This is a genomic window from Pseudoduganella buxea (genome assembly GCF_009720835.1).
GTDB lineage: Bacteria > Pseudomonadota > Gammaproteobacteria > Burkholderiales > Burkholderiaceae_D > Rugamonas > Rugamonas buxea.
This window is the reverse complement of sequence record NZ_WNKZ01000004.1, coordinates 1-55,524: the sequence shown is the minus strand read 5'-3', so window position 1 is coordinate 55,524 and position 55,524 is coordinate 1. Positions and strand designations below refer to the sequence as shown.

The following is a 55,524-nucleotide window of genomic DNA, read 5'->3' as shown; positions in this document are numbered from 1 at the left end:
CGGGCAGGCCGGCGGCCGCCACCAGCGCGCGCAGGCGCTGCACGGTGGCAGAGTCGATGTAGCCCAGGCGTTGCGACAGCTCGGCTGCCATCACCATGCCGCAGCCGACCGCCTCGCCGTGCAGCCAGTGGCCGTAGCCCATGCCTGCCTCGATGGCGTGGCCGAAGGTATGGCCGAAGTTGAGGATGGCGCGCAGGCCGCCCTCGCGCTCGTCCTGGCGCACCACGTCGGCCTTGATCTCGCAGGAGCGGGCGATCGCGTAGGCCAGCGCCGTGCGGTCGCGCGCCACCAGCTTGCCGATGTTTTCCTCGATCCAGTCGAAGAAGGCGCTGTCGATGATGGCGCCGTGCTTGATCACTTCGGCCAGGCCGGCGGCCAGCTCGCGCTGGGGCAGCGTATCCAGGGTGCTGGTGTCGGCCAGCACCACGTTGGGCTGGTAGAAGGCGCCGATCATGTTCTTGCCCAGCGGGTGGTTGATGCCCGTCTTGCCGCCCACGGAGGAATCGACCTGCGACAGCAGGGTGGTGGGCACCTGGATGAAGTCGACGCCACGCATGTACGACGCGGCAGCAAAACCCGTCAGGTCGCCGATGACGCCACCGCCCAGCGCGACCAGGGTCGTCTTGCGGTCGCATTTATTGGCCAGCAGCGCGTCGAAGATCTGCATCAGGCTGGCCCAGTTCTTGTATTCCTCGCCGTCTTCCAGCACGACGGCGATGACTTCCTTGCCGGCCGCGAGCAGCGGCGCGCGTACGCGCTCCAGGTACAGCGGCGCCACCGTCGTGTTGGTGACGATGGCGACCTTGCGGCCGTTGACGTGGCGGACCAGCAGGTCCGGCTCGTCCAGCAGGCCCTGGCCGATGGAAATCGGGTAGCTGCGCTCGCCCAGGTCGACGTTGAGGAGGATATTGGTTTGTTCGTTCATCGAGAATTGTGCCCGCGTCATGCAATTGGGCGCGGCCTGACAGGCCCGCGCATCCAGCTGGTTGATGATGATCTGAACCATCGATTGTACGTTAGGTCGGCCCGTATCGACGACGAGGTGCGCCATCTCCAGGTACAGCGGCTCGCGCTGGGCCAGCAGCTCTTCCAGTTTCCTGCGCGGGTCGGCCGTCTGCAGCAGGGGGCGGTTCTTGTCGTGGCTGGTGCGGGCCAGGATGCTGCTGATGCCGGCCCGCAGGTAGACCACGGTGCCCCGCGCCTGCAGCAGCGCGCGGCTGTCGGGATTGAGGATGGCACCGCCGCCGGTGGCCAGCACGATGCCTTCCTGGCCGCACAGGTCGCGGATCACTTCCGCTTCACGGCGGCGAAAGCTGGCCTCGCCCTCGATCTCGAAGATCAGCGGGATCGGGGCGCCCGTGCGCGCCTCGATCTCGTGATCCGAATCGACGAAGCGCATGCCCATTTTCCGGGCCAGCATGCGACCGATCGTCGTCTTGCCGGCTCCCATCAGCCCTACCAAAAATACATTCTGCATCGAGTCTTCGCCAGCGAGGCATGTGTAACAGATGTGTCATTGTAATCCGACGCGGCCCGGGCCGGCCCGAATGGGGCACGAAGCCGGCCGTGGAATGCAAAACGGCCGGGCTGCGGGGGCAGCTCGGCCGTTCTTTGGGAGGGTTGCCCCGGATCCACATTGTGGTGTGGGTGCGCTGGCGTGGTCAGGGCCAGGCGCGCCGTCGCAGACAGTGCTTTAGCACGGCAAGACGGCAGCAACGCCGCCATGGCCGCGTCAGCGCGCCGACAGGCGGTCGGCCACCACTTTCGGGGTAATGAAGACCAGCAGTTCCGTCTTCTCGCTGGTCCGGCTGCTGGTCTTGAACAGGTGGCCCAGCACGGGCACGTCGCCCAGCAGCGGTACTTTCGACACGGAGTTGCGCTCGGTCTGCTGGTAGATCCCGCCCAGCACGACGGTGCCGCCGTTTTCCACCATGACCTGGGTTTTCACGTGCTTCGTGTCGATGGCGAAGCCGGCGCGGGTTTCGGCGCCCACGCTGTCCTTGTTGACGTCGACGTCGATGACGACATTGCCGTCCGGCGTGATCTGGGGCGTCACTTCCAGGCGCAGGTTGGCCTTGCGGAACACGATCGACGTGGCGCCGCTGCTGGTGGCGACCTGGTACGGCAGCTCCAGGCCCTGCTCGATCAGCGCCAGCGCCTTGTCGGCCGTGACGACGCGGGGGCTGGAGATGATCTTGCCCGTGCCGTCCGCTTCCAGCGCCGACAGTTCCAGGTTCAGGAAGCGGTTGGCGGCGGCGTTGAACAGGCTGACGGCCAGGTTGCCGGCCGCGACGCCGTTGATGGGCGCCGCCGGCAGGTTGATGAACTGGGTGTTGCCGAAGTCGTTGGTGGCGTCCGTCAGCGCGACCTGGCCCGTGACCTGGCCGACGCCGTTCAGGTTGCCGCCCACGCCGATACGGTTGTCACCGCCCAGCGACCAGCCGGACTGGCCGCCGCGGATGGTGCGCATGTCGGCAAAGCCCAGCTTGGCGCCCAGGTTGCGGGTGAAGCCGTCGTTGGCCTCGACGATGCGGGCCTCGATCAGCACCTGTTTCGTGGCCACGTCCGTTTTGGCGATGAGCTTGCGTACGTCGTCCAGCTTGGACGCGACATCGGTGACGAACAGCTGGTTGGTGCGCGGCTCGATGATGGCGCTGCCACGCTTGGACAGGATGCGGTTGCGGCCATCGCCGCCCCCTTCCAGGCCGAACACGGTCTTGAAGGCTTCGGCCTTCTGGTAGTTCAGCTGGAAGATCTCGGATTTCAAGGGTTCCAGGTCGGCGATCTGGGCGCGCTGTTCCAGTTCCAGCTTTTCCTTCGTCAGCAGTTCTTCCTTCGGCGCGATCCAGATCACGTTGCCGTTCTTGCGCATGTCCAGGCCCTTGGCCTGCAGCACCACGTCAAGGGCCTGGTCCCACGGCACATCCTTCAGGCGCAAGGTCAGGTTGCCCGCCACGCTGTCGCTGGTGATGATGTTCAGGCCCGAGATGTCGGCAATGGCCTGCAGCGCCGCGCGCACTTCCACGTTCTGGAAGTTGAACGACAGCTTCTCGCCCCGGTAGCCCTGGGTGCCCTGGGTCAGCTTGTTCGGATCTTCCTTGATCGGCTTGATGTCCACCACCAGCTGGGTGTCGCTCTGGTAGACGCTCTGCTCCCACAGGCCCTTGGCGTCGATCTTCATGCGCACGTTGTCGCCCTGCGGCGTCGTGGTGACCAGCGAGACGGGCGTGCCGAAGTCCGTCACGTCGAGCCGGCGGCGCAGCGATTCGGGCAGCGCCGTCTTCAGGAAGTCCACTGTCACGCCGCCGCCGTTCTGGCGCACGTCGACGGCGACCTGGCTGTTGGGCAGGTCGACGACGATGCGGCCTTCGCCGTTGGCGCCGCGGCGGAAATCGAGGTCGCGCAGGGTCGGCCTGGCGGCAACGGCCGGTATTGCCGGCGCTGCCTTGGCCGCCCTCGCGGCAGGCAGGCCGCGGCTGTCGACGGCCGTGGCGGTGCCGCCGGACGAATCGATGGTCAGGATGACGTTCTTGCCGTCGATGGCGGTGGCGTAGTTCAGCGGGCGGTTCAGGTTGAACACGAGGCGCGAACGCTCGCCGGCCTGCACCACGTTGACGCCGCGCAGGTCGCCCAGGTTCAGCTCCTGCGAGGTCTTGCCGGTGCCGTTGCTGGTCTTGCCGAAGTCCAGGGCGATGCGGGGCGGATTCGTGATGGCGAAGCCGATCGGCAGCTGTTCGGGCGCCTGGGCCAGCGCGATCCGCACGATCACGTTCGAGCCGTGGCTGTTGGCCGTGACGGATTCGATCGCATTCTGCGCGAAGGCCCAGGTACTGGCGCCGGCCAGTGCCAGCCCGAGGGCGGCCCGGCGCAGGGTTCTGATGGCGATCATTGATTACTCTCCTTGCTGTCCTGCAGTTCCAACTTCGACATGCGTTCGACCCAATCGCCGGCCGCATCCTGTACCAGTTCCCTGATGCTGACGGCATCGTCCGTCACGGCCGTGATGAGGCCGAAATTCTGGCCCAGGTGCTGGCCTTTCCTGACCTGGTACACGGTGCGGTCGATCTGCAGCAGGCCGTAGGACACGCCGCCTTTCTGCAAGGTGCCGACCATCTTCATCGTATCGAGGGGGAAGCCCTCGAGGAATTCGCGGCGCCGGTCCATGTCCGGCTGGATGCCGCCGCCGGCGCGGGCCTTGGCCAGCTCCGTCATCAGCTTGTTCGGGTTGAACGGGTCGGGCTGGTCCAGCGATGCGTAGGCGAAGGGCACGAAGGTCTTCGGCTCGGCCAGGGGCTTGACGGCCGGGCGCGTGGTGGCGTCGACCTGCTTCATCCACTGGCGTACTTCCTGCACGTCGCTGTCGCCGCACCCGGCCAGCAGCGCGCTCGATCCCAGGATGGCGGCCATCGTCAGGATGCGTTTCATGGCTTGGCCCCTTTCTTCTTCAAGGCCGCGGCCTTGCGCTGCGCCGCCACTTCCTCGCTGTCGAGGTAGCGGAAGGTCTTGGCCACCGCGTCCAGGGTCAGGGTGCCGTCGCGGCCCGTGTTCAATGTCATATTGTTCAGGGTGACGATGCGCGGCAGGTTGGCCATGTCGCTGGCGAAGGCGCCGATGTCGTGATAATTGCCCGTCACCTTGATGTCGATGGGCAGCTCGGCATAGTAATCACGCACGTTCACCTGGCCCGGCTTGAACAGCTCGAACTGCAGGCCGCGCCCGAGGCCGGCCTGGTTGATGTCCGACAGCAGGGCCGCCATCTCGGCCTTGCTCGGCAGCTGTTTTTCCAGCCGCACGACGTACTGGTCGACCTGGGCCTTCTGGGCCACCAGCGCTTCCAGGTTGACGGCCTGCGCCGTCTTCAGGCGGTATTCCTCACGCAGCTGCAGCTCCCTGGCCGCGCCGGCGTCCTGTTCCTCGAACTGGCCGCTCCAGTAGCCGAAGTAGCCCAGCACCAGCACGCCCAGCACGACGCCGACGCCGCACAGGATGCGCGGTGCCAGCGGCCACTGGCCGGGGTGCACGCCGTTCAGGCCGCGAAACTGTGCGGCGATCGGCTCGATCAGATCCTTGATATCGGTTGCCATGGTCACGCTGCCCTGTCGTTGCTGGCGGCGGCGGCCGCAGCTGCCGCCTGCTGCGGCTTCGCGCCGCTCTTGTCGCCAGGTTTGCCGTCATCCTCCGGCTTGTCCTTGTCGCGCGGGCGTTTGATGCCGACGATGACGGAGAACTCCACCACCTTGCGCGCCGTCTTGCCCTGGCCGATGCTGCCGGCCTTCACTTCCACCAGGTCCGGGCGCTCCAGCCATGGCGAAGCGCTCGACATATTGCGCAGCAGCTCCGACACCCGTTCCTGCGACTGGGCAAAGCCGCTGACCGTGACGCGCTGGCCTTCCTGGCGGAAGGCCTTCAGGTAGACGCCGGCCGGGGTCTGCTTGACCAGTTCGTCGAGCAGGTAGACCGGCTGGTTGCGGTCGCCCTGCAGGTCCTCGACGGCCTGCTGGCGTGCCTTCAGCGCCTCGATTTCCTGCTTCAGCGTGGCGATGGCCTTGATCTTGTCGTCCAGCGCCACGATGGCCGTCTTCAGTTCGTTGTTGCGCTGGTCCTGCACGGCGATGGCGTTGGCGTTCCAGCCGCCCACCATCAGCACGATGCCGCCGCCGATCAGTGCCGACAGCAGCAACAGGGCCGTGAACGCGGCCTTGCGCTGCTTGCGCTTTTCCTCGCGGTGCGGCAGCAGATTGATACGGATCATTGCGCGAACCTCCGCAGGGCCAGGCCGCAGGCGACCAGGTAAGCCGGTGCATCGCTGCGCAACTGCTGCTCGCGCACGGTGCCGGCCAGCTTCATGCCGTTGAACGGCGAAATCACGGCGGTGGGAATGCGGCTGCGGTTGGCCAGCGTGTCGAGCAGGCCGGGCACCAGCGCGCAGCCGCCGGCCAGGAATATCTGGTCGATCCTCGTGTAGGGCGTGGACGTGAAGAAGAACTGGATGGCGCGCGTCACTTCCAGCGCGGCGCTTTCCAGGAATGGCGCCAGGATGTCGGTGGTGTAGTTGGCCGGCAGGTCGCCGCTCTTCTTGCGCGCTTCCGCGTCCTCGAAGGCCAGGCCGTAGGCGCGCACGATGTCCTGCGTCAGCGCGTTGCCGCCGAAGGCATGCTCGCGCTCGTACACGGTGGCGCCGTCGAGCATGACGGAGAGGTGGGTCACGTGCGCACCGATCTGGAACAGCGCGATGACCTGGCCGGCGCCATGGCCCGGGGCCTGGGCGACGACGCGGTCCAGCGCAGCGCGGGCCGCATACGATTCGATGTCCATCACGGACGCCTTCAGGCCCGAGGCCTCGGCGATGGCGACCCGGTCCTCGACCTTTTCGCGGCGGGCCGCGGCCAGCATCACTTCGATATCGTCGGCCGAATTGGCGACGGGGCCGATGACGTCGAAGTCCAGGCTGACCTCATCGAGGGCGAACGGGATGTACTGGCTCGCTTCGGACTCGACCTGCACTTCCAGCTGCTCCTCGGACATGCCGGCAGGCAGGATGATCTTTTTCGTGATGACGGCGGTGGACGGCATGCCCAGCGCCACGTTGCGGGCGCGCGTGCCGCTTTTCTTGATGACGCGGCGCACCGCGTCGACCACCTGCTCCAGGTTTTCGATATTGCCGTCCGTGACGGCACCGCGGGGCAGTGCTTCGCTGGCATAGCGTTCCAGGCGGATGCCATCCTTGCCGGCGTCGGCCAGTTCCACCAGGCGCACGCTGGAGGTGCTGATATCCAGGCCGACCAGGGGCGGCACGGCGATGCCGAACAGGACTTTCAAATCCATCGAGGCGCTCCCGGCCGGACCAGGCATGCCAGGCTCCGATGTAATTGCATCATAAAAAATCCGCTTGGAAACGGCGCGCTTGCGCCAGGGGTAGGATGATATGTTGAATCCTAGCAATACCGCGAAGCGGGTGTAAAGGCATTTCTGTAGAGAATTTTTCCGGTCCTGCCCTATGACAAGCCCACCGTTTTCACTCTGTATAGCCGGGGCGACAACAGAGTTGTTTAGTTGCTTACGGTAAATTTTATGGCGCCATAGGGAAGAGCGCGTGCGTGCCGCGCCGTTTGGGCGTCGCTTATAATGCGTGCACAAAATTTTGAAAGTCTCCCGCGCATGACTCCTCCCAACAACGCTGCCAAATCCAAGTCTCCGAAGAAAGCAAAGAACGTCATCCTGATGGCCCTGGGCTCGCTTGTCGGCCTGGCCATCGTCGCCGTGCTGCTGGTGGTGTTCGGCCTGGCGCTGGCCTACCCCAGCCTGCCCTCGCTGGACACGCTGACCGACTACCGGCCCAAGATGCCGCTGCGGATTTATTCGGCCGACAATGTGCTGATCGGCGAATTCGGCGAGGAGCGCCGCAACCTGGTGCGCTTCAAGGACATTCCCACGGTGATGAAGAAGGCCGTGCTGGCGATCGAGGACGACCGTTTCTACGAGCACGGCGGCGTGGATTACTGGGGCATCCTGCGGGCGGCGCTGCACAACGCCACGGGCGGCGCGCGCCAGGGCGCATCGACCATCACGCAGCAGGTGGCGCGCAACTTCTTCCTGTCGAGCGAGCAGACCATCAAGCGCAAGGCCTACGAGGCCCTGCTGGCGTGGAAGATCGAGCAGAACCTGACGAAGGACCAGATCCTGGAGGTCTACATGAACCAGATCTACCTGGGCCAGCGCGCCTACGGTTTCGCCTCGGCGTCGCAGATCTATTTCGGCAAGAGCCTGCAGGACATCACGGTGGCCGAAGCGGCCATGCTGGCCGGCCTGCCGAAAGCGCCGTCGGCCTATAACCCGGTGGTCAATCCGAAGCGCGCGCGGATCCGCCAGCAGTACATCCTGCAGCGCATGGCGCAGCTGGGCTACATCACGCCGGCCCAGTTCGAGGAAGCCAAGAACGAACAGTTGAAGGTGAAGACCGACAGCAGCGAATTCGGCGTGCACGCCGAGTACGTGGCTGAAATGGCACGCCAGCTGGTCTACGAGCAGTTCAAGGACGACACGTACACGCGCGGCCTGAACGTCTTCACCACCATCACCAAGGCCGACCAGGATGCGGCCTACCTGGCCCTGCGCCGCGGCGTGATGGATTACGAGCGCCGCCATGCGTATCGCGGCCCGGAAGCGTATGTCGACCTGCCGAAGAACCGCGCCGAAGCGGACGAGGCGATCGAGGCCGAACTGGCCGAACACCCGGACAGCGACGACATCGTCGCCGCCATGGTGCTGTCGGCCTCGCCCACCAAGGTGACGGCGCAGACCGCGTCGGGTGAAGAAATCGCCATCACCGGCAAGGGCCTGAACATGGCCAAGGCCTGGCTGGCCGAGAAGGCCGCGCCGAACCGGCGCATCCGCCGCGGCGCCGTCATCCGCGTGATGCAGGAAGAGAAGGACTGGCAGATCACGCAGATGCCGGAAATCGAATCGGCCTTCATTGCCGCCAGCACCGAGGACGGCGCCATCAAGGCCATGGTGGGCGGCTTCGATTACAACCGCAACAAGTTCAACCACGTGACGCAGGCCTGGCGCCAGCCCGGTTCCTCGTTCAAGCCCTTTATCTATTCCGCGTCGCTGGAACGGGGCCTGTCGCCGGCCACCATCATCAACGACGCGCCGATCTCGTTCGACGCCGGCCAGACGGGCGGCCAGGCGTGGGAGCCGAAGAACTACGACGGCCGCTATGAAGGCCCGATGACGATGCGGCGCGGCCTGACGAAGTCGAAGAACATGGTCTCGATCCGCATCCTGCACAAGATCGGCGCCAAGTACGGCCAGGAATACACCACCCGCTTCGGCTTCGAGGCGGACAAGAACCCGCCCTACCTGACGCTGGCCCTGGGCGCCGGCGCCGTCACGCCGCTGCAGATGGCCGGCGCGTATGCCGTCTTCGCCAACGGCGGCTACAAGGTGACGCCCTACCTGATCTCGAAGGTCACGGACGCCAACGGGCGCATCCTGTCGCAGGCCGCGCCCGACCGCGCCGGCGTGGAAAACAACCGCGTCATCGACGCCCGCAACGCCTTCCTGATGGACAGCATGCTGCGCGACGTGGCCCGCTACGGCACGGCCGCCAAGGCACAGCAGGTACTGAAGCGTCCCGACCTGGCCGGCAAGACGGGCACCACCAACGATTCGATCGACGCCTGGTTCGCCGGCTACCAGTCGAAACTGGTGGGCATCGCGTGGATCGGCTACGACCAGCCGAAGAACCTGGGCAACCGCGAAACGGGCGGCGGCCTGGCGCTGCCGATCTGGATCGGCTACATGCAGAAGGCGCTGAAGAACGTGCCGGTCGAAGAGCGCACGATCCCGGACGGCATCGTCGTGGCCAATGGCGACTACTTCTACGCGGAGAATCCGCCGGGCGTGGGCGTGGAAAGCCTGGAAGGCGCCAACCGCGGCACGCCGGCCGAAGAGAAGGTGCGTGACGCCGTGAAGAACGAGTTGTTCTGATGTCGGACAGAGGGCAGCTGCGCCTGGACGTCCTGTCCGGCATCACCGTCTCGCTGGCGCTGGTGCCGGAAGCGATCGCCTTCGCGCTGGTGGCCCACGTCAGTCCGCTGACGGGGCTGTATGCGGCCTTTATCGTGTGCCTGGTGACGTCGGTGCTGGGCGGCCGGCCCGGCATGATATCCGGCGCGGCCGGCGCGCTGGCTGTCGTCATGACCAGCCTCGTGGTCAGCCATGGCGCCGAATACCTGTACCCGGCCGTCATCCTGATGGGCGTGTTCCAGCTGCTGTTCGCGGCCTTCAAGCTGGGCAAGTTCATCCGCATGGTGCCCCATTCCGTCATGCTGGGCTTCGTCAACGGCCTGGCCATCGTCATCTTCATCGCGCAGTTCGGCCACTTCCAGGTCAACGGCCCGAACGACACGGTGGTGTGGATGCAGGGCACGGCGCTGTGGACGATGCTGGCCCTGGTCGCGCTGACGATGGCCATCATCTACCTGCTGCCGAAACTCACGACGGCGATTCCTTCCTCGCTGGCGGCGATCCTGGTCGTCTCAGGCCTGGTGGCCCTGCTGGGCATCGCCACCAAGACGGTGGGCGACATGGGATCGATCGCCGGCGGCCTGCCGGCCTTCCACCTGCCGCAGGTGCCGCTGACCCTGGGCACCTTGTACGTCGTGCTGCCCTATGCCCTGATCCTGGCCGCCATCGGCCTGATCGAAACGCTGCTGACCCTGAACCTGATCGACGCGATGACGGATACGCGCGGCCGCCCGAATCGGGAAAGCATGGCGCAGGGCCTGGCCAACGTCGTCAGCGGCCTGTTCGCGTCGATGGGCGGCTGCGCGATGATCGGCCAGAGCATGATCAACATTAACAATGGCGCGCGCGGGCGCATCTCCGGCATCGTCGCCGCCGTCTTCCTGCTGGGCTTTATCGTGCTGCTGTCGCGCTGGATCGAGATGATTCCGCTGGCCGCGCTGGTGGGGCTGATGTTCGTCGTCTGCCAGAAGACCTTCGCCTGGGGCAGCCTGCAGACCTTGCGCAGGATTCCGCGCCAGGATGCCGCCATTGTCGTGGGCGTCACCGTCATCACGGTACTGACGGACCTGGCCGTGGCCGTGCTGGCCGGCGTCGTGTTCGCGGCGCTGGTGTTCGCGTGGCAGCATGCCAAGGAAATGCGCGCGACGGTGGCGACCGATGCGCGCGGCTGGAAGGTGTACAGCCTGCAAGGCTCGCTGTTCTTCGCGTCGGCAGCCAGCTTCGCCGCCCTGTTCGATCCGAAAAACGATCCGGAACACGTCGTGATCGAGTTCCGCGACGCCAAGGTGGTCGACCATTCCGCCGTCGAAGCCATCGACGCGCTGGCAGTGCGCTACCAGCAGGCCGGCAAGACGCTGCACCTGCGGCACCTGAGCCCGGACTGCCTGGAACTGCTCGACAAGGCCAAGGGCATGGTCGAAGTAAACACCTTCGAAGACCCCCACTACCACATCGCCGACAACCGCCTCGCTTAGTTGCTCAAATTAGTTGCTCAGAAATTAGTTGCTCCAAAAATGGGGACAGACCCCATTTTTGGAGCAATATTGCCTTGAAACAGGGGTCTGTTCCCGGTTTCAGGGGTTTTCGCTGATGATGACGGGCGAGCCGGACTGCTCGGTGACGATCTGAGACAGGTCGTCGAACAATTCGCCGCCGTCGCGCGTGTCGATCCATTTGCCATCGACCTGGCGGTAGTGGAAGCCGCCGGAACGGGCGGCCACCCACAGTTCCTTCATGGCCGCCTGGCTGTTGACGATGACCTTCGAGCCATTGTGCAGGAACTCGATTTCCAGCACATTGCCATTGCGGCTGCATTCCACGTCGAGGCGGTTTTCATCGTTCAGCCGGTCCAGCGCGGTTTCGATGGCGGCCAGCGTGCTGTCGGCCAGGTCCAGGAATTCGGTTTCGGTCATGCTACACTCCAAGGGTTCTGTTCATACGAGATTCTAATCGTGAAGTTCACTTTAGCGCTGCCTGTCCTCGCCGCAGTTTTACTGTCGGCATGTGGCCAGACCGGTCCATTGTATATGCCGAAGCCACCCGCGAAGCCGGCACCTGCCGCCGAGCTGGGCAAACCTGGCGTGGCACCCCCTTCCGCCCCTGTTCCATCGACGCCTCCCGCTTCCCAACAGTAAACACTTCTCACCAATGCCCCACTTCGATTACCAAGACGGCGTGCTGCACGCCGAAGGCGTGGCCCTGTCCGCCATCGCCGAACAGTTCGGCACGCCCACCTACGTCTACTCCAAGGCGCGCCTGCTGGAGAACTTCGACGCCTACGCCAACGCCTGCACGGGCCGCGATGCGCTGGTGTGCTATGCCATGAAGGCCAATTCGAACCTGGCCGTGCTGAACCTGCTGGCCAAGCGGGGCGCCGGCTTCGACATCGTTTCCGCGGGCGAGCTGCAGCGCGTCATCGCCGCCGGCGGCGACACGGGCAAGGTGATCTTCTCCGGTGTCGGCAAGAGCGCCGACGAAATGCGCCTGGCTCTGCAGCATGACATCCTGTGCTTCAACGTCGAGTCGATTCCCGAACTGCACCGCCTGAACGACGTGGCCGGCGCGCTGGGCAAGAAGGCGCGCGTGTCGCTGCGCGTGAACCCGAACGTCGATCCGAAGACGCACCCGTACATTGCCACGGGCCTGAAGGCCAGCAAGTTCGGCGTGGCCTTTTCCGATGCGCTGACCACCTACCGCACGGCCGCGTCGCTGCCGCACCTGGACGTGGCCGGCATCGACTGCCACATCGGCTCGCAGCTGCTGGACGACGCGCCCCTGCTGGAAGCGCTGGACAAGCTGATCGAACTGGTCGACGCGCTGGGCGACGAAGGCATTCACCTGCACCACCTGGACATGGGCGGCGGCCTGGGCATCGACTACGGCGTGGCCGGCGAAGAAGCCCCGGCTCCGGCCGGCGACTACGTGACGCGCGTGTTCCAGCGCATCGACGCCTGGCGCGCGGAAAAGCACGGCGGTCGTCCCATCAAGGTGATCTTCGAACCGGGCCGCTCGATCGTGGGCGACACGGGCGTGCTGCTGACCAAGGTGGAATTCATCAAGCACGGCGAAGAAAAGAACTACTGCATCGTCGACGCGGCCATGAACGACATGGCCCGCCCTGCCCTGTACCAGGCCTGGATGGACATGCAGCCGGTCAAGCAGGCGGCTGAAGGCAGCGATGGCGCCCTGTTCGACGTGGTCGGCCCCATCTGCGAATCGGGCGACTGGCTGGCACGCGACCGCGCCCTGCCCGTCGAAGCGGGCGACTTGCTGGTGATGAAGTCCGCCGGCGCCTACGGCATGACGATGGCGTCGAACTACAACACGCGCGGCCGCGCCGCCGAGGTGATCGTCGACGGCGACCAGGTCCACCTGGTGCGCCGCCGCGAGACGGTGGAAGAGCTGTTTGCGCTTGAAAGCGTGATGAAGTAACGGTAATTAATTGCCGAAAAAATGGGGTCTGTCCCTATTTTTCAAGCAACGCCGGCGCGAGCCGGCGTTTGTTTTTTGCGCGCCCACCAGAGCCGCAACACCAGCAGCAGCGCCACGATGGCCGTGAACAGCATCGGCTGCGCCAGGTCGTGCTTGGCCGCCTTCATCCACCAGAAGTGCAGCACGCCCAGCGGCGCGACGATGTAGACCAGGCGGTGCAGCCACTGCCAGCGCTTGCCGCCGAGCCGGCGCACCATGCCGTTGGTGCTGGTGACGGCCAGCGGAATGAGCAGCACGAAGGCGATGAAGCCGACCAGGATGAAGGGCCGCTTGGCCACGTCCTTGAGCATTTCGGCCACGTCGAAGAAGTGGTCGAACCACAGGAAGGTGGTGAAGTGCAGCAGCGCGTAGAAGAAGGCGAACAGCCCCACCATGCGCCGCAGCTTGTGCAGCCAGTTCCATTTCGACAGGCGCCGCAGCGGCGTCACGGCCAGGGTAATGCACAGGAAATACAGGGTCCAGTCGCCCGTCGAGCGCGTGATGAACTGCAGCGGCTCGACCAGCGCGCCCGTGAACACGAGCCAGACCAGCCGCGCCAGCGGCACCAGCGCGGCGGCGAACACCAGGGCCTTGATGGCGCGCAGCTGGCTGGGGGTGGGGTTCATCAGAAATTCTTCTTCAGGTCCATGCCCGCGTACAGCGACGCGACGTCATAGCCGTTGAACATCAGGGTCTTGCGCTTGCGGGTCAGGAAACCGTCCTCGCCGATGCGCCGCTCGGTGGCCTGCGACCAGCGCGGGTGGTCGACGTTGGGATTCACGTTCGAATAGAAGCCGTATTCCGATGGCGCCGAGCGGTTCCACGACGTGCGCGGCATGTCGCGCACGAAGCGGATCTTGACGATGGACTTGGCCGACTTGAAGCCGTACTTCCACGGCACCACCAGCCGCACGGGCGCGCCGTTCTGGTTCGGCAGGGTTTCGCCGTACATGCCCAGGGTCAGCAGGGTCAAGGGGTGATTCGCCTCGTCGATGCGCAGGCCTTCCGTGTACGGCCAGTCCAGCACGCGGCTGCCCACGCCGGGCATCTGCTTGCGGTCGGCCAGGGTGATGAATTCGACGTACTTGGCGTTGCCGGTCGGCTCGACCCGCTTGATGATCTCGGCAAACGAATAGCCCACCCACGGAATCACCATCGACCACCCTTCCACGCAGCGCAGCCGGTAGACCCGCTCTTCCAGCGGTGCCAGCTTGAGCAGGGCGTCCAGGTCCAGCGTCATGGGTTTTTTCACTTCGCCCTCGATCGACACGGTCCATGGCCGGGTGCGCAGGGTGTGGGCGTTTTCGGCCGGATCGGCCTTGTCGGTGCCGAATTCGTAGAAGTTGTTGTAGGTGGTGGCGTCCTTGTAGGCCGTGTGCTTTTCCGCCAGCGCGTAGGCGGCATTGGCCCTGGCGGCCAGCTTCGGATTGACGCCCTGGGCAAAGGCCTCGCGCGACAGCATCTCGAGCAGCGCGCCGCCGGCCACGGTGCCGGCCGCCATCTGGCGCATGAAGGTGCGGCGGTGTTCGAACACCTCGCGCGGCGTGATCTCCGACGAAAACGGCAGGTCAATGCCGTTGGGAGAACGTTTGATCAGCATGGCAGCTCCGGAATGGTGAGTTTATCCAGGACAAACATTACACCATTCCGGCAAGAGCCAGATTACAACTCGATTACAGGTGCATCACAACCCGCGTACAACGCCGGGTCGTTCAGAACTTGCCGTAGGAGTGCAGCCCGGACAGGAACATATTGACGCCCATGAAGGCAAACGACGTCACCAGCAGGCCGACGATGGCCCACCACGCCGCCACGCGCCCGCGCAGGCCCGACATCAGCCGCATGTGCAGCCAGGCCGCGTAGTTGAGCCAGACGATCAGGGCCCACGTTTCCTTCGGGTCCCACGACCAGTAGCCGCCCCAGGCCTCGGCCGCCCACAGCGCACCCAGGATGGTGGCGATGGTGAAGAAGGCGAAGCCGGCCGAGATGGCCTTGTACATGACGTCGTCCAGCAGTTCCAGCGTCGGCAGCCGGTCGGCCAGGTAGCCGTGCGACTTGAGCAGGTAGGCACAGGCCACCATCGCGGCCAGCGCGAAGGTGCCGTAGCCGATGAAGTTGGCCGGCACGTGGATCTTCATCCACCAGCTTTGCAGGGCCGGCACCAGGGGCTGGATTTCGGCGGCGCCGCGCGACACCGTGTACCACAGCAGGAAGCCGACGGCGGCCGAGATGATCAGCATGACGAAGGGGCCCAGCTGGCGCGTGGCGTAGCGCTCTTCGTAGTACAGGTAGAACATGGCCGTGATCAGCGCGAACAGGATGAACACTTCATACAGGTTCGAGATGGGAATATGGCCCACGTCGGCGCCGATCAGGTAGGACTCGTACCAGCGCACCATCATCGCCGTCCAGCCCAGCACCAGCGCGGCCCAGCACAGGGTCGAGCCGATCGAGGCGCCGGCCTGGGAACGCGACAGGAAGCCGATCCAGTAGAACAGGGTCGACAGGAAGAAGCACACGCTCATCCACAGGATGGCCGATTGGCTCGACAGCATGTAGCGCAGCCAGAAGCGCGTGTTGGCCGCCTCCAGGCTGCCGCCGTACAGGGCGATGGCGCCCAGCGCCAGCAGCGCCACGGCAGGCATCAGCCAGCGCATCGGCTTCCAGTGCCAGCCCAGCGCGGCAAAGGTGGGCGCGCTCAGCACGAGAATGACTTTCTCGTAGATGTCCATGTAGCCGCCGTAGCGGTTCAGCGCGAACAGGGCGGCGGCCAGCAGCGCGGCCGCATAAAGCCAGTCGAGGATGCCCAGCCGGCGGAAATAACCGGGAGCTTCCGTATAGGTGCGGGGTTGGGTGATGTCCATTGATGTCTCCTTCTTGCAGCTTACGCCGTTTGCGGCAGCTTTTCTTTCAAATCGGCGAACTCGTTATCGAAGTCCATCGTCTTGCGCTGGGTACTCATCGCCATCAGCGCGTGGGCACCGCCGGCCTCGTCGCGCACCCACACCCACAGGCGCCGCTCACGAATATAGAACATGGCGAACACGCCCAGCACCAGCAGGGTGCAGCCCACGTACACGACGGCCTTGCCGGGCGAACGCGTGACCTGGAACACGGAAGCCTTCACCTGCGTGTATTCGTCCAGCTGCAGGTAGACGGGGGCGCCGTAGAAGAAGCTGTCCGACAGCGCGTTCGTGGCCAGCTGCAGGAAGCGGGCGTGGGCCTCGTCGGCCTTGGCCGGGGCCAGGCCGTCCTTGGCGCGGGCCACCTGCCACAGCTCCCACAGGGTGCCGTTCAGGATCTTCATGAAGATGTCGGCGGCCTTTTCCTGCTCGGCCGCCGGCACCTTTTCCAGGAAGCGGCTGACGGCCACAAAACCAGCCGCGTCCTTGTTGCCGCCGAAGATTTCCAGGCTCTTTAATGCCGACAGCGCCAGTTGCGACTCCATCGCCTCGGCCTGGGTCGACTGCGGCATGGCGCGGCGCGCATAGGCCTGCGCGGCCTGCTGGCGCAGCACCGGATCGTGCAGGGCGGCGCGCAGGCGCATCCAGTCGCGCACGCTGTATTCGTCGTCGGCCGGAATGCGCAGGTAGCTGAACGGCTCGGCCGGCGTGGCGCGCACGCCGGACAGGAACACGGAGTTGCCTTCCACCATCACGGGCTGCATATAGTTCTGGTACTCGCGGGCCTGGCCGGTCTGGTCGCGCAGGCGGTACTGCACACTGGGGCCGACGTTCTTCAGGTCCTTGCTGTTGGCGTTTTTCGCGGCCGATCCCAGCTGGTCGGACAGGCCCCGGGCAAAGGCGCTGTCCAGGCTCTCGCCCTTCTTCACGTCGCGCGGGTCCTGGCTGGCCAGGTTTTCCACGTTGAACGGGCGGAAGTCACTCCATTCCACCGTGTAGGCGTCATCCAGTTTGGTGGACTGGCCCACTTCGCCGTCCATGGCGAACTTGCTTGATCCCGGTCCCGTCATCGGGAAGCCCGTCAGTTTGAGCTTGCTGCCGCCGTCCTCGAAGCTGGACTGGTAGACGGCCAGGCCCTTGTGGATCAGCGGTTTGTTGACTTCGATGGTGGCGGGGAAGGTCTTGCCCGTTTCATGGTCGCGCACGATGACGTCGCTGGCGAACAGCTTGGGCGCGCCGGTGCTGTAGAACTCGATATGGAACTGCTTGAGCTGGATCGTGAACGGCAGTTGCTGGATCAGCACGCCATCGGCGCGGGGGATCACGGCCGTGTCGCTGGCCTGCCCTTCGGGAATCATCACGTTGCCGCGGAAGGTGGGATTGCCCAGGCCCAGGCGGTGCTTCGCGGGAATCTCGGCAATGACGCCGCTGCCCTTGAACGGCTCCTTGCCCAGCACCCATTCCTGGACGCGGATCGGCATGTCCGAATCGAGCAGGCCGCCCACGCAGATGACGACGATGGCGCTGTGGGCAAAAATATAGCCGAACTTGTTGGCCGCGCCCCGCTTGGCCGCCACCAGGGTGCCGCCGTCCTTCTCGACGATCTTCGTCTGGTAGCCGGCATGGGCCAGGCGGGTTGCCGTCTGTTGCGCCAGCGCAGCCCGGCCCAGCGGCGCCGTCCATTCCGTCTTGTGGTGGAAGTTGCGCAGCGACTGCTCGCGCACATTGTCGCGCCAGCTGCGCATGTCCTTCATCATCTTCGGCGCATTGCGCACGATGCACAGGCTGGTGGACGTGACGAGGAAGGCCATCATCAGCAGGAACCACCAGGCCGAGTACACGGCGTACAGCCCCAGCTTGTCGAAGACGTCGAACCAGAACGGGCCGAACTGGTTGATGTAGTTCGACATCGGCTGGTTCTGCTGCATGATCGTGCCGATGACGGCGGAAATGGCGATCATCATCAACAGGGCGATGGCAAAGCGCATCGACGACAGCAGCTCGAAAGCCTCGTTGACGGCGGGACGGCGGGTCTGCAGCGTGATTCCGGTGGTGCTGGTGCTCATGATTGCTTCAAATAAGTTGGCGGCGCGCTACAAGAGCAAAGGGCAGCCCGCTTGCGCTGCCGCCCTTGTGAAGTGCTCTCGTTACCCGGCCTTGCTACTGTAACCGCTGCCGGCGCCGGTCGATGCAGGCATGCCGGTATCGGATGTCGATACAAATTGTATGGATGCCCGTGACGGGCAAGCCATCACTTCAGGCCGGCCACGTAATCGGCCACGGCCTTGATCTCGTCCGTCGACATGCGCTCGGCGATCGTCGTCATCTCGCTGCTGTTCTTGCGGCCGTGGGCCTTGAACGCTTCCAGCTGGGCCACGGTGTATTCCTGGAACTGGCCACCGATGCGGGGATAGCGGGCCGGATTGCCGGCACCGGCCGGGCCGTGGCAGCTGGCGCAGGCAGGCACGTTCTTCTCGGCGATGCCGCCGCGGTAGATCTTCTTGCCCAGCTGGACGGTGTCCTTGTTCTTGGCGGCGCCCGGTTTCTGCACCTGCGTGGCGAGGTAGGCGGCGACATTCTTCTTCTCCGCATCCGTCAGCATCTTCGCATACAGGGTCATCACGGGCTGCTGGCGGTTCGGCGTCGTGAAATCGACGAGCTGCTTGTACAGGTAGGATTCCGGCTGGCCGGCCAGCTTCGGGTTGGCGGCGATGGTGGAGCTGCCGGCGGCGCCATGGCAGGAAACGCAGGCCGGCAGGCCGCGTGCGTTGTCACCGTCGGCATACAGCGAAGCACCCTTGGCCGGGTCCGCCTTGGCGGTGGCCGGTTGGGCCGCATCGGCCGCGAGCGCGTTACCCGCGAAGACCATCATGGCTGCGAACAGGGAATGTACCACCGGTGAAAATGCACGATTCATTCAGACACCCTACAAAAGACGAGTCAATAAAATGTTGGCATGCAAACCGGGGACTTACAGAGACCCCGAGAGGCGCGAACTACAAGTCGTAACTCCTTATTGTACAATAGCTTTTCGGCACACAAGCCTGTCCCTGTTGCAATTTCTGCTTATCTCCATGTCCAAACTCTGGCAAGCCCGCTTCTTTACGACCGTTAACCACCTGCGCGATCTGCCTCGCACCACCGTGCCCGAAATCGCCTTTGCCGGTCGTTCGAACGCCGGCAAGTCGACGGCGATCAATATCCTGTGCAACCAGAAGGGCCTCGCGTTCGCGTCGAAGACGCCCGGCCGCACCCAGCACATCAACTTCTTCTCGATCGGCGGCGCCCACGTGGCGATGCACCGCAAGGATGCCACCAATGTCGACGAGATCCGTTGCCTGCTGGCCGACTTGCCGGGCTACGGCTATGCCGAAGTGTCGGGCGACGCCAAGCTGCACTGGCAGCGCCTGCTGGGCGACTATGTCCAGCGCCGCGACCAGCTGGCCGCCCTCGTGCTGATCATGGATTCGCGCCGCCCGTTCACGGACCTGGACATACAGATGCTGGAATGGTTCGCCCCCACGGGCAAGCCGATCCACTGCATCCTGACCAAGGTCGACAAGCTCAACCGCAACGAGTCCGTCAACACCCTGCGCCAGGCCCAGGCCCGGCTGGACAGCTATGTCGACGAGGACGGCGAAGGCTTCCCGTTCACCGTGCAGCTGTTCTCGGCCCTGAAACGCGTCGGCATCGAGGAGGCCACGGCCAAGATCGAGGAACTGATGGGCCTGAACGATGACGCGGCCGCGGCCGCCGTCGGCGCCATCAACGCCGACGACAGCGATGACAACGCGGACGCGCCCGCCGATACTCAACCACCCACCGCCTGAGACCCGATGCACAGCCCCCATTTCTCCGCCCAGTTTCCCGCGATGCGCATGCGCCGCATGCGTCGCGATCCGTTCTCGCGCGCCCTGATGCGCGAAAATGTCGTCACCGCCGCCGACCTGATCTACCCGGTCTTCATCCTGGAAGGCACGAACCAGCGCGAGCCGGTGCTGTCGATGCCGGGCGTGGAACGGGTGTCGGTAGACCTGCTGCTGAAGGTGGCGGAAGAATGCGTGCAGCTGGGCATTCCCGTACTGGCCCTGTTCCCCGTCATCGATGCGTCGCTGAAGACGCCCGACGGCGTGGAAGCGACCAACCCGGAAGGCCTGGTGCCGCGCGCCGTCAGGGCGCTGAAGAAGCATTGGCCTGAACTGGGCATCCTGACGGATGTGGCGCTGGACCCGTACACGAGCCACGGCCAGGACGGCCTGATCGACCAGAACGGTTATGTCATCAACGACATCACGACGGACATGCTGGTGCGCCAGGCGCTGACGCAGGCCGACGCCGGTGTCGACGTGGTGGCGCCGTCGGACATGATGGACGGCCGCATCGGCGCCATCCGCCAGGCGCTGGAAGGCAAGGATCACATCCACACCCGCATCATGGCCTACTCGGCCAAGTACGCGTCGGCCTTCTACGGCCCCTTCCGCGATGCCGTCGGTTCGGCCAAGAACCTGGGCAAGGGTGACAAGAACCAGTACCAGATGGACCCCGCCAACAGCGACGAAGCCCTGCGCGAAGTGGCCGGCGACCTGCAGGAAGGCGCCGACATGGTCATGGTCAAGCCCGGCATGCCCTACCTGGACATCGTGCGCCGCGTAAAGGACGAATTCAAGGTGCCCACCTTTGCCTACCAGGTCAGCGGCGAATACGCGATGATCAAGGCCGCCGCCCAGAACGGCTGGCTGGACCACGACAAGGTCATGATGGAAGCGATGCTGGCCTTCAAGCGCGCCGGCGCCGACGGCGTGCTGACGTACTTCGCGCTGGATATTGCGCGCAAGCTGAAGGCGCTCTAGCCCTAGAGTCCAGGGCTACTGGTTGCATTTTTTAATGCTCACGAGGCAGGCCTCGTAGGCACATACTCGACATTGCTCAATTTTGTGGTATAATACAAGTCAGGTCGCACACATTTCGTCCCGTATCCCGTCAACAGAGTGGGCTCTTACCGTGGAATGTGAGCGACTTTTTTATTGCCCTCTTACGACCTTCAATATTGGCGCTTGAGTCCCTGCAGTATGGATGCTTGGCGCCTTCCAAAGTAACAGTCCTTCCCGTGTCCATCTAGCCTCCAGCGTTTCACCTGGCCTCGTTGACTTAGCGTAAACACTCGCTACCAAGTTGAACCTCGCTCCTCCATCCCTTCCGCCAACTTGCTTATTAGGATGTACAGCAATGATGATGGGATCGGAATTCTTAACTTCGTACGTAAGCACAGCTGCGCCTGGGTTATCTAGATGACCTTTAAAGATCGCCTTTGGCGCCTCCAAAATCTTATAGAGACGCTCTAAAGTACCTTTTGGTATTCCGTGATCAAAAACTACTTTATCGATCACCTTTCCCAACACAGCCAATTGTAGCGGCGGCATGCCGATATCAAGCAATACTTGCGGAGTTGGACCAATCGGCAGCGGAATTTGGTGGTTTTTGACGCTACCTTCCTGCAAAGACTTGATTAACAGGCCAAGGGCAGTTTTATACGCTGGATTTTCCATTATCGCGATGTTGCAAAATTGTAATTATTGATTTGGTCGTGCAACACTGCTGCAGTCAACCCATCCGCTCTGGCTCAATTATAACTTGTGTTTTGTGTGGTCCCTGTGGATAATTCTAGTTAAATTCCTACTTTTGGGCCAAAATTGGCCCAAAAATTTAACAAACCATCTGGATGGTTGCAGATATGCAAAGCGACGTGAGCCTTCTCATCAATAAGATATGTGATCGCGTAAGAGCAGAGCGTAAGAGTCTTGGACTGAGCCAAGAGGAGTTTGCCATTGCCGCTGGCATTGCGTTCCGCACTTTTAAGCGATTTGAGTGCGGATCGTGTGATTCTCTTGAGGTCTTGGTACGCGTTGCTATGCTTCTCGAAGAACGAACTGGGCGGAGCAGACTCAATGCGTTTGACGACATATTCCCAGGTGTCTCGCAAGGAATAGTCAACAAGACACCATTAGGAGCGTTACAGAGGCTGTTAGCTACCAGAAATGCCGTCGTGAGGCGCGTCGAACGCGAGGCAAAGAAGGCCAGCGATAAAGCTGAACACAACAGCGAAATTTCGAAGAGCTAGCCAAATCTGTACGCACTCGCTAAGTCATGCACATGTCTTTATCGGCAGCCAGCACCTCCCCCACCCACTCCCCGAACACCCGCACCTTGCCCAGCGCCATCCGCCCCCGGGGATACAGCAGCGACACCGGCATCGGCACGGGCGGCGTTTCCGGCAGCAGTTCCACCAGCGCGCCGCTGTCGAGGTGGGCGCGGACCTGGTAGGCGGCTGCCTGCGTGATGCCGATGCCCTGCAGGGCGCAGATGACGTTGGCGTCGGCGTCGTTGATGGCGACCTGGCCTTTCATCTGCACGGTGACATTCTCGCCGCCCGCCTGGAAATCCCAATCGAAGGGCCGGCCCGTGCGGCCGGAAAAATGCACGATGGCCTGGTGTTGGCGCAGCGCGTCGATCGTCTGCGGGGTGCCGTGCCGGGCCAGGTAAGCAGGCGCGGCGCAGGTAACGAAACGCATGCTGCCGACCTGGCGGCCGACCAGCGACGAATCCTGCAGGGCGCCCACGCGCAGCGCGCAATCGATGCCTTCCTGGGTGAGATCGACCAGCCGGTCCGACAGGCTGACGGTCAGCTTCACGTCCCGCCACGCCTCGGTGAACGTGGCAATGCGGGGCAACACGACGTTGCGGCCGACGGCACCCGGCAGGTCGACGCGCAAGGTGCCGCGCGGCGGTGCCTCGGGGCCGCCCCGGAAGCGGCGTTCGGCGCCGTCGATGGCATCCAGGATCTGCGTGCAGTGGGCCAGGTATTCCGCGCCGTCCGCCGTCAGCGCCAGCTTGCGCGTGGTCCGCTGCAGCAAGGTCGTGCCCAGGTACGCTTCCAGGTTCTGCAAGGTGGCCGTCAGCGCCGCGCGGGGCAGGCCCAGGGTTTCAGCGGCCTTCGTGAAGCTGTTGGCCTCGACGATGCGAACGAAAGTCTGCATGGCTTTCAGGCGATCCATTCATTCCCCGTTTGTTCACATTAAATGAAAAGTATAGGTCGATTATGCGCTGATTATCTTTACAGCCGACTCCCCTAGACTGGCCTCGTTCCCATCTCACTTTCGAGGCATCATGAAAAACCACTCTTCCATCGCACCGGGCATGGTGCTGCTGCTGGCCGTCGCAGCCGGGCTGATCGTCGCCAACCTGTATTACGCCCAGACCCTCGTCGGCCCCATCAGCGCGGCCACTGGGCTGTCGCCTGCCGCCGCCGGACTGGTCGTCACGCTGACGCAAGTCGGCTATACGCTGGGTCTGCTGTTCATCGTGCCGCTGGGCGACCTGCTGGAGAACCGCCGGCTGATCGTCGTGGCGCTGGGCGTGGCCGCACTGGCCTTGCTGACGGCGGCGTTTGCCACCAGCGGGGCCGTGTTCCTGGCGGCGGCGCTGGCCATCGGCCTGTCGTCGGTGGCGGCGCAGATCCTCGTGCCGTTTGCCGCCCACCTGTCCAGCGAAGCGGAGCGGGGCCACACCGTGGGCAAGGTCGTCAGCGGCCTGCTGCTGGGCGTGATGCTGGCCCGGCCCGTGGCCAGCCTGGTGGCCGACCATGCCAACTGGCACGTGGTGTTCGGCGGCGCCGCCGTGCTGATCGGCGCGCTGGCGCTGGTGCTGCGCGTGAAACTGCCGCAACGGATGCCGGACGCGACGTTGCGCTATCCGCAACTGATCGGTTCGCTCTGGACCCTGTTCGCCACCACGCCCGTGCTGCGCCGCCGCGCCGCCTACCATGCCGGCCTGTTCGGCGCGTTCAGCCTGTTCTGGACGGTGGTGCCGCAGGTGCTGGCCAGCCCCGCGTTCGGCCTGTCGCAAACGGGCATTGCCGTCTTTGCGCTGGTGGGCATGGCCGGGGCCGTGGCGTCCCCCGTGGCGGGCAAGCTGGCCGATGCCGGCCACAGCCTGGTGGCGACGGCCGTGGCCCTCGGCCTGGGTGTCATCGGCTTTGCCCTGCCCCTGCTGGTGCCCGGTTCGCGCACCGTTGCGCTGGCCGTGCTGGTAATCGCGTCGATCGTGCTGGACATGGGCGTGGCCGCCAACCTCGTGCTGGGCCAGCGCGCCATCTTCAACCTGGGCGCGGCCGTGCGCAGCCGGCTGAACGGCCTGTACTTCGCCGCCTTCTTTGCCGGCGGCGCGGCCGGTTCGGCCCTCGGCGGCTGGGTGTATGCGCAATATGGCTGGCATGCCGCGCTGCTGGCCGGCATGGCCCTGCCCGTCGCTGCCCTGCTGTACTGGCTGGGCGAGGCGCTGCCGGCACGCCAGCCAGCGTAAGCCTTAGGCCATCATTGCCGTCAGTTCGGCGGCAATGTGTTCGGCCAGCTGGTGGATGTGGAAGCCGTCGACGAAGCCGTGATGGGCCTGCACGGAGAATGGCAGGTGCAGGCGCCCGGCGGGACCGTCGCGGAACTTGCCCCAGGCGATCGACGGAATATCCGGATTGGCCAGCACGGCGACGGGATGCTGGATGGACGTGAAGTCGAGCCAGGGAATACAGGTAATGAACACCTGGTCGCGGCACTCGCGGGGCGTCATGGTCTGGTACTTGCCGTTCAGGGCCGTCATGGCGGATGCTTCCTCGCGGGCCGCGACGCCCCGGGCGACAAACTCGCGCAGATCGTCGGACCAGTCGAACTGGGCGAAATTGAGGTCGTTGTGCTGGTTGACGACGGTGAACGACGGCGCCAGCCGGTCGATGCGGATCACCTCGCCATCGAGCACGCGCCAGCGGAAGTTCTCCACCTTCAAGGTCGAACGCAGCACGGCGCGCAGCAGCACGTGGAACGGTGGCAGGCCCTGCGCCTTGCACCAGGGCCGGAAGTCCGGCAAGTCCAGGGTAAAGGTCAGGTTGACGGCGGGGCTGTCGAAGCCGTCGAACATCTCGAAGCGGTCACGCCGCCGGGTAAAAGTTTCCATAGCCGCCATTGTGGCACAGGCGGCGCCGCCGGCTCAACGCCCGGCCGGCCGAATATATTTCGGGTACATTTCCTTGAGCAGGAAGGCGCGCAGTTCCGCTTCATCCTCGCGGCGGGCGCTCATCTTGACGACGCGGCCCAGGCGGTGCGATTCCCATTCGAAGTCGCCCGTCTTTTCCTTGCGGATCAGCTCGATCATCTTCGTCACGACGGCGTTCTCGATATCGATCTCGTTGCCCAGCTCGACGTGCACCTGCTGCAGCCAGCGGCGCTTGAAGTTGGTGTTCCAGCCGCGGAACTTGACGTCGGCGCTGTTGAAGGTCTGGTTCTGCACATCGAAGATGCCGCCGGAGTCTTCCTTGTCGCCCGCCGCGTTGCGGCCCTGGGCGCCCATGATGTTGGCGATGGCCCGGGCCTTGGCCTTGGCGTCCTCGCTCTCGGCCGATTCGCCCGGCGGCGACTGCACGGCGCCCCGGCGGCGGCGGTTCGCCTCGATCATCTGCGACATGTCCGTCACGTCCGGCGGTGGCGGCGTCAGCTTGGCCTGTACGGGCGGCGTTTCCTGGCGGCGCGGCTCGGTGATGGCGTCATTGTTCGTACGCGGAATCGGCGCCGGCTGCGGCCGGGGCCTGGCCTGGGCCGTCTTCTTGGGCGGCTGCTGCTTGGCCGGTGTCGGCGTCGGCGTGGGAGTTGGCTTGGGCGGCGTCGGCGTCGGCGACAAGGGTGCGACCCACACCATCTCGCCCGCCTTCGACGGCGGCTTCATCTTGATGAAGGTCTGTGGGTTCATGAAGATCAGCAGCAGCACCAGCACGTGCAGCCCGATGGCAACGATCAGGCCTGTGCGGTTCGGTTTGTCCTTGCCGTATTGCGGCGCCAGGCCGCCTGGCGGCAGGACCTGGCCGCAGGTGGGGCAATACTCGTCGTGACCGTGGGTGTGACTGAACTGGAGCAAGATAAACCGTTTTCTGTGCGCAAACCGGCAAGCCGGGCCAAAGTCGAGCAAGCTTACGCGAGCTTACCGTTAACGGATGTTACCGTATGTATCCTTCCCGTGGGCGCCAGCCCGTTTCCACCGCCCAGTTCGTGTCTACTGTGGGGTCAGACCCGAACTCGGACACGGCCTCAGCACTTTCCACGGCTGAGCCCCAACTGGGGCCTGGGAGGAGGACTGGCCTGCATGCCAGTCCCGCTCCGCAGGCGAGACGTGATACGTCTCGAAACCCCTGCTGCGGAGGAGGACTGGCCTGCATGCTAGTCCCGCTCCGCAGGCGAGACGTGATACGTCTCGAAACCCCTGCTGCGGAGGAGGACTGGCCTGCATGCTAGTCCCGCTCCGCAGGCGAGACGTGATACGTCTCGAAACCCCTGCTGCGCCCCCAAGGTGGACACGAACTCAGCCATCAGTGCTTGGACAGGTGCACGGCCTTCAGCTCGACGGGTTGCTTGTCGCGCGGTGGGGCTTGGTCGTCGAGGTCGCTGTCGTGCATCGGGCCCGTGCCGCTGTACTTGTCGAGGAACAGGTAGATGACGGGCGTGATGTACAAGGTGATGACCTGCGAGAAGATCAGGCCGCCGCAAACGGCCAGGCCCAGCGGCTGGCGCAGTTCGGCGCCGGCGCCCAGGCCCAGCGCGATCGGCAGCGCGCCCATCAGCGCGGCCAGGGTCGTCATCATGATCGGTCGGAAGCGCAGGATGCACGCTTCGCGGATGGCGTCCGCCGGCGTCTTGCCCTCCTCCCGCTGCGCCTGCAAGGCGAAGTCGATCATCATGATGGCGTTCTTCTTGACGATACCGATCAGCATCAGGATGCCGATAATGGCGATCATCGTCAGGTCCATGTCGAACAGCCACAGGGTCAGCAGCGCGCCGACAGCTGCCGACGGCAGGCCGGCCAGGATCGTCAGCGGGTGGATATAGCTTTCGTACAGCACACCGAGCAGCACGTAGATGACGAGCAGCGCGGCGACGATCAGGATGACCTGGCTGCTTTGCGAGCTCTGGAACACGGCGGCGTCGCCGCCATAGGTCGTGATGATCGACGGCGGCAGGCCGAACTCGGCGCCCATCGCGTCGATCTTGGCCGTCGCGTTCCCCAGCGGTACGTCCGGCGCCAGGTTGAACGACAGCGTGATGGCCTGCAGCTGGCCCTGGTGGTTGACGGCTGTGGGCCCCAGTGTGCGCTCGACCGAGGCGATACCGGACAATTTGACCAGCTGACCCGCCGAGTTGCGCACGGAGACCTTGGTCAGCGCGTCCTCGAAGCGGCGGTCCTCGTCGGCCGCTTCGAGGATCACGTAGTAGCTGGCGGCGGACGAATAAATCGTCGATACCTGCCGCTCGCCGAAGGCCAGGTACAGGGCCGTGCGGATGTCGGCCAGCGCCACGCCCAGGTTGTTGGCCTTGTCGCGGTCGATTTTCAAGGAAGCCTGCAGGCCGTTGTTCTGCGAGTCGCTGGTGACGTCGCGGAATTCGGGATCGCCGCGCATGCGCTCCAGGTAGCGCTCGGCCCACTGGTTCAGCGCATCCGGGCTGACGGACTGCAGGGTGTACTGGTAGCGGCTCTTGCTGGGCCGCCCGCCCAGTTGCAGGTTCTGCACGGGCGACATGTAGACGGCGACACCGGCCACCTGGCGAGTGGCCGAGCGCAGGCTTTCCAGTACCTGCGGCATCTTCTTGCGCTCCGAGCGGTCCTTCAGCACGACGAACATGCGCCCCGTATTGCCGCCGCCCGTGAACGACACGACATCCTTGACGGCCGGATCGGCGCGGACCAGCGCGGCGACCCGGTCCTGCAGGGCCAGCATGGCGGTGGACGAGATGTCCTCGGAAGCTTCCGTGTTGATGCGGATCTGGCCGATATCCTCTTCGGGGAAGAAGCCTTTCGGGATAGCCATGTACATGACGATGGTCAGCGCGAAGGTGCCGACGGCCACGCCCAGCACGACGAAGCGGTGGCGCAGGGCCAGGTCCAGGGTGCGGGCATAGCCGTTGCGCACCTTGGTGAAGCCCGCTTCGAAGTGACGGCCGATAAAGCTGTCGTCGCCCGACGTTTCGTGCGAGTCCGCCGGCAGGAAGCGCGAGGCCAGCATCGGCACGAGGGTCAGCGACACGGCCGCCGATACCAGCACGGACAGGGCGACGATGACGGCGAATTCATGGAACATCAGCCCCATCACGCCGGGCATGAAGAAGATGGGGATGAACACGGCCACCAGTGAAATGGAGATCGACACGATGGTAAAACCCATTTCGCGCGAGCCGATCAGCGCGGCCTGCAGGGGCTTCTTGCCGTGCTCGATATGGCGAACGATGTTTTCCAGCACGACAATGGCATCGTCGACGACGAGGCCGACGGCCAGGGTGATGCCCAGCAGCGAGATATTGTCCAGGCTGTAGCCGAAGGCATACAGCAGGGACAGCGCGCCCAGCAGCGAGATCGGCATCGTGATGGCCGGGATGAAGGTGGCGGCGGCGCGGCGCAGGAACAGGAAGATCACCAGCACCACCAGCACGATGGTCAGGGCCAGGGTCAGGTTGACGTCGTGCAGCGCCTCACGGATCGACACGGAGCGGTCATTGACGAGGCTGATGTTGATCGACTCGGGCAGTTGCGCCTTGAAGCGCGGCAGCAGCGCCTTGACGCCATCGACCACCTGCACCGTATTGGCGTTCGGCTGGCGCTGCACCAGCAGGACGATGGCACGGTCGCCGTTATAGCTGCCGAAGGATTTGATGGATTGGAAGCTGTCTTCCACGGTGGCGACGTCCTTCAGGCGCACCGGTTCGCCGTTGCGCACGGCAATGATCAGGTCGCGGAATTCGGACGCCTTCATCAGCTGCGGGTTGCCCTGGATCGTCAGGGTCTGGCTGGGGCCGTCCAGCACGCCCAGCGGCGTGTTGGCGTTGGCGTTGCGCACGGCCGTCTGCACATCGGCCAGGGTCAGGTCGCGGGCATTGAGCAGGTCCGACTTGGCGCGGATGCGCACGGCAAAGCGCTTCTGGCCGTTGACGGTGACCTGGGCCACGCCGGGCAAGGTCGACAGGCTGGGGGCGATCAGGTTTTCCGCGTAGTCGTTCAGTTCCGACAACGACAGTGACGGCGAATTCATCGCCATGAACAGCACGGGCGCGTCGGCCGGGTTGATCTTGCGGTAGGACGGCAGATCCGTCATTTCCTGCGGCAGCTGGCGCTGGGCCCGCAGCAGGGCCGCCTGCACGTCGACGGCGGCATCGTTGACGTCGATGCTGGAATCGAACTCCAGGGTCAGCGACGTGTTGCCCTGGGTGCTGGTGGAGGTGATCATCGTCAGGCCGGCGATGGTGGAGAATTGCTTCTCCAGCGGCAGGGCCACGGAGGATGCCATCGTGTCCGGCGCGGCGCCCGCCAGGTCGGCGCTGACATTGATGACGGGCGTGTTGTAGCTGGGCAGCGCCGCCACGGGAATCTTCAGGTAGGCCAGCACGCCGGCCAGCACCAGCGACAACGACAGCAGCACCACCATCACGGGGCGCCGGATCGACAGCTCGGACAGGTTCATTCGACGCCACCTTTCGGTTTGCCCTGCTCGGCCATGCGGGCGTCGGCGACGCGCACCTTGCCGCCCGGCCGCAGGTTCTGCTTGCCTTCGACGATGACTTTCTCATTGCCCTGCAGGCCGCGCACGGCCGCGTCGGCGCCGAAGGCATGCAGGCGCTCGACGTTGGCGATCTTCGCCGTGTTGTCCGGCGCCACCGTGTAGACGAAGGTGCCGCGCGTGTTCGAGATGATGGCGTTCTGCGGCACCACCAGCGCGTCCTTCAGGGTCTGCACCGTCAGGCTGGTGTTGACGTACTGGCCCGGCCACAGGCGCGTGTCCTTGTTCGAGAACTGGGCCTTGACGCGGATGACGCCGGCCACGGGGTCGACCGTGTTGTCGATAAAGCTCAGGTGGCCGTCGATGGGCTTGTCGGAATTGTTCTGGAAGGCCTGCACCGGCACCTTGCCGGCGCGCTGGGCGTCGAGCAGGGCGGCCAGGCTGTTTTCCGGCAAGGTGAACGACACATTGATGGGGTCGAGCTGGGTCACGGTCGCCAGCGACGTCGACAGCTGCACGAGGCTGCCGGGGTAGACATTGATGGCGCCGACTCTGCCGGACATGGGCGCGCGGATCGACGTGTAGCTCTGGTCCACGCGTACGGCACGGGCCGCGGCGATATCGGCTTCCAGCAGCGCCCTCGCCGCCTCGACCTGGCTCTTCAAGGTGTCGACGGCGCCCTGGGCGACGAATTTCTGCGCCAGCAAGTCCATGCTGCGCTTGTACTGCCGCTCCAGGTCGGCCAGGCTGGCCCGGTCGCGCGCCACCTGGGCATCGGCCTTCTGCACATTGGCCGCTTCGCTGCGGCTGTCCAGCGAGAACATCAGCTCGCCTTCCTTGACGAACTGGCCCTCCTTCACATGCACCTTGACGATGGTGCTGGTGGTCTGTGGGTGCAGCTCCACCGTGCTGATGGGGCTGACGGTACCGTTGGCGGAAAGCAGCACTGGCACGTCCTGGCGTTTCGGCGCGACGACGTTGACCGTCGTCGGCCCCTGGAAGCCGTTGCCCTTCCCACCCTTGCCTCCCGCTTCCTGCGGTGCGTCGGAGCGCGTGAAATGCCACGCGCCGGCGGCGACGAGGACGACGCCGATGAGAATGCCCAGAGTTTTCTTTTTCATTATTGTCAAACAGTAGTTGAAGCATGAACCGGCACCCCTGCCGGCCCTCCCTGATTCTTGTTTTATTATTATTTTTTTTATTGCCTTGCGGAATTTAACCCGTTATTGTCGCACCGGATCGTGACCCGTTGGTGACTACTTCCCTGCGTAAAATTCCGGCAGCGTCAGTACCGCTTCCAGCCCGCCGCCGTCTCCGTTGGCCAGGCTCAAGGTGGCGCCATGCTGTTCGGCGATATTGCGCGCGATCGTCAGGCCCAGGCCGGTGCCGCCGGACGAGCGCGAGCGCGAGCTCTCCAGCCGGTAGAACGGCTCGAACACGCGCGCCAGCTGGTCCTGGGGAATACCTGGGCCCTCGTCGCGGATGCGGATGCGTGCGGCGCCGGCCAGCCGCTCGACCGTCACGTGCGCCTTCTGGCCATATTTCACGGCATTGTCGATCAGGTTGACGAGGCAGCGCTGGATGTCCAGCGGACGCCCCAGCAGCGACATGCTTGCCGAGCCCTTCAGTTCGACCTGCTGGCCGGCATCGACGGCATCGGCGCAGACGCTGTCGAGCAGCGAATCGAGATCCAGTTTCTGCATCGTGCCGCCGGCGTCAATGCTGCGCGCCAGGTCCAGCCCTTCCTTGACCATGGCCTGCATGGCCGACAGGTCGCCGATCAGCTTCTGGCGCAGGTCTTCGTCGTCCACCTTTTCCAGCCGCAACCGCAGGCGCGTCAGCGGCGTCTGCAGGTCGTGCGTGATGGCGGCCAGCATTTCCGTGCGCTGGGCAATGTACTGGCGGATGCGTGCCTGCATGGCATTGAAGGCGGCGCTGGCCTGGCGGATTTCGCTGGCACCGGCCAGGCCCAGCGGCGGGTGGTTGATGTCGTTGCCCAGGTCCTTGGCGGCCTGCGCCAGCTGTTTCAGGGGCCGCACCGTCATCCGCGTCACCAGGTAGGCGAGGATGGCCACGCACAGCAGGAAAGGCAGGAAGACGGCGTATTCGTTGTGGCCGGTCGGCGCCGGCGCCCGGGGCGGCAGCACGGACAGCTTCAGCACTTGCCCGTCCGTCATGGCGATGTGCACGGATTCGCAGGTGCCGCGCCACTGCGTGGGCCCGAACAGCGTATTGGTGGGCAGCGGCTTGTCGCAGGCCTGGGGCCGGTCCGCCAGCGGCGTGACGTGGAATTCGCGCCCCAGCCGTTGCGACAGGGCGCTGGAAAACTCCGTGGGCGGCTGCACGGCCGCATGCCCCTCGCCCGCCAGTTCCAGCTGGACGCTGCCCTTGCTGGCCACCTGCAGGTATTGCGCGCGCGACTCGGGCCGCACGACGTCGGCCGTTTCGATGATCTGCTCGGCCCGCTCCAACGCGTGGAAATTGCGGTAGCGCTCCAGGGTGCGCTGGCGTTCGTTGACGGCCAGCCATTGCGTCAGCGCGGCCGACGCGATAATGCCCAGCATCAGGGCGAGAAACACCCGCCCCGTCATCGAATTGAAGAACGCTTTCACGCGCGGGGCTCCACCGCCACGGTTCCGGCCAGCACGTAACCGCCGTTGCGCACCGTCTTGATGATTTGCGGTACCCGCGCGTCCTCCCCCAACTTCTGGCGCAGCCGGCTGATCTGGATGTCGATCGAGCGGTCGAACGGGTCGGCGTCGCGGCCCTGCGTCAGGTTCAGCAGCTGGTCGCGGTTCAGCACGCGGTTCGGGTGCTCCAGGAAGACTTTCAATAAGCGAAACTCGGCGCCGGACAGCATGATGACGGTGCCGTCGGGATTGAGCAGGTGCCGCGCCGTCAGGTCCAGCGTCCAGCCGGAGAAGCGGATCTGCGACGCCTTGTCGGCCCCGCTCGCCGCCGTCGAGCTGCTGCGCCGCAAGACGCTGCGGATGCGTGCCAGCAGTTCGCGCGGCTCGAACGGTTTCGGCAGGTAATCGTCGGCACCCATTTCCAGGCCGAGGATGCGGTCCAGCGGTTCGCTGCGGGCCGTCAGCATGATGACGGGCAGGTCGGAGTGCGCGCGCAGCTTGCGGCAGATGGTCAAGCCATCCTCGCCCGGCATGTTCAGGTCCAGCACGATCAGGTCGGGCTTGGTCTCGTCCAGCAGCTTCCACATGGCCACGCCATCGGCCGCGCCGAAGGTGCGGTAGCCGTTCGTTTCCAGGTAGTCCGCCAGCAGGGTGCGGATATCGCGGTCGTCGTCGACGATCAAAATGCTCGATGTGGGTTCCATGCCTCAATTATCGCCACTTCGGTCGCGCATGACCAACGGTGCTTTGTATCGTCTTGTACAGGCAAAAGGCGTCTTGCGGAAACAATCGGATACAAAAACCTCCGTTGAGGAAACCTGTCGGAAACAAGCCGGCCGCAAGATGGCTTCATGTGCAGTGCACATATCTCGCACTACCCCTTAATGCTGGAAACTCCCGGAAGGAATCACCATGAATACCCTGCGCAAAAGCTTTATTATCGGCATGACGGTTATCGGTCTGGGCTCGGCAATTGCCGCGCAGGCCCAGGAAACGACAGCACCTCAGCAGCATACTTACGCCACCACCAAATTCGACCCTGCCAAGCGCGCGGAGCGGATGGCCCAGCGTCAGCAAAAACTGCACGATGCTTTGAAATTGACGCCGGCACAGGAAGGCGCGTGGAATACGTATCTGGCGGCAATCAAACCGCAAACGCCGATCGGCCGCGCCGACCGCATCAACCTGAAGGATTTGCCCGCGCCGGAACGACTGGAAAAACATATTGAATTTTCCAAGCAACGCCTGGCAAGACAGGAAAGCCGGCTGGCGGCGCTGAAAGCCTTTTATGCCGTGCTGACGCCGGAACAGCAGAAAGTCTTCGACCAGGCTGGCCCAAGCCGGCATGGCCGCCATGGCGGTCACCACCGTGGCCACAAGGCGCAGGGATGATTTAGTCCGGCCGAAGGGAAGTCTTATGCCAGAACCTGGCGTGTACAGGCCAGGTTCTGGCTTGGGAGGAACGCTGACGGTGGCCGTCGGAGCCGTTTGATGTCTGAGGAATAAAAAAGAGCGCCGGCGGCGCTCTTCGTTCGGGATCAGTCCAGCTTCTTCAAGGAAGCGAGGAATTTGTCCGCGCCCTGGAAACCGATTACCCGGGAGTCGGGAATCTCGCGGCCACTCTTATCGAACAGAATAATACCGGGGGGCCCGAACAGGCGGAAGCGTTTCAGCAAGGCCTTGTCCGCATCATTATTTGCAGTCACGTCAGCCTGCAACAGGATCGTGTTTTTCAAGCGCTCGCGCACACCCGCATCGATAAAGGTCAGTTTTTCCATTTCCTTGCAGGAGACGCACCAGTCGGCATAAAAATCGAGCATCACGGTTTTATTGCCGGTGTTGGCGAGAATGGCGTCGAGCTGGTCGATATTTTGAATCCGCTGGAATGCCATCGGGGTTTCCGCCGTGCCCCGCAAATGGGCCAGCGGTGCCAGCGGATCGCGCGCACCCGTGGCCACGCCGATCAACTGCACGATACCGAATGCCAGCGACGCCACCGCGACGGTTTTGCCGAGCAGGCCGAGTTTCTGTCGCAGCAAATAGGTACCGTAAGCAATGCCCAGCAAGGTCCAGCCGGACATTTGCACGACGCCGGGTAATATTGGCGATACCAGCCACCAGGCCATTGCCAGCAGCAAGACCCCGAAAAAGCGTTTGACGGCATCCATCCATTTGCCCGTTTTCGGCAACAAGGTACCGGCCGATACGCCGACGAGCATCAGTGGCACGCTCATGCCGACCGCCATGGCGAACAGGGCGCTGCCGCCGATCAGCACATTTCGCGTCTGGCTGATATACACCAGTGCACCGGCCAGCGGCGCGGCCACGCAGGGCCCGACGATCAGCGCCGAGATGGCGCCCATGCCGAATACGCCCAGCAACTTGCCGGAGGAACGTCGGCCCGATGCCGCCGCCAGCCTGCTCTGCAGGCTCGACGGCAGCTGCAGTTCGTAGACGCCGAACATGGATAGGGCCATCAGTGCCATCAGGATGCCGAAGGTGCCCAGCACCCACGGATTCTGCAATGCCGCAGCCAGGCCTTCGCCGATCAGGCCGGCGGCAATGCCCAGCGCCGTGTAGACGATTGCCATGCCCAGGGCATAGCTGGCCGACAGCACGATACCCCGCTTGCGCGTGGCACCACTGCCCTCCCCAACGATGATCGAGGACAGGATCGGCACCATCGGCAGCACGCACGGCGTCAGCGACAAGCCCAGGCCCAGCAGCAGGAACAGGGGCACGATGACGGCCAAGCGGCCGCCCTGCAGGGCGCTGTCGATGCGGTTCAGCTCGCTTTGCGACGGGGCCGGCGCCACGTCCGGCGGCGGCGCGGCAGCCGTCGATGCACCGAACGGGGATGTGGGCACGGCACTGGCCAGGCCATACGGATTCTTCGCGGCGGCGGCAACGACGGGCTGGCCGACATCGCCGGCGCCATTGCCGATGCGCAGCACGGCATCCTGGGGCGAGTAGCACAAGCCCTTGTCCGAGCAGCCCTGGCCCGTGGCCGTCAAGGTATAGGCACCGGCCGCCTCGACCGGCACGCGCATGACGACCTGGTGGCGGTAGGTTTCGACGTCCTTGGCAAAGGTTTCGTCATACTTGATCTTGCCCGGCGGGATCACGGCCGTGCCCAGGGTGGCCCCCTCGGCCCGGAACGCAAAGCGCTCGCGGTACATGTAATAGCCTTCGGCGATCTTCCACGTCACTTCCACTGTCTTTGCGTCCGCCATGCGGGCGGACAGCTGGAAGGCGACGTTGGGGTCGAGGAATTCCTCTTCCGCGCGCACGGGCGGGCACAGCATCAGGACAATGGCGAGCAGGAATAATTGCCAGGAAAATGGGGTCTGTCCCCATTTTTTTGGCAATATGGCGGCAAGGAAATGGCGGAAAGGCATCTGGTCTACTCTGCAAAAAGACGATTCGCCAGCATGGTACACCCGGCGGGACGGGATTGCTCGATGCCGATGGTACACCGGCGTCGTGTCGGCGTTACGGGGCATTTTGTCGCGAAGGTGTATGCGGGGATGTGCAAGTGCCGCGCCCATAGAAAAAGCCGGGCGGACCCGGCTTTTTCATTGAGCACTGATGAATTACTCAGCGGTCGGTGCAGCGTCGACTTCGGTTGGTTCTGGACGGTCCAGCAGCTCGACGTAAGCCATTGGAGCGTTGTCGCCAACACGGAAACCCATTTTCAGGATACGCAGGTAGCCACCGTTACGGTTGGCGTAGCGTGGGCCCAGTTCGGCGAACAGCTTCAGGACCATTTCGCGGTCGCGCAGGCGAGCGAAGGCCAGGCGCTTGTTGGCCAGGGTGTCGGTCTTGCCCAGGGTCAGGATCGGCTCGATAACGCGGCGCAGTTCCTTGGCTTTTGGCACGGTGGTCTTGATCGCTTCGTGACGCAGCAGCGAAACGGTCATGTTGCGCAGCATTGCCAGACGGTGGGACGAGGTACGGTTCAGTTTACGAAGGCCGTGACGGTGACGCATGGTACTTCCTTTCAAAGGTGTTTAAATCCGAACTCTTCGATCGCCAGGTGTCTGTAGAACAGCAGCCCGGCGCGGGTCGGTTAGTAGGTATGAACGCCCGGTGCAACATGCGCCGGGCGGGTACGGCATTTACAGCAAATTACTTTTCCAGGCCGGCTGGCGGCCAGTTTTCCAGCTTCATGCCCAGGGTCAGGCCGCGCGATGCCAGCACTTCCTTGATCTCGTTCAGCGACTTGCGACCCAGGTTCGGGGTCTTCAGCAGCTCGTTTTCCGAACGCTGGATCAGATCGCCGATGTAGTAGATGTTTTCGGCTTTCAGGCAGTTCGCGGAACGGACCGTCAGTTCCAGGTCGTCGACCGGACGCAGCAGGATCGGATCGACCAGCGGTGCACGCGATGGTGCTTCTGCGGCCGCTTCCGTGCCTTCCAGGGCAGCGAACACGTTGAGCTGGTCAACGAGAACGCGTGCCGACTGGCGGATCGCTTCTTCCGGCGTGATGACGCCGTTCGTTTCGATGTTGATGATCAGCTTGTCCAGGTCGGTACGCTGTTCGACACGGGCCGATTCCACCGAATACGACACGCGGCGCACTGGCGAGAACGACGCGTCCAGGATGATGCGGCCGATCGTCTTGTTGGTGTCTTCCGACAGGCGACGGACGTTGCCCGGCACGTAGCCACGGCCTTTTTCGACCTTGATCTGCATGTCCAGCTTGCCACCGGCGGTCAGGTGAGCGATCACGTGATCCGGGTTGATCAGTTCCACGTCGTGCGGCAGGTCGATATCGGACGCCAGCACGGCGCCTTCGCCTTCCTTTTTCAGCGTCAGGGTGACGGAATCACGGTTGTGGACCTTGAAGACCACGCCCTTCAGGTTCAGCAGCAGGTCGACCACGTCTTCCTGCACGCCGTCCAGCGAGGAGTACTCGTGCACGACGCCGGCGATGGTAACTTCCGTCGGCGCGTAGCCGATCATCGACGACAGCAGCACGCGACGCAGGGCATTGCCCAGCGTGTGGCCGTAGCCACGTTCGAACGGTTCCATCACGACTTTGGCGTGACCGGCGCCCAGGGCTTCGACGTCGATAATACGTGGCTTCAACAAACTGTTTTGCATTGAAATGTCCTTTTCATTACCCTCGGCTCGTTACACCGATAAGGCTGATGGCATTAGTGAAAACGCCCACTGCAAGCAGTGGGCGATGTTACGGCGTACTTCGATTAACGCGAGTACAGTTCGACGATCAGCGATTCGTTGACGTCGTTGGCGATTTCGCTACGCTCTGGCAGGGACTTGAAGGTGCCTTCCATTTTCTTCGAATCGACCGAGACCCATGCCGGCATGCCGACTTGTTCGGCCAGCGACAGCGCTTCGACGATACGGGTCTGCTTCTTCGACTTTTCGCGCACGGCGATGACGTCGCCGATCTTGACGGCGTAGGAAGCGATGTTCACGACATTGCCGTTCACGGTGAAGGCCTTGTGCGATACCAGCTGACGTGCTTCAGCGCGCGTAGAGCCGAAGCCCATGCGGTAGGCGACGTTGTCCAGGCGGGTTTCCAGCAGGGACAGCAGGGTTTCACCGGTGTTGCCCTTGCGGCGGTCGGCTTCGGCGAAGTAGCGGCGGAACTGGCGTTCCAGGATGCCGTACATACGCTTGACCTTCTGCTTTTCGCGCAGCTGGTTGCCGTAGTCGGAGGTGCGGGCACCCGACTTGACGCCGTGCTGGCCTGGCTTGACGTCCAGTTTGCACTTGGAGTCCAGCGAGCGACGGGCGCTCTTCAGGAACAGGTCGGTGCCTTCACGGCGGGACAGTTTTGCTTTTGGTCCGATATAACGTGCCACAGTATTTTCCTTGTATATAAATGACGCCCCAGGTCACATCGATGCGGACATCGATTGCGATCGGGCGCTAGTCTGACCCTCTAATCCGCCAGACGGTGGCTCAACAGTAAATTCTTTTCGCCGGCCAGAGCCGAACGAACAGGCAAAAATAGCCGGACAGTGTAACCGTTTCCGATCAACTGTTCCAGCAATTTTTACTTCCGGGCGACGGTGACCGGCCCTCGCGGGTCCGGCCATGGTCTTGCTGTGCCGAAGTTGCGTTGTATGTAAGCTGAAAGCTTAGATACGACGAATCGTCCGGTATGACGGCAACTTAGTCCTCACAGACCGGTGCCGCTATCCCGAATGAGCCGTTGACGTATCTGCTTGGATACGACGAATCGTCCGGTATGACGGCAACTTAGTCCTCACAGACCGGTGCCGCTATCCCGAATGAGCCGTTGACGTATCTGCTTAGATACGACGGCGCTTCGGTGGACGGCAGCCGTTGTGTGGTACTGGCGTCACGTCCTGGATCTCGGTGATCTTGATACCCAGGTTGTTCAGTGCGCGAACAGCGGACTCGCGACCAGGACCTGGGCCCTTGATACGCACTTCCAGGTTCTTCACGCCGCATTCCTGAGCAACTTTACCAGCCGCTTCGGCAGCAACCTGCGCTGCGAACGGGGTCGACTTACGGGAGCCCTTGAAGCCGGCGCCGCCCGAAGTTGCCCACGACAGGGCATTGCCCTGACGGTCGGTGATCGTGATGATCGTGTTGTTGAAGGAAGCGTGAACGTGTGCGATGCCTTCAGCGACGTTCTTTTTGACTTTCTTACGAACGCGCGCTGCTGCTGCGCTGCTTTGTTGCTTAGCCATAGTTGTTCCCTAGATTATTTCTTCAGCGATTGTGCGGCTTTGCGCGGACCTTTGCGGGTACGAGCATTGGTGCGGGTACGCTGACCGCGGACCGGCAGGCCCTTACGGTGGCGCATGCCGCGGTAGCAACCCAGATCCATCAGACGCTTGATGTTCATCGACAGTTCACGGCGCAGATCGCCTTCTACTACGAACTTGCCGATCTCATCACGCAGCTTTTCCAGCTCGCTGTCGTCCAGGTCTTTGATCTTCTTGTTGGTTGGAACACCCGTTTGCGCGCAGATGAACTGCGCACGTGGGCGGCCCACGCCGTAGATTGCCGTCAGGCCGATCACGGTGTGCTGGTGATTTGGGATATTAACCCCTGCAATACGTGCCATTCGTTATTCCTCGAACTGTTAGCCTTGACGCTGCTTGTGACGTGGTTCCACGCAGATGACGCGGACGACGCCTTTGCGCTTGATGATCTTGCAGTTGCGGCAGATCCGCTTGACTGAAGCGTTAACTTTCATTTTTGCACTCTCTTTGGATTCGATTACTTAAATTTACTTGGTCCGGAACACAATACGAGCCCGGGACAGGTCGTACGGCGTCAACTCCACCGTCACCTTGTCGCCAGGGAGAATGCGGATATAGTTCATCCGCATTTTACCCGAAATGTGGCCGAGTACCACGTGGCCGTTTTCCAGCTTTACTCGAAATGTCGCATTTGGCAGATTCTCCAGAATCTCGCCTTGCATCTGTATGACGTCGTCTTTTGCCATGTTGACCAGTTCGCTTAGCGGGTCGGAATGCCGCCTTTGAAGTTTGCCTTCCGCAGCAGAGACTCATATTGCTGCGACATCACGTAGTTCTGGACCTGGGCCATGAAGTCCATGGTCACGACTACAATAATCAACAGAGAAGTACCACCGAATACGAAGGATACTTTCCACTGGGCTTGCATGAACTCAGGCAACAAGCACACGGCAGTGATATACACGGCGCCAGCCAGTGTCAATCGGGTCAGGATCTTGTCGATGTAACGGGCAGTCTGCTCACCGGGACGAATCCCTGGCACAAAGGCCCCGCTCTTCTTCAAGTTGTCCGCAGTTTCCTTGCTGTTGAACACCAGTGCGGTGTAGAAGAAGCAGAAAAACACGATTGCCACAGCATACAGCAATGCATGGATAGGCTCGCCTGGGCTCAACGATGCAGCCAGATCTTTCAGGAAACGTACAACAGGATTACTGTTGTCCGCACCACGCGAGAACCAGTCCACGATGGTGGCCGGGAACAAGATAATCGACGATGCGAAGATCGGCGGAATCACGCCTGCCATGTTCAGCTTCAGCGGCAGGTGGCTGGTTTGCCCACCGTAGATCTTGTTACCGACCTGACGTTTGGCATAATTCACCAGGATCTTGCGCTGGCCACGTTCCACGAACACCACGGCATAGGTCACGGCTGCGACCAGGATGACGATGATGATGGCGGAAATCGCACTGATCGCACCGGTCGACACCTGGGTGAACAAGCTACCCAATGCGCCCGGCAGACCGGCGGCGATACCGGCAAAGATGATGATCGAGATACCGTTACCGAGACCGCGCTCGGTAATTTGCTCTCCCAACCACATCACGAACATGGTACCGGTCAGCAGCGTCACCACGGAGGTGAAGCGGAAGGCCATGCCAGGATCGATCACCAGGCCAGGCTGGGCTTCCAGCGCGACCGAGATGCCGAATGCCTGGAACAGGGCCAGGAACACGGTGGCGTAACGGGTGTACTGGGTGATCTTGCGACGGCCAGCTTCCCCTTCCTTCTTCAGCGCTTCCATCTGCGGCGAAACGATCGACACCAGCTGCATGATGATCGAGGCCGAAATGTAGGGCGTAATGCCCAACGCAAACACCGTGAAGCGCGACAGGGCGCCGCCGGAGAACATGTTGAACATGCCCAGCAGCCCACCCTCCTGCGACTTGAACAGTGCGGCCAGCTGTACCGGGTCGACTCCCGGCACCGGGACGTGCGCCCCGATGCGGTAGACTACCAGAGCGCCCAGCAAAAACCACAGTCGTCCCCAAGGGAAACCGGCTGCGGCACTTTTAGCAAGCTGCGGATTAGTCGCCAATTTTCGCTCCGTTCAAGCTTAAGCGTCTCAGGCTACCGAGCCGCCGGCCGCTTCGATGGCCGCTTTCGCGCCGGCGGTCACTTTCAGGCCTTTTACGGTCACTGCTTTGGTGATTTCGCCGGATGCGATAACGCGCACGTCGCGTGCCAGCACGGACAGCACGCCAGCCTGCTTCAGGGTCAGCAGGTCGACTTCGCCGACGGCCAGGCCGTTCAGGTCGGACAGACGCACTTCAGCCTTGAAGGTGGCGTTCAGCGATTTGAAGCCGCGCTTTGGCAGACGGCGTTGCAGAGGCATCTGACCGCCTTCGAAGCCGACTTTGTGGAAGCCGCCCGAACGCGATTTCTGACCTTTGTGACCACGGCCAGCGGTTTTACCCAGGCCGGATCCGATACCGCGGCCAACGCGACGCTTAGCATGCTTCGCGCCTTCTGCTGGTTGAATGGTATTCAATTCCATTGTGTTCTCCAGATCGTAAGCCAAGGGCTTACGACACGACTTTAACGAGGTAGGCGACCTTGGTGATCATGCCGCGTACCGATGGCGTGTCCTGCAGCTCGGAAACCGAGTTGACACGACGCAGGCCCAGGCCACGCACGGTGGCGCGGTGGTCTTGACGAGTGCCGATCAGGCCCTTCACCAGTTTGACTTTGATAGTGCTCATGGTCATCCCCTTAAGCCAGAATGTCTTCGACCGACTTGCCGCGCTTGGCAGCGATATCGGAAGGAGTGCTCATTTTCGACAGGCCGTCCAGGGTGGCGCGCACCAGGTTGTAAGGGTTGTTCGAACCGGTGGATTTTGCCACCACGTCCGTCACGCCCATCACGTCGAAGATCGCGCGCATTGCGCCGCCGGCGATGACGCCGGTACCTGGCTTGGCCGGGCTCATCATGACGCGCGAGGCGCCGTGACGGCCGGTAACGGTGTGCTGCAGGGTACCGTTCTTCAGAGGCACCTTGATCAGGTTGCGACGGGCTTCTTCCATTGCCTTCTGCACACCAACCGGTACTTCTTTCGACTTGCCCTTGCCCATGCCGATGCGGCCATCGCCGTCACCGACCACGGTCAGCGCCGCGAAGCCCATGATACGACCACCCTTGACCACTTTGGTCACGCGGTTGATCGCGATCATTTTTTCGCGCATGCCGTCATCCGGCTTGTCGCTTTGCATTTTTGCTTGCATTTTTGCCATGATCGTACCCTTAGAACTTCAGACCGGCTTCACGCGCGGCATCTGCCAGCGCCTTCACACGGCCGTGGTAACGGAAACCGGAGCGGTCGAACGCGACTTCGGTGATTCCTGCCTTCAGTGCTTTTTCAGCAACGCGCTTGCCAACCAGGGCTGCAGCGGTGGCATTGCCACCCTTGCCCGATTTGCCGGCCAGCTCCGCGCGAACTTCTGCTTCCACGGTCGACGCCGAAACCAGAACTTTAGCGTCCGGGCTGATCAGGTTCGCGTAAATGTGCAGGTTAGTGCGGTGGACCGACAGGCGGTTCACTTTCAGTTGCGCGATCTTGATGCGGGTTTGACGTCCGCGGCGCAGACGAGATTCTTTTTTGTCCATCGTCAGCCCCTAATTACTTCTTCTTGGTTTCTTTAAGCTTAACCACTTCGTCCACATAGCGGACGCCCTTGCCTTTATAAGGCTCAGGGGAGCGGTAAGCGCGCACTTCAGCGGCAACCTGGCCAACCTGTTGACGATCGATACCCTTGATCAGGATTTCGGTCGGCGTTGGGGTAGCGACGGTGACGCCAGCTGGCATTGCGTGAACAACAGGGTGGGAGAAGCCCAGAGCCAGGTTCAGCTTGTCGCCTTGTGCCTGTGCCTTGTAACCCACGCCGACCAGCGACAGCTTCTTCTCGAAGCCCTTGGTGACGCCGGTAACCATGTTGTTGACCAGAGCGCGCAGCGTGCCGGACATGGCATTGGCTTCGCGGCTGTCGTTGGCCACTTCGAAATTCAGCGTGCCGTTATCGTTTACAACTTTAACCAGGCCGTTCAGGCTCTGGGTCAGGACGCCCAGCGGGCCCTTGACGGTGATCGCTTGTTCGGAGATGGCGACTTCAGCGCCAGCCGGAACAGCGATCGGCATTTTAGCTACTCGAGACATGTGTTACTCCTTAAGCCACGAAGCAGATGACTTCGCCACCTACACCGGTAGCGCGCGCTTTGCGGTCGGTCATGACGCCTTGCGGAGTCGACACGATGGCAACGCCCAGGCCGTTCATGACGGTCGGGATTTCATCCTTGCCTTTGTAGACGCGCAGGCCCGGACGGGACACGCGCTCGAGGCGCTCGATGACAGGACGGCCGACGTAGTATTTCAGGCCGATTTTCAGTTCCGACTTGCCTTCTTCCGACGACACTGCGAAATCTTCAATGTAGCCTTCGTCCTTCAGGACGTTGGCGATTGCTACTTTGACTTTCGACGATGGCATGGCCACGGTCGTTTTTTGAACGCCTTGGGCGTTGCGAATGCGGGTCAGCATATCGGCGATAGGATCGCTCATACTCATTGCATATTCTCCTATTACCAGCTGGCTTTGGTCATACCCGGGATCTCACCACGCATGGCGAATTCACGGAGTTTGATACGGGCCAGACCGAATTTACGGAAGGTGCCACGTGGACGGCCGGTGATGGCGCAGCGGTTACGCTGGCGGGTCGGTGCGGAATTGCGTGGCAGGGCCTGCAGTTTCAGGCGCGCTTCGTAACGCTCTTCTTCCGACTTGGACTGGTCATCGATGATGGCCTTCAGAGCGGCGCGCTTGGGGGCGAACTTCTCCACCAGGTCAGCACGCTTCTGTTCACGGTTAATCAGTGCGAGTTTTGCCATGATCGTGTTAGTTCCTGAACGGGAATTTAAAGGCGGCGAGGAGCGCTTTCGCTTCGTCGTCGGTCTTGGCGGTCGTGGTGATCGAGATGTTCATGCCACGCAGCGCGTCGATCTTGTCGTACTCGATTTCCGGGAAGATGATCTGCTCTTTGACGCCGATGTTGTAGTTGCCGCGGCCATCGAAGGAACGGCCGGAAACGCCACGGAAGTCACGCACGCGCGGCAGGGCCACGGTGATGAAACGATCCAGGAATTCGTACATACGGGCGCCGCGCAGGGTCACCATGGTACCGATCGGGTAGCCTTCGCGGATCTTGAAACCGGCGATAGCTTTACGCGACTTGGTCGTCACTGGCTTCTGGCCGGCGATCTTGGTCAGGTCGCCCACGGCGTGTTCCAGGACCTTCTTGTCGGCGATAGCTTCGCCAACACCCATGTTCAGGGTGATCTTGGTCAGGCGAGGCACTTCCATTACCGATTTGTAGCCGAATTTCTCGGTCAGCTCGGAAACGACCTTCTCTTTGTATACTTGTTGCAGACGGGCCATTTCTATTACCCTTTCACTACGTCGCCGGAGGACTTGAAGACGCGGACTTTTTTGCCGTCCACATCTTTGAAGCCCACGCGATCGGCCTTGCCGGTCGCAGCGTTGAACAGAGCAACGTTGGACACGTGAATAGGCATGGTCTTGTCGACGATGCCACCAGTAACGCCAGTCATCGGGTTAGGCTTGACGGCTTTTTTAGCGACGTTTACGCCTTCCACTACGACGTGCTCAGCGTCTACACGCTGGGTCACGACGCCGCGCTTGCCCTTGTCCTTACCGGTCAGGACGACGACTTCGTCGTTTTTGCGAATCTTATCCATTACGACTCCTTACAGGACTTCCGGTGCCAGGGACACGATCTTCATGAACTTCTCAGTGCGCAGTTCACGCGTCACTGGGCCAAAGATACGGGTACCGATCGGTTCCAGCTTGGAGTTCAGCAGGACGGCTGCATTGCCATCGAACTTGACCAGGGAACCGTCCTGGCGACGCACACCCTTAGCGGTGCGCACAACCACGGCGTTATAAATTTCACCTTTTTTGACACGGCCGCGAGGCTGAGCCACCTTAACGGTGACCTTGATCACGTCGCCAATGCCAGCATAACGGCGCTTGGAACCGCCCAACACCTTGATGCACATAACTTCTTTCGCACCGGTGTTGTCGGCTACTTCGAGCCGGCTTTCAGTTTGAATCATAGTATTCTCTTTCCCAACTTAAGCCGAAGAATCCACACAATGCGGACCTCTCGGTCAGTCTTGGTCCCGCCAGAGACGCGCAAGGCATCACTGTTTGGGTGCATGACCTTCATACAGTACTGACCGCGAGGCGCGTCTGCGGAGAGACACTTAGCGGCGATACATGAACGAAGCCCGCAAGTATTACATATAACCTGCGGGCCTGCAAGAACTAATTGGAAAGCGGCACGTCTCGCGACGTGCCAGATTTCTTCTTAGACGATTTGTGCAGCTTGCACTACACGCGTCACCGTCCACGCCTTCGTCTTGGAGATCGGACGACCTTCCGCGATCTCGACCGTATCACCGGTCTTGACCTGGTTGGTCTCGTCATGCGCGTGGTACTTGTTGCTGCGCACGATGATCTTGCCGTACAGAGGGTGCTTCACGTGACGCTCGATCAGTACAGTAACGGTCTTGTCCATCTTGTCGGAGACCACTTTACCGATCAGCGTGCGCTTGAGCGACTGTTTCACTGGTTCGTTCATTTGGCTTCCTTCGTGTTCATTACCGTTTTGACGCGTGCGATGTCGCGGCGGACCTTCTTCAGCTGCGAGGTGTTGCTCAGCTGTTGCGTGGCGCTTTGCATACGCAGACCGAACTGAGCCTTCAGCAGGTCGTTCAGCTCTTTCTGCAGACCGGCCTGGTCTTTGCCGCGGAGTTCAGATGCTTTCATATTTCACTCCAATTATTGGCCAACCTGGCGCACCACGAAGGTGGTAGCCAGAGGCAGTTTGGCAGCAGCCAGGCGGAACGCTTCGCGCGCCAGTTCTTCGCCGACGCCATCCATTTCGTACAGGACCTTACCTGGCTGGATTTCAGCCACGTAGTATTCCGGGTTACCTTTACCGTTACCCATACGGACTTCGGCAGGCTTGTTCGAAATTGGCTTGTCCGGGAAGACGCGGATCCAGATACGACCGCCACGCTTGATGTGACGGGTCATGGCACGACGCGCTGCCTCGATCTGGCGGGCGGTGATACGACCGCGCGCCACGGCTTTCAGACCGAATTCGCCGAACGACACGGCGGTGCCGCGCGTGTGCGAAATGCCGGTGTTACGGCCTTTCTGCTCTTTACGATACTTTCTGCGTGCTGGTTGCAGCATGATTATTCTCCTGCTTTCTCAGCTGCGGCCGGCTTGGCAGCAGCGCGGCGAGCGGCTGGGGCGCCTGGTTTAGCGCCAGGACCCGGACGTGGACGTCCACCTGGTTTGCCATCGTCGCGACGTGGGCCGCGGCTCTTCTTGTCGTCCGGTGGCGTATCGATGACTGGTGCTTCGCCGGTGGCGGAGCGGTCACCCTTGTATACCCACACCTTGACGCCGATGATGCCGTAGGTGGTCGACGCTTCGGACGTGCCGTAGTCGATGTCCGCCTTCAGGGTATGCAGAGGCACGCGGCCTTCGCGATACCATTCGGTACGGGCGATCTCGATGCCGTTCAGACGACCGGACGACATGATCTTGATGCCCAGGGCACCCAGACGCATGGCGTTCTGCATCGCGCGCTTCATGGCGCGACGGAACATGATGCGCTTTTCCAGCTGCTGCGAGATCGAATCTGCGATCAGCTGCGAGTCGATTTCCGGCTTGCGGATTTCTTCGATATTGACGTGCACCGGCACGCCCATGATCTTGGTCAGGTCCGCCTTCAGCACTTCGATGTCTTCGCCCTTCTTGCCGATCACAACGCCCGGACGGGAGCTGTACACGGTGAAGCGTGCGTTTTTCGCAGGACGCTCGATGACGATGCGGCCGACGGAGGCGTTCTTCAGCTTCTTCTTCAGGTATGCGCGCGCCTTCAGATCTTCGTTCAGCATCTGAGCGAAGTTGCCGTTGGTTGCGTACCAGCGCGAAGCCCAATTACGGGTAACGGCCAGACGGAAGCCGGTTGGATGAATTTTCTGTCCCATCGTGGCTCCTTAGTTTCCGACCGTCAGGTAGACGTGGCAGGACTGTTTCGAGATACGGTCGCCACGGCCCTTTGCACGCGCGGTGAAGCGCTTCAGGATCGGGCCCTTTTCGACGTAGATCGTTTTCACGAACAGTTCGTCAATGTCGGCACCATCGTTGTGCTCGGCGTTCGCAATAGCGGACTCCAGCACTTTCTTCAGGATGGCGGCGCCTTTTTTCGGGCTGAACTGCAGAATGTTCAGCGCGGCGTCAACCTTCTTGCCGCGGATCAGGTCAGCGACCAGACGGCCCTTCTGATCCGACAGGCGTACGCCTTTGAGGATAGCTTTGGTTTCCATTATTTCTTCGCCTTTTTGTCAGCAGCGTGGCCCTTGAACGTACGGGTCAGCGCGAACTCGCCGAGCTTGTGACCAACCATGTTCTCGGAGACATACACGGGAACGTGTACTTTGCCGTTGTGCACGGCAATCGTCAGACCGATGAAGTCAGGCATGATCGTCGAACGACGCGACCAGGTTTTGATTGGCTTCTTGTCCTTGGTCGCTTGCGCGGCTTCGACCTTTTTCACCAGGTGGGCGTCGCAGAACGGCCCTTTTTTCAATGAACGAGTCATGATTTATCCTTATTTCTTGCCGCGGCGCGAGACGATCATCGAAGAAGTGCGCTTGTTCGAACGCGTCTTCTTGCCCTTGGTCTGCTGGCCCCATGGCGACACTGGGTGACGACCTGCAGCCGTCTTGCCCTCACCACCACCGTGCGGGTGATCGACCGGGTTCATCACGACACCGCGAACGGTCGGACGAACACCGCGCCAGCGCATGGCACCGGCTTTACCGATCTTGCGCAGGTTGTGTTCGCCGTTACCGACTTCACCAACCGTTGCACGGCACTCGATGTGCACGCGACGCACTTCGCCGGAGCGCAGACGCACCTGAGCGTAAGTACCTTCACGGGCCATCAGCACGACGCCGGCGCCGGCGGTACGGGCGATCTGGGCACCTTTACCTGGCAGCATCTCGACGCAATGCATCGTGGTACCGACTGGAATGTTGCGGATCGGCAGGCAGTTGCCCGACTTGATCGGCGCTTCCGAGCCGTTCATCAGCGTATCGCCGACGGACAGGCCTTTGGTGGCGATGATGTAAGCGCGCTCGCCGTCGGCGTAGCACAGCAGGGCGATGTGCGCCGTGCGGTTTGGATCGTATTCGATACGTTCCACTTTCGCAGGGATGCCATCCTTGTTGCGCTTGAAGTCGACCAGACGGTAGTGCTGCTTGTGACCACCACCGATATGACGGGTGGTGATGTGGCCGTTGTTGTTACGGCCGGCGGTCTTCGATTTTTTCTCAACCAGGGCAGCGAACGGACGACCTTTGTACAGGCCTTCGGTCACTACCTTCACCATGCCGCGACGGCCTGGGGAGGTTGGCTTCATCTTAACGAGTGCCATTATTTAGCCTCCTCGGAGAAATTGATTTCCTGGCCAGGCTTCAGGCACACGAAAGCACGCTTGGTATGGTTGCGACGACCCGTGAAACGGCCCGAACGCTTGACTTTACCTTCGCGGTTGACGGTCTGCACCGATTCCACTTCGACCTTGAACAGCAGTTCAACGGCGGCCTTGATTTCTGGCTTGGTCGCGTCCATGGCAACACGGAACACGATCTGTTCGTTCTTTTCCGCGACCATGGTGGCCTTCTCGGAAATGACCGGCGCCAGCAGCACCTTCATCAGGCGCTCTTCGCTAATTTTTACGGCGCTCATGCCAGCAACTCCTCAATCTTGGCCAGTGCCGCTTTGGTAACCAGGATCTTCTTGTAGAAGACCAGCGACATTGGATCTGCGTGACGCGGTTCCACGACCAGCACGTTCGGCAGGTTGCGGGAAGCCAGCAGCAGGTTTTCTTCGATATTGTCGGTGATGATCAGGACCGATTCCAGACCCATGCTGGTCAGCTTTTGCGACAGCAGCTTGGTTTTTGGAGCTTCGATCGACAGTTCTTCGATCACGACCAGGCGTTCCTCACGGGCCAGCTGGGACAGGATCGAGCACAGACCTGCGCGGTACATCTTCTTGTTCACTTTGTGGGTGAAGTTCTCGTCAGGCGAGTTCGGGAAGATGCGACCACCGCCACGCCACAGTGGCGACGACGACATACCAGCACGGGCGCGGCCGGTGCCTTTCTGGCGCCAAGGCTTCTTGGTCGTGTGGTGAACCTGCTCGCGGTCCTTCTGCGCGCGGTTGCCGCTACGGGCATTGGCGGCGTAAGCGACGACGACTTGGTGGATCAGGGCTTCGTTGTAATCACGACCGAAGACGGTGTCAGCGGCGGCAACATTGGACGAGGATTGACCTTGTTCGTTCAAGAGCTTGAGTTCCATCGATTAAGCTCCCTTCTTAGCTTTGACTTTAACGGCTGGCGATACAACTACCTGGCCGTTTTTGGCGCCTGGTACTGCACCCTTCACCAGCAGCAGCTGGCGATCAGCGTCGATACGAGCGATTTCCAGGTTCTGGGTGGTGACGGTTTCGTCGCCCATGTGACCGGTCATGCGCTTGCCTGGGAACACACGGCCCGGGTCCTGCGCCATACCGATCGAGCCTGGTACGTTGTGCGAACGCGAGTTACCGTGAGTCTGACGACCCGAAGCGAAATTGTGACGCTTGATGGTACCGGCATAGCCTTTACCGATCGAGACACCCTGGACGTCGATCTTCTGACCGACTTCGAACAGGGAAGCGGCGATGACTTCGCCAGCTTTCAGTTCTGCAGCTTTAGCAGCATCGATACGGAACTCTTTCAGCAGAGTACCGGCTTCGACACCAGCTTTGGCGTAGTGACCCGCAGCGGCTTTGGTCACGCGGGAAGCGCGACGTTGACCGAATACGACCTGAACAGCGGAGTAACCATCCGTTTCAGGAGTTTTGATTTGCGCGATACGGTTGTTCGACACGTCCAGCACGGTGACAGGGATCGAATCCCCTTCATCCGTGAAGATGCGCATCATACCAACCTTGCGACCGAGGAGGCCAAGGCTCATTTTTTCTCCATTCCCACCTACGATTGGGCAGGGCTATGTTGAACTACAAAAAAGGTACAGACAAAAAAGTCGATTCCATACCGAAGCCGGCTAGTGTACTTTGCTTTGCCTCTTGACGCAACAAGTAAGTACGAGGTATGTCGTTGTTTGTTGCACAAAGTTTGCGCAAGGCGGGCGCTACCTTGCCGAGGTCGTGGTGGGAATGCCACGACGCGAGAAAAACCGGGCCGGCGCGGCACCGGACAGCGCGCCTCAGCGCGCCAGCGCCTGGTACAGCAGGTTGCTGACCCGCACCGCCGGCCGTGACGCATCGCCCACCACGGGCTGCGGCAAGTGCTGCAGCATCAGGACGGCCACCAGCCGCTCCTGCCGGTCGACCGTGAACCAGGTCGACTGGGCGCCGGTCCAGCCGAACTGGCCGACCGAGCCCAGCCGGCCGCGCCGGGCCAGATCCAGCACGACGCCGCCGCCCAACCCGTAGCCTTCGGCGCCGTGCTCGTCATGGGTGGGCGGCGCCAGGTGCGACAGGTGATTCTGCAGCATCAGTTCGACGCTCTTGCGGCCCAGCACCCTTATGCCGTCCAGCTCGCCGCCATTGAGCAGCATCTGGGCAAAGCGGGCATAGTCCCCGGCCGTCGAATACAGGCCGATGGCGCCGTTCAGGTGAGGCGTGATGCGCTGCCCCGCCGGCGGCTGCGGCGGCGCCACCAGCGCACCGTTGGCGTCGGTTGTCGTCACGGCGGCGATCCGGTGCCGCGCGGCCGGGGCGACGACGAAGCCCGTGTCGCGCATGCCCAGCGGCTGCAGCAGGCGCTTGTGCAGAAAGGCATCGAAACGCAGGCCGGACACGGCTTCGACCAGCTTGCCGGCCACGACGGCGCAGATGGCGTCGTCACGGAAGCGGCTGCCTGGCTCGGCCGCCAGCGGCGTGGCAGCCAGGCGCATGATGTACTCATCCAGGTCGGCGGCGCCGTCCAGGCCGGCGGCCGTGCCGAAGCCGGCCGTCTGCGCCAGCACTTGCCGGATCGTCGGTCCCTGGCGGGGTGCGCTGCCATCGGCCAGGCGCAGTCCACGCAGCGCGGGCAGGTAGGCCGCCACGGCGTCGTCCAGATTCACCCTGCCCTCCTCCATCAAGGTCAGCACGGCGGCCGCCGTGACTGCCCGGCTCATCGCATCGATGCGGAAGATGGCATCGCGGGGCAGCGGCTCGCGCCGCGCCGTGTCGCGGTGGCCCCAGGCCTGCCAGTCGACGACGCGGCCATGGCGCATGACCAGCACCACGGCACTCAGATGGTCGCCGCGTGCCACGCTGTCCGCCAGGTAGCGATCCAGCCGCGCCAGCCGCTCCGGCGCGAAGCCCTGCGCTTGCGGCGGCCCTTCGGGCAGCGGATCAGCAGTGGCGGTGGCGCAGGCCAGGGCCAGCGCGAACAGGTGGCGTTTCATGCGGGCGGGTCGGTGGGTGGGATCGGCCGATTGTACTCGCACGCCGCCGCCCTGTCGGGCGCGCATGCAAGCGTGCGTGGCGCATACGTACGGCACTGCCCTGCCCTACTGTACCGGCGCCTGGCGCGCACGTGGTTTCTGCCTGGCATTTCTGCCTTGACCGCACTGGCGGTCGCGTTCTGACCGGTGGTGAACAGGATGTTGAGGAGGGCAGCGTAACGGTGGACGTAAAAAAACCGGCCGCGAGGGCCGGTTTATCAAGCAGCGCCGGGGCGCGCTCAGAACGTGTAGCGGGCGCTGAGCGAGAAGTAACGGCCGTAAGCGTTGTGCAGGCCCTGGTTGTAGCCCTCTTCCGGCAGGAAGCTCGTGCTGATGCCGTAGGCGGGATCGTACGGCGCGCGCTTGTCGAACAGGTTCTGGATATTCAGGCTCAAGGTCAGGTTCTTGATGCCCGTGTACGTGTAGCCGAAGCCCACCGTGACCCATTTCGGCACCTTGCAGTCCGGGTAGTACTCCTCGTACAGGGGCACCGTGCCGTCGCGGTTCGGTTCCGCATCCGTCGGCTTGGCCGTGCCGTAGTGGCAGAACGGCTGGTCATACACAACGTCGGCATTGACCTTGCGCAGCAGCGATACATTGCCTACGTAGTTCACCGAAGCGTTGATGGCATGGTCGCCCCGCGTCCACGTGCTGGCCAGGTTGAACTTCATCCGTGGCAGGTCGATGCCGGACGACAGGTTCCAATCGTAGATGCCGGCGTTGCCGCCCACCAGGTTGTGCTCGATATCGCCCGGATGCTGCGCCAGCGAGTAGTGGGTCATGTAGGTGCCGTTCAGCTTGGTGCTGACATTGCCCCACTCGGCCAACCGGGCGCGGTGCCGCACTTCGAAGTCGATGCCGCGCACCTCGGTCGAGCCCTGGTTTTCCCATGGCAGCTTGACCATCAGCAGCGGGCCCGTGTTCGGAATCGGATTGCCGTTGGCGTCGGTCACCCAGTTGTCGGGATTCGGGTCGCGCAGCACGTTGCCGGGCGTGCGGTCCTCGTTCTTGATGGCCTCGAAGGCCGAGCCTTGCACCACTTCGCCTTCCTTGCGGATACGGAAATAGTCGACCAGGAAGTCCAGGTTGCTGTTCGGCGAATAGATCAGCCCCAGCGAGAAGCTGCGCGATTTTTCCGGCACGAGGTCCGGGTTCGCGCCGCCCGTGCCGGCCGCCGACTTCGCGCAGTCCACTTCGGTCGCGCCCGGCTTGGGCGTGCGCTCATCCGCTTCGCAGCGGCGGCGGTCGAAGATGTCGCGCAGGAAGACCTGCGAACCGCCTGGTGTCACCTGCACCAGGGCCGGTGCACGAAAGCCCTTGGCATACGTGCCGCGGAAGGCCAGCCCGTCGAAGGCCGTCCATTTGACACCCACCTTCGGCACATAGTTGGTCTTGATATCAGGGTATTTGTCGGCGCGGCCGGCGAAATTGAGTTCCAGGTTCTTCAACAGCGGCGTGCGCAGCTCGACGAAGGCGGACTTGACGTCGCGCTCGCCGTCGATGATCGAGTTCACCAGACCGTAGATATTGCCAGAGGCCAGGTTCGGCGTCGGGTCCAGCTCGATCTTTTCGCGACGCACTTCGACGCCCAGCGCCAGGCCCATGGCGCCGCCAGGCAACTGGCCGAACTCCGTGCTGGCCTTGGCATCCCACTGCAGGATCGACGCGCGGCCCAGGTTCTGCACGTCCTGGGAAATGGTGGGGTCGGCGGCCAGCTGGGCCAGCGACGTGCCCGTGTTGAGCTTGCGCAAGGTCGGCAGGTACAGCCGGTCGAAATACGTGTCGTCCTTTTCCGAGCGGTTCCACAGCACGGCCGTATTCCACGTCCAGCGGCCGAACTCGCCTTCGGCACCCACCAGCGCGCGGGTGCTTTCGTTGATGACGTCATTGCCGCCGCGCAGGTTGGCGAAGCGATACCCCACCGATGCCCGCGCGTTCGGGAAAGGATTGTCGGGATGCCCGATTTCCAGGATGGCCTGGAACGGCTCGGCCACACCCGTTTCCGTGAAGTTGTTCACGGAAGACTGGCCGATCGTGATCGGCGTGCTGGTGTACTTGCGCTCCGAGCGCGCGTAGGCAACCTCGGCGAATGCACGGGCGTTGGCGCCCAGCTTCAGCACGCCGCGGCTCATGAAGACGCCATCCTTGCCCTCGCTCTGGGCCTCCAGGAAGCGGGTGGCATCGAAGTTGCAGAAGGTGCGGCCGACCCAGATGCTGGTGGCTGGGAAGCCCATCTGCGTTGTCCCCACCAGCTGCTCGGACGGGTCGCAGCCCAGGGTCGTGCGCAGCCGGTCCGGCGCATTGGTGCGGTTGACGCCGAAGTTCCTCGATCCCGGCGAGCTTTCGCGGTAGAAGGTGGGGTATTGGGAAATCTGGCTGCCGTAGGGCGTGGCGAAGCGGCCGTTGAGCTGCTGGTACTGGGCGAACGCGATGTCCTCGACGTCGCGCAGGGCCGTGCGGTCGCGTCTGGAGACGTCGGCCGTGAAGAAGATATTGTAGCCGTCGCTGTCCAGGTCGCCCTTGCCCCAGGCGGCGGAAATGCCGCGGCGCGCGAACTCGCCATCATCGTTGGCACTGGCGCGGGCACCGAACTCCAGGCCCTGGTAATTGCTCTTCGTGATGAAGTTGATGACGCCACCGATGGCGTCGGAACCGTATACGGCCGAGGCGCCGTCCTTCAGAATTTCGACGCGCTCCAGCGCCGTGATGGGAATGCTGTTCAGGTCGTACAGGGTGGAATTGCCGTCGTTCGGGTCGGCATAGGCTGCCGGCGTCATGCGCCGGCCGTTCAGCAGGATCAAGGTCGAGGTGGACGACAGGCCGCGCAGGGAGGCGGTGGCCACGCCGCGCGAGAACCCGCCATCGGTGCTGTCGTAGTTGCTGTCGCTGCCGATGGCAGGCACGAAACGCATGAGCTCCTGCACCGTCTGCGCGCCCGTGTCCTTGATGTCCTGGGCGGTCACGACCTGGACCGGCGACGTGCCTTCCTTGTCGACGCGCTTCAGGTTCGAACCCGTCACGTAGACGGTCTGGCTTGGCGTGGTGGGCGCCTGCTGGGCCAGGATGGCCGGCGCCGTCAGTGTCATCGCTACCGCAAGAACACTTTTCTTCAAAGTAAACTGCATGCGTATCGCTCCCGATCTGTTGTGATTTGTACCGTCCCTTTGGCGTTACATTTCGTAACGCCTGTTAATAATTTCTCACAACCATTGGCAGCGAATCAAAGGAGTTCTGTGATTTTGCTGAAATCGCGGGCGCATCTGTTGTATTTTTCGTCACGCGCCTGTCATATATTCCGGGATTTCATATGCATGGTTAATTTTCTTTGGTCGGCCTCATGACCTTTCCAATCCGTGGGACGAAAAAAAAACCGGCACCCTCGGGCACCGGTTCTTTGTCAGCAGGACGGCAGTGCCGTCCCACGCGAATCGATTATTGCAGCTTGATTTCGACGTCCACGCCAGCTGGCAGGTCCAGCTTCATCAGCGCGTCAACGGTCTTGTCGGTTGGATCCACGATGTCCATCAGGCGCTGGTGCGTACGGATTTCGAACTGGTCGCGCGAGGTCTTGTTGACGTGCGGGGAACGCAGCACGTCGAAACGCTGGATACGGGTCGGCAGTGGAACCGGGCCCTTGACGACGGCGCCGGTGCGCTTGGCGGTCTCGACGATTTCCAGAGCGGACTGGTCGATCAGTTTGTAGTCGAATGCCTTCAGGCGGATGCGGATCTTTTGATTCGGGGTGGACATGCTAATTCCTTAAAAAGAACGAACCGGGCAGGGATGCGCCGGCAATGTAAGGGTTCTGCGGGTGTACAGCAGCGATCTACAACGGTGTACAGCAAGCGGGACCGGCATGATATCACAAGCGGTCCCGCCGTATTACATCGTGCCCCAAAAATCAGGGCACGCCAGGCAACAACTTAGCCCAGGATCTTGGCAACAACGCCGGCGCCGACGGTACGGCCGCCTTCGCGGATGGCGAAGCGCAGGCCTTCTTCCATGGCGATCGGGTTGATCAGCTTGACGGTGATCGACACGTTATCG

The 55,524-nt window shown here is 62.7% G+C and carries 61 protein-coding genes (1 of these 61 only partly in view); 8 read left to right on the top strand and 53 right to left on the bottom strand.

What is annotated here, in order from left to right:
- The 6 genes from aroKB to GM672_RS02670 form a co-directional block, all read right to left on the bottom strand.
- On the bottom strand, positions 1-1,450 hold the 5' portion of the coding sequence (aroKB, locus tag GM672_RS02695) for a bifunctional shikimate kinase/3-dehydroquinate synthase AroKB (RefSeq protein WP_155469050.1). The gene continues 173 nt to the left of window position 1, outside the view; only the first 1,450 of its 1,623 coding nucleotides appear in the window; the start codon lies at positions 1,448-1,450; the stop codon falls past the left edge of the window.
- A gap of 282 nt (positions 1,451-1,732) precedes the next feature.
- Complete coding sequence (locus GM672_RS02690) at positions 1,733-3,889, bottom strand: type IV pilus secretin PilQ (protein ID WP_155468979.1); 2,157 nt, start codon at positions 3,887-3,889, stop codon at positions 1,733-1,735.
- Positions 3,886-4,425 carry a pilus assembly protein PilP gene (locus tag GM672_RS02685; protein ID WP_155468978.1) on the bottom strand — a complete coding sequence of 180 codons (540 nt, stop codon included), beginning with the start codon at positions 4,423-4,425 and terminating at the stop codon, positions 3,886-3,888. The genes GM672_RS02690 and GM672_RS02685 overlap by 4 nt, the downstream gene beginning before the upstream one ends.
- The gene (locus tag GM672_RS02680) at positions 4,422-5,084 is read right to left on the bottom strand and encodes a type IV pilus inner membrane component PilO (RefSeq protein ID WP_155468977.1); all 663 of its coding nucleotides are present in this window, start codon (positions 5,082-5,084) and stop codon (positions 4,422-4,424) included. Before GM672_RS02680 ends, GM672_RS02685 begins: the two co-directional genes overlap by 4 nt.
- 2 nt (positions 5,085-5,086) lie before the next feature.
- Entirely contained in the window at positions 5,087-5,752 is a 666-nt protein-coding gene (locus GM672_RS02675; RefSeq protein ID WP_155468976.1) for a PilN domain-containing protein, read from the bottom strand.
- A complete protein-coding gene (locus GM672_RS02670; protein ID WP_155468975.1) occupies positions 5,749-6,825 on the bottom strand; it encodes a pilus assembly protein PilM in 1,077 nt (358 codons plus the stop codon). Before GM672_RS02670 ends, GM672_RS02675 begins: the two co-directional genes overlap by 4 nt.
- A gap of 333 nt (positions 6,826-7,158) precedes the next feature.
- Here GM672_RS02670 and GM672_RS02665 point away from each other — a divergent pair, with 333 nt between their 5' ends.
- Together GM672_RS02665 and GM672_RS02660 are read left to right on the top strand one after the other, a co-directional pair.
- Positions 7,159-9,492 carry a penicillin-binding protein 1A gene (locus GM672_RS02665; protein ID WP_155468974.1) on the top strand — a complete coding sequence of 778 codons (2,334 nt, stop codon included), beginning with the start codon at positions 7,159-7,161 and terminating at the stop codon, positions 9,490-9,492.
- Positions 9,492-11,006, top strand: a complete 1,515-nt coding sequence (locus GM672_RS02660; RefSeq protein WP_155468973.1) for a SulP family inorganic anion transporter — start codon at positions 9,492-9,494, stop codon at positions 11,004-11,006. The genes GM672_RS02665 and GM672_RS02660 overlap by 1 nt, the downstream gene beginning before the upstream one ends.
- Before the next feature lie 99 nt (positions 11,007-11,105).
- On the opposite strand, the gene cyaY is transcribed toward GM672_RS02660, so the two are convergent.
- Positions 11,106-11,444 (bottom strand): iron donor protein CyaY, encoded by a 339-nt coding sequence (cyaY, locus tag GM672_RS02655; protein ID WP_155468972.1) that lies wholly within the window; start codon positions 11,442-11,444, stop codon positions 11,106-11,108.
- A gap of 39 nt (positions 11,445-11,483) precedes the next feature.
- On the opposite strand from cyaY, the gene lptM reads away from it, so the two are divergent.
- Positions 11,484-11,666, top strand: coding sequence for an LPS translocon maturation chaperone LptM (gene lptM / locus GM672_RS29920; RefSeq protein ID WP_371867015.1), 183 nt, complete (start codon positions 11,484-11,486; stop codon positions 11,664-11,666).
- Positions 11,667-11,679: 13 nt separating this feature from the next.
- A complete protein-coding gene (gene lysA / locus GM672_RS02645) occupies positions 11,680-12,963 on the top strand; it encodes a diaminopimelate decarboxylase (protein ID WP_155468971.1) in 1,284 nt (427 codons plus the stop codon).
- Positions 12,964-13,004: 41 nt separating this feature from the next.
- Here lysA and msrQ read toward each other — a convergent pair whose 3' ends face one another.
- The 5 genes from msrQ to GM672_RS02620 all read right to left on the bottom strand — a co-directional run bounded on the left by msrQ (position 13,005) and on the right by GM672_RS02620 (position 18,822).
- Positions 13,005-13,628: a protein-methionine-sulfoxide reductase heme-binding subunit MsrQ gene (msrQ, locus tag GM672_RS02640; RefSeq protein WP_155468970.1), complete on the bottom strand. Its 624-nt coding sequence runs from the start codon at positions 13,626-13,628 to the stop codon at positions 13,005-13,007.
- Positions 13,628-14,602 (bottom strand): protein-methionine-sulfoxide reductase catalytic subunit MsrP, encoded by a 975-nt coding sequence (gene msrP / locus GM672_RS02635; protein ID WP_155468969.1) that lies wholly within the window; start codon positions 14,600-14,602, stop codon positions 13,628-13,630. The genes msrQ and msrP overlap by 1 nt, the downstream gene beginning before the upstream one ends.
- Positions 14,603-14,714: 112 nt before the next feature.
- Positions 14,715-15,866, bottom strand: a complete 1,152-nt coding sequence (gene ccsB, locus GM672_RS02630; RefSeq protein ID WP_155468968.1) for a c-type cytochrome biogenesis protein CcsB — start codon at positions 15,864-15,866, stop codon at positions 14,715-14,717.
- A gap of 20 nt (positions 15,867-15,886) precedes the next feature.
- Positions 15,887-17,971, bottom strand: coding sequence for a cytochrome c biogenesis protein ResB (locus GM672_RS02625; protein WP_155468967.1), 2,085 nt, complete (start codon positions 17,969-17,971; stop codon positions 15,887-15,889).
- Positions 17,972-18,156: 185 nt separating this feature from the next.
- Entirely contained in the window at positions 18,157-18,822 is a 666-nt protein-coding gene (locus tag GM672_RS02620; protein ID WP_155468966.1) for a c-type cytochrome, read from the bottom strand.
- 157 nt (positions 18,823-18,979) lie between these two features.
- Between GM672_RS02620 and yihA the strand changes: the two genes are divergently transcribed.
- Positions 18,980-19,735, top strand: coding sequence for a ribosome biogenesis GTP-binding protein YihA/YsxC (gene yihA, locus GM672_RS02615; RefSeq protein WP_155468965.1), 756 nt, complete (start codon positions 18,980-18,982; stop codon positions 19,733-19,735).
- 6 nt (positions 19,736-19,741) lie between these two features.
- On the top strand, positions 19,742-20,755 hold the full coding sequence (gene hemB, locus GM672_RS02610) for a porphobilinogen synthase (RefSeq protein WP_155468964.1): 1,014 nt from the start codon (positions 19,742-19,744) through the stop codon (positions 20,753-20,755).
- A 171-nt stretch (positions 20,756-20,926) separates the two neighbouring features.
- Here the strand turns inward: hemB and GM672_RS02605 are convergent, their stop codons facing one another.
- Both GM672_RS02605 and GM672_RS02600 read right to left on the bottom strand, forming a co-directional pair.
- Positions 20,927-21,451: a MuF-C-terminal domain-containing protein gene (locus GM672_RS02605; protein ID WP_155468963.1), complete on the bottom strand. Its 525-nt coding sequence runs from the start codon at positions 21,449-21,451 to the stop codon at positions 20,927-20,929.
- A gap of 591 nt (positions 21,452-22,042) precedes the next feature.
- The gene (locus tag GM672_RS02600) at positions 22,043-22,957 is read right to left on the bottom strand and encodes a LysR family transcriptional regulator (protein ID WP_155468962.1); all 915 of its coding nucleotides are present in this window, start codon (positions 22,955-22,957) and stop codon (positions 22,043-22,045) included.
- Positions 22,958-23,069: 112 nt separating this feature from the next.
- Here GM672_RS02600 and GM672_RS02595 point away from each other — a divergent pair, with 112 nt between their 5' ends.
- The gene (locus GM672_RS02595) at positions 23,070-24,263 is read left to right on the top strand and encodes an MFS transporter (RefSeq protein ID WP_229417522.1); all 1,194 of its coding nucleotides are present in this window, start codon (positions 23,070-23,072) and stop codon (positions 24,261-24,263) included.
- Positions 24,264-24,266: 3 nt separating this feature from the next.
- On the opposite strand, the gene GM672_RS02590 is transcribed toward GM672_RS02595, so the two are convergent.
- The 6 genes from GM672_RS02590 to GM672_RS02565 all read right to left on the bottom strand — a co-directional run bounded on the left by GM672_RS02590 (position 24,267) and on the right by GM672_RS02565 (position 32,815).
- On the bottom strand, positions 24,267-24,905 hold the full coding sequence (locus GM672_RS02590) for a CatA-like O-acetyltransferase (RefSeq protein ID WP_170299900.1): 639 nt from the start codon (positions 24,903-24,905) through the stop codon (positions 24,267-24,269).
- A 33-nt stretch (positions 24,906-24,938) separates the two neighbouring features.
- Positions 24,939-25,859 carry a cell envelope integrity TolA family protein gene (locus GM672_RS02585; RefSeq protein WP_155468960.1) on the bottom strand — a complete coding sequence of 307 codons (921 nt, stop codon included), beginning with the start codon at positions 25,857-25,859 and terminating at the stop codon, positions 24,939-24,941.
- A gap of 448 nt (positions 25,860-26,307) precedes the next feature.
- Positions 26,308-29,445 carry an efflux RND transporter permease subunit gene (locus tag GM672_RS02580; RefSeq protein ID WP_155468959.1) on the bottom strand — a complete coding sequence of 1,046 codons (3,138 nt, stop codon included), beginning with the start codon at positions 29,443-29,445 and terminating at the stop codon, positions 26,308-26,310.
- Positions 29,442-30,602, bottom strand: coding sequence for an efflux RND transporter periplasmic adaptor subunit (locus GM672_RS02575; protein WP_155468958.1), 1,161 nt, complete (start codon positions 30,600-30,602; stop codon positions 29,442-29,444). The genes GM672_RS02580 and GM672_RS02575 overlap by 4 nt, the downstream gene beginning before the upstream one ends.
- 135 nt (positions 30,603-30,737) lie before the next feature.
- Complete coding sequence (locus GM672_RS02570; protein WP_229427721.1) at positions 30,738-32,093, bottom strand: ATP-binding protein; 1,356 nt, start codon at positions 32,091-32,093, stop codon at positions 30,738-30,740.
- Positions 32,090-32,815: a response regulator gene (locus tag GM672_RS02565; RefSeq protein ID WP_155468957.1), complete on the bottom strand. Its 726-nt coding sequence runs from the start codon at positions 32,813-32,815 to the stop codon at positions 32,090-32,092. Before GM672_RS02565 ends, GM672_RS02570 begins: the two co-directional genes overlap by 4 nt.
- Positions 32,816-33,023: 208 nt before the next feature.
- Between GM672_RS02565 and GM672_RS02560 the strand changes: the two genes are divergently transcribed.
- Positions 33,024-33,503, top strand: a complete 480-nt coding sequence (locus tag GM672_RS02560) for a Spy/CpxP family protein refolding chaperone (RefSeq protein ID WP_155468956.1) — start codon at positions 33,024-33,026, stop codon at positions 33,501-33,503.
- A 146-nt stretch (positions 33,504-33,649) separates the two neighbouring features.
- On the opposite strand, the gene dsbD is transcribed toward GM672_RS02560, so the two are convergent.
- The 33 genes from dsbD to GM672_RS02395 form a co-directional block, all read right to left on the bottom strand.
- Entirely contained in the window at positions 33,650-35,509 is a 1,860-nt protein-coding gene (dsbD, locus tag GM672_RS02555) for a protein-disulfide reductase DsbD (RefSeq protein ID WP_371867014.1), read from the bottom strand.
- A 195-nt stretch (positions 35,510-35,704) separates the two neighbouring features.
- Positions 35,705-36,100 (bottom strand): 50S ribosomal protein L17, encoded by a 396-nt coding sequence (gene rplQ, locus GM672_RS02550; protein ID WP_155468955.1) that lies wholly within the window; start codon positions 36,098-36,100, stop codon positions 35,705-35,707.
- A gap of 139 nt (positions 36,101-36,239) precedes the next feature.
- Positions 36,240-37,217, bottom strand: a complete 978-nt coding sequence (locus GM672_RS02545) for a DNA-directed RNA polymerase subunit alpha (protein WP_134386530.1) — start codon at positions 37,215-37,217, stop codon at positions 36,240-36,242.
- Between the two features lie 104 nt (positions 37,218-37,321).
- Complete coding sequence (rpsD, locus tag GM672_RS02540) at positions 37,322-37,945, bottom strand: 30S ribosomal protein S4 (RefSeq protein WP_170299899.1); 624 nt, start codon at positions 37,943-37,945, stop codon at positions 37,322-37,324.
- Positions 37,946-38,398: 453 nt separating this feature from the next.
- A complete protein-coding gene (gene rpsK / locus GM672_RS02535) occupies positions 38,399-38,803 on the bottom strand; it encodes a 30S ribosomal protein S11 (protein ID WP_028101645.1) in 405 nt (134 codons plus the stop codon).
- A 14-nt stretch (positions 38,804-38,817) separates the two neighbouring features.
- A complete protein-coding gene (gene rpsM / locus GM672_RS02530; RefSeq protein ID WP_093556901.1) occupies positions 38,818-39,183 on the bottom strand; it encodes a 30S ribosomal protein S13 in 366 nt (121 codons plus the stop codon).
- Between the two features lie 18 nt (positions 39,184-39,201).
- Complete coding sequence (gene rpmJ / locus GM672_RS02525; RefSeq protein WP_005663407.1) at positions 39,202-39,315, bottom strand: 50S ribosomal protein L36; 114 nt, start codon at positions 39,313-39,315, stop codon at positions 39,202-39,204.
- Between the two features lie 33 nt (positions 39,316-39,348).
- Positions 39,349-39,567 carry a translation initiation factor IF-1 gene (gene infA, locus GM672_RS02520; protein ID WP_005663428.1) on the bottom strand — a complete coding sequence of 73 codons (219 nt, stop codon included), beginning with the start codon at positions 39,565-39,567 and terminating at the stop codon, positions 39,349-39,351.
- A 14-nt stretch (positions 39,568-39,581) separates the two neighbouring features.
- Positions 39,582-40,916, bottom strand: a complete 1,335-nt coding sequence (secY, locus tag GM672_RS02515; protein WP_155468954.1) for a preprotein translocase subunit SecY — start codon at positions 40,914-40,916, stop codon at positions 39,582-39,584.
- Positions 40,917-40,943: 27 nt separating this feature from the next.
- Positions 40,944-41,375 carry a 50S ribosomal protein L15 gene (rplO, locus tag GM672_RS02510; protein ID WP_155468953.1) on the bottom strand — a complete coding sequence of 144 codons (432 nt, stop codon included), beginning with the start codon at positions 41,373-41,375 and terminating at the stop codon, positions 40,944-40,946.
- A 28-nt stretch (positions 41,376-41,403) separates the two neighbouring features.
- Complete coding sequence (gene rpmD / locus GM672_RS02505; protein WP_107144082.1) at positions 41,404-41,586, bottom strand: 50S ribosomal protein L30; 183 nt, start codon at positions 41,584-41,586, stop codon at positions 41,404-41,406.
- A 4-nt stretch (positions 41,587-41,590) separates the two neighbouring features.
- Positions 41,591-42,109 carry a 30S ribosomal protein S5 gene (gene rpsE, locus GM672_RS02500; protein WP_155468952.1) on the bottom strand — a complete coding sequence of 173 codons (519 nt, stop codon included), beginning with the start codon at positions 42,107-42,109 and terminating at the stop codon, positions 41,591-41,593.
- A gap of 10 nt (positions 42,110-42,119) precedes the next feature.
- A complete protein-coding gene (rplR, locus tag GM672_RS02495) occupies positions 42,120-42,482 on the bottom strand; it encodes a 50S ribosomal protein L18 (RefSeq protein ID WP_155468951.1) in 363 nt (120 codons plus the stop codon).
- A 13-nt stretch (positions 42,483-42,495) separates the two neighbouring features.
- Positions 42,496-43,029: a 50S ribosomal protein L6 gene (gene rplF, locus GM672_RS02490; protein WP_155468950.1), complete on the bottom strand. Its 534-nt coding sequence runs from the start codon at positions 43,027-43,029 to the stop codon at positions 42,496-42,498.
- 10 nt (positions 43,030-43,039) lie between these two features.
- Entirely contained in the window at positions 43,040-43,435 is a 396-nt protein-coding gene (gene rpsH / locus GM672_RS02485) for a 30S ribosomal protein S8 (protein WP_155468949.1), read from the bottom strand.
- Positions 43,436-43,449: 14 nt separating this feature from the next.
- Complete coding sequence (gene rpsN / locus GM672_RS02480) at positions 43,450-43,755, bottom strand: 30S ribosomal protein S14 (protein ID WP_155468948.1); 306 nt, start codon at positions 43,753-43,755, stop codon at positions 43,450-43,452.
- Positions 43,756-43,762: 7 nt separating this feature from the next.
- Positions 43,763-44,302 carry a 50S ribosomal protein L5 gene (rplE, locus tag GM672_RS02475; RefSeq protein ID WP_130186546.1) on the bottom strand — a complete coding sequence of 180 codons (540 nt, stop codon included), beginning with the start codon at positions 44,300-44,302 and terminating at the stop codon, positions 43,763-43,765.
- Positions 44,303-44,307: 5 nt separating this feature from the next.
- The gene (rplX, locus tag GM672_RS02470) at positions 44,308-44,622 is read right to left on the bottom strand and encodes a 50S ribosomal protein L24 (protein WP_155468947.1); all 315 of its coding nucleotides are present in this window, start codon (positions 44,620-44,622) and stop codon (positions 44,308-44,310) included.
- 9 nt (positions 44,623-44,631) lie between these two features.
- Complete coding sequence (rplN, locus tag GM672_RS02465; protein WP_107144090.1) at positions 44,632-45,000, bottom strand: 50S ribosomal protein L14; 369 nt, start codon at positions 44,998-45,000, stop codon at positions 44,632-44,634.
- A 254-nt stretch (positions 45,001-45,254) separates the two neighbouring features.
- Complete coding sequence (gene rpsQ / locus GM672_RS02460) at positions 45,255-45,527, bottom strand: 30S ribosomal protein S17 (RefSeq protein WP_107144091.1); 273 nt, start codon at positions 45,525-45,527, stop codon at positions 45,255-45,257.
- The gene (gene rpmC, locus GM672_RS02455) at positions 45,524-45,715 is read right to left on the bottom strand and encodes a 50S ribosomal protein L29 (protein WP_145653057.1); all 192 of its coding nucleotides are present in this window, start codon (positions 45,713-45,715) and stop codon (positions 45,524-45,526) included. Before rpmC ends, rpsQ begins: the two co-directional genes overlap by 4 nt.
- 12 nt (positions 45,716-45,727) lie before the next feature.
- On the bottom strand, positions 45,728-46,147 hold the full coding sequence (rplP, locus tag GM672_RS02450) for a 50S ribosomal protein L16 (RefSeq protein ID WP_134386514.1): 420 nt from the start codon (positions 46,145-46,147) through the stop codon (positions 45,728-45,730).
- 2 nt (positions 46,148-46,149) lie between these two features.
- Positions 46,150-46,953: a 30S ribosomal protein S3 gene (rpsC, locus tag GM672_RS02445; protein WP_155468946.1), complete on the bottom strand. Its 804-nt coding sequence runs from the start codon at positions 46,951-46,953 to the stop codon at positions 46,150-46,152.
- 9 nt (positions 46,954-46,962) lie between these two features.
- Positions 46,963-47,295: a 50S ribosomal protein L22 gene (gene rplV / locus GM672_RS02440; RefSeq protein ID WP_188915995.1), complete on the bottom strand. Its 333-nt coding sequence runs from the start codon at positions 47,293-47,295 to the stop codon at positions 46,963-46,965.
- On the bottom strand, positions 47,292-47,567 hold the full coding sequence (gene rpsS / locus GM672_RS02435; protein ID WP_093556914.1) for a 30S ribosomal protein S19: 276 nt from the start codon (positions 47,565-47,567) through the stop codon (positions 47,292-47,294). The genes rplV and rpsS overlap by 4 nt, the downstream gene beginning before the upstream one ends.
- A 9-nt stretch (positions 47,568-47,576) precedes the next feature.
- A complete protein-coding gene (gene rplB / locus GM672_RS02430; protein WP_155468945.1) occupies positions 47,577-48,404 on the bottom strand; it encodes a 50S ribosomal protein L2 in 828 nt (275 codons plus the stop codon).
- A complete protein-coding gene (rplW, locus tag GM672_RS02425; RefSeq protein WP_134386508.1) occupies positions 48,404-48,718 on the bottom strand; it encodes a 50S ribosomal protein L23 in 315 nt (104 codons plus the stop codon). Before rplW ends, rplB begins: the two co-directional genes overlap by 1 nt.
- Entirely contained in the window at positions 48,715-49,335 is a 621-nt protein-coding gene (rplD, locus tag GM672_RS02420; RefSeq protein ID WP_155468944.1) for a 50S ribosomal protein L4, read from the bottom strand. Before rplD ends, rplW begins: the two co-directional genes overlap by 4 nt.
- Before the next feature lie 3 nt (positions 49,336-49,338).
- Positions 49,339-49,995, bottom strand: a complete 657-nt coding sequence (gene rplC, locus GM672_RS02415; RefSeq protein ID WP_134386504.1) for a 50S ribosomal protein L3 — start codon at positions 49,993-49,995, stop codon at positions 49,339-49,341.
- A gap of 252 nt (positions 49,996-50,247) precedes the next feature.
- Positions 50,248-51,438, bottom strand: coding sequence for a serine hydrolase domain-containing protein (locus GM672_RS02410; protein ID WP_170299898.1), 1,191 nt, complete (start codon positions 51,436-51,438; stop codon positions 50,248-50,250).
- Between the two features lie 278 nt (positions 51,439-51,716).
- Positions 51,717-54,602 carry a TonB-dependent receptor gene (locus GM672_RS02405; RefSeq protein ID WP_155468942.1) on the bottom strand — a complete coding sequence of 962 codons (2,886 nt, stop codon included), beginning with the start codon at positions 54,600-54,602 and terminating at the stop codon, positions 51,717-51,719.
- A 307-nt stretch (positions 54,603-54,909) separates the two neighbouring features.
- Positions 54,910-55,227, bottom strand: coding sequence for a 30S ribosomal protein S10 (gene rpsJ / locus GM672_RS02400; protein ID WP_038497056.1), 318 nt, complete (start codon positions 55,225-55,227; stop codon positions 54,910-54,912).
- 173 nt (positions 55,228-55,400) lie between these two features.
- On the bottom strand, positions 55,401-55,524 hold a 124-nt coding region (locus GM672_RS02395), incomplete at its 5' end, for an EF-Tu C-terminal domain-related protein (RefSeq protein WP_503826356.1).

Coding starts and splice junctions, on each gene's coding strand:
- GM672_RS02690 (WP_155468979.1), bottom strand. CDS start 3,889: ATGATCGCCATCAGAACCCTGCGCCGGGCCGCCCTCGGGCTGGCACTG.
- GM672_RS02685 (WP_155468978.1), bottom strand. CDS start 4,425: ATGAAACGCATCCTGACGATGGCCGCCATCCTGGGATCGAGCGCGCTG.
- GM672_RS02680 (WP_155468977.1), bottom strand. CDS start 5,084: ATGGCAACCGATATCAAGGATCTGATCGAGCCGATCGCCGCACAGTTT.
- GM672_RS02675 (WP_155468976.1), bottom strand. CDS start 5,752: ATGATCCGTATCAATCTGCTGCCGCACCGCGAGGAAAAGCGCAAGCAG.
- GM672_RS02670 (WP_155468975.1), bottom strand. CDS start 6,825: ATGGATTTGAAAGTCCTGTTCGGCATCGCCGTGCCGCCCCTGGTCGGC.
- GM672_RS02665 (WP_155468974.1), top strand. CDS start 7,159: ATGACTCCTCCCAACAACGCTGCCAAATCCAAGTCTCCGAAGAAAGCA.
- GM672_RS02660 (WP_155468973.1), top strand. CDS start 9,492: ATGTCGGACAGAGGGCAGCTGCGCCTGGACGTCCTGTCCGGCATCACC.
- cyaY (WP_155468972.1), bottom strand. CDS start 11,444: ATGACCGAAACCGAATTCCTGGACCTGGCCGACAGCACGCTGGCCGCC.
- lysA (WP_155468971.1), top strand. CDS start 11,680: ATGCCCCACTTCGATTACCAAGACGGCGTGCTGCACGCCGAAGGCGTG.
- msrQ (WP_155468970.1), bottom strand. CDS start 13,628: ATGAACCCCACCCCCAGCCAGCTGCGCGCCATCAAGGCCCTGGTGTTC.
- msrP (WP_155468969.1), bottom strand. CDS start 14,602: ATGCTGATCAAACGTTCTCCCAACGGCATTGACCTGCCGTTTTCGTCG.
- ccsB (WP_155468968.1), bottom strand. CDS start 15,866: ATGGACATCACCCAACCCCGCACCTATACGGAAGCTCCCGGTTATTTC.
- GM672_RS02625 (WP_155468967.1), bottom strand. CDS start 17,971: ATGAGCACCAGCACCACCGGAATCACGCTGCAGACCCGCCGTCCCGCC.
- GM672_RS02620 (WP_155468966.1), bottom strand. CDS start 18,822: ATGAATCGTGCATTTTCACCGGTGGTACATTCCCTGTTCGCAGCCATG.
- yihA (WP_155468965.1), top strand. CDS start 18,980: ATGTCCAAACTCTGGCAAGCCCGCTTCTTTACGACCGTTAACCACCTG.
- hemB (WP_155468964.1), top strand. CDS start 19,742: ATGCACAGCCCCCATTTCTCCGCCCAGTTTCCCGCGATGCGCATGCGC.
- GM672_RS02605 (WP_155468963.1), bottom strand. CDS start 21,451: ATGGAAAATCCAGCGTATAAAACTGCCCTTGGCCTGTTAATCAAGTCT.
- GM672_RS02600 (WP_155468962.1), bottom strand. CDS start 22,957: ATGGATCGCCTGAAAGCCATGCAGACTTTCGTTCGCATCGTCGAGGCC.
- GM672_RS02595 (WP_229417522.1), top strand. CDS start 23,070: ATGAAAAACCACTCTTCCATCGCACCGGGCATGGTGCTGCTGCTGGCC.
- GM672_RS02590 (WP_170299900.1), bottom strand. CDS start 24,905: ATGGAAACTTTTACCCGGCGGCGTGACCGCTTCGAGATGTTCGACGGC.
- GM672_RS02580 (WP_155468959.1), bottom strand. CDS start 29,445: ATGAACCTGTCCGAGCTGTCGATCCGGCGCCCCGTGATGGTGGTGCTG.
- GM672_RS02575 (WP_155468958.1), bottom strand. CDS start 30,602: ATGAAAAAGAAAACTCTGGGCATTCTCATCGGCGTCGTCCTCGTCGCC.
- GM672_RS02565 (WP_155468957.1), bottom strand. CDS start 32,815: ATGGAACCCACATCGAGCATTTTGATCGTCGACGACGACCGCGATATC.
- GM672_RS02560 (WP_155468956.1), top strand. CDS start 33,024: ATGAATACCCTGCGCAAAAGCTTTATTATCGGCATGACGGTTATCGGT.
- dsbD (WP_371867014.1), bottom strand. CDS start 35,509: ATGCCTTTCCGCCATTTCCTTGCCGCCATATTGCCAAAAAAATGGGGA.
- rplQ (WP_155468955.1), bottom strand. CDS start 36,100: ATGCGTCACCGTCACGGCCTTCGTAAACTGAACCGTACCTCGTCCCAC.
- GM672_RS02545 (WP_134386530.1), bottom strand. CDS start 37,217: ATGCAAAACAGTTTGTTGAAGCCACGTATTATCGACGTCGAAGCCCTG.
- rpsK (WP_028101645.1), bottom strand. CDS start 38,803: ATGGCTAAGCAACAAAGCAGCGCAGCAGCAGCGCGCGTTCGTAAGAAA.
- rpsM (WP_093556901.1), bottom strand. CDS start 39,183: ATGGCACGTATTGCAGGGGTTAATATCCCAAATCACCAGCACACCGTG.
- rpmJ (WP_005663407.1), bottom strand. CDS start 39,315: ATGAAAGTTAACGCTTCAGTCAAGCGGATCTGCCGCAACTGCAAGATC.
- infA (WP_005663428.1), bottom strand. CDS start 39,567: ATGGCAAAAGACGACGTCATACAGATGCAAGGCGAGATTCTGGAGAAT.
- rplO (WP_155468953.1), bottom strand. CDS start 41,375: ATGGAATTGAATACCATTCAACCAGCAGAAGGCGCGAAGCATGCTAAG.
- rpmD (WP_107144082.1), bottom strand. CDS start 41,586: ATGACCATGAGCACTATCAAAGTCAAACTGGTGAAGGGCCTGATCGGC.
- rpsE (WP_155468952.1), bottom strand. CDS start 42,109: ATGGCAAAAATGCAAGCAAAAATGCAAAGCGACAAGCCGGATGACGGC.
- rplR (WP_155468951.1), bottom strand. CDS start 42,482: ATGGACAAAAAAGAATCTCGTCTGCGCCGCGGACGTCAAACCCGCATC.
- rplF (WP_155468950.1), bottom strand. CDS start 43,029: ATGTCTCGAGTAGCTAAAATGCCGATCGCTGTTCCGGCTGGCGCTGAA.
- rpsH (WP_155468949.1), bottom strand. CDS start 43,435: ATGAGTATGAGCGATCCTATCGCCGATATGCTGACCCGCATTCGCAAC.
- rpsN (WP_155468948.1), bottom strand. CDS start 43,755: ATGGCAAAACTCGCACTGATTAACCGTGAACAGAAGCGTGCTGACCTG.
- rplE (WP_130186546.1), bottom strand. CDS start 44,302: ATGGCCCGTCTGCAACAAGTATACAAAGAGAAGGTCGTTTCCGAGCTG.
- rplX (WP_155468947.1), bottom strand. CDS start 44,622: ATGGATAAGATTCGCAAAAACGACGAAGTCGTCGTCCTGACCGGTAAG.
- rplN (WP_107144090.1), bottom strand. CDS start 45,000: ATGATTCAAACTGAAAGCCGGCTCGAAGTAGCCGACAACACCGGTGCG.
- rpsQ (WP_107144091.1), bottom strand. CDS start 45,527: ATGAACGAACCAGTGAAACAGTCGCTCAAGCGCACGCTGATCGGTAAA.
- rpmC (WP_145653057.1), bottom strand. CDS start 45,715: ATGAAAGCATCTGAACTCCGCGGCAAAGACCAGGCCGGTCTGCAGAAA.
- rplP (WP_134386514.1), bottom strand. CDS start 46,147: ATGCTGCAACCAGCACGCAGAAAGTATCGTAAAGAGCAGAAAGGCCGT.
- rpsC (WP_155468946.1), bottom strand. CDS start 46,953: ATGGGACAGAAAATTCATCCAACCGGCTTCCGTCTGGCCGTTACCCGT.
- rpsS (WP_093556914.1), bottom strand. CDS start 47,567: ATGACTCGTTCATTGAAAAAAGGGCCGTTCTGCGACGCCCACCTGGTG.
- rplB (WP_155468945.1), bottom strand. CDS start 48,404: ATGGCACTCGTTAAGATGAAGCCAACCTCCCCAGGCCGTCGCGGCATG.
- rplW (WP_134386508.1), bottom strand. CDS start 48,718: ATGAGCGCCGTAAAAATTAGCGAAGAGCGCCTGATGAAGGTGCTGCTG.
- rplD (WP_155468944.1), bottom strand. CDS start 49,335: ATGGAACTCAAGCTCTTGAACGAACAAGGTCAATCCTCGTCCAATGTT.
- rplC (WP_134386504.1), bottom strand. CDS start 49,995: ATGAGCCTTGGCCTCCTCGGTCGCAAGGTTGGTATGATGCGCATCTTC.
- GM672_RS02410 (WP_170299898.1), bottom strand. CDS start 51,438: ATGAAACGCCACCTGTTCGCGCTGGCCCTGGCCTGCGCCACCGCCACT.
- GM672_RS02405 (WP_155468942.1), bottom strand. CDS start 54,602: ATGCAGTTTACTTTGAAGAAAAGTGTTCTTGCGGTAGCGATGACACTG.
- rpsJ (WP_038497056.1), bottom strand. CDS start 55,227: ATGTCCACCCCGAATCAAAAGATCCGCATCCGCCTGAAGGCATTCGAC.